Origin of the sequence: Agrococcus sediminis, assembly GCF_007923295.1 — a bacterium.
Lineage (GTDB): Bacteria > Actinomycetota > Actinomycetes > Actinomycetales > Microbacteriaceae > Agrococcus > Agrococcus sediminis.
The window spans coordinates 55,378-111,295 of sequence record NZ_VOIR01000013.1 but is presented as its reverse complement, the minus strand read 5'-3'; the positions used below and the strand labels follow the sequence as shown (position 1 = coordinate 111,295).

At 73.1% G+C, this 55,918-nt stretch carries 56 protein-coding genes, 1 tRNA gene and 1 pseudogene (2 of these 58 running past the window's edge); 34 read left to right on the top strand and 24 right to left on the bottom strand.

Annotated elements, in window-relative coordinates:
* From uvrA to FQ330_RS06355, 10 genes are all read left to right on the top strand, one after another.
* On the top strand, nt 1-1,993 hold the 3' portion of the coding sequence (uvrA, locus tag FQ330_RS06400) for an excinuclease ABC subunit UvrA (protein ID WP_146356132.1). It extends 884 nt beyond the left edge of the window; 1,993 of the gene's 2,877 nt are visible here — the last part of the coding sequence; its start codon lies beyond the left edge, outside the window; it ends in the stop codon at nt 1,991-1,993.
* A complete protein-coding gene (uvrC, locus tag FQ330_RS06395; RefSeq protein WP_146356130.1) occupies nt 1,990-3,903 on the top strand; it encodes an excinuclease ABC subunit UvrC in 1,914 nt (637 codons plus the stop codon). Before uvrA ends, uvrC begins: the two co-directional genes overlap by 4 nt.
* Entirely contained in the window at nt 3,900-4,763 is an 864-nt protein-coding gene (gene rapZ, locus FQ330_RS06390) for an RNase adapter RapZ (protein ID WP_225792723.1), read from the top strand. Before uvrC ends, rapZ begins: the two co-directional genes overlap by 4 nt.
* Nucleotides 4,764-4,777: 14 nt before the next feature.
* Nucleotides 4,778-5,758 carry a DNA-binding protein WhiA gene (gene whiA / locus FQ330_RS06385; protein ID WP_146356128.1) on the top strand — a complete coding sequence of 327 codons (981 nt, stop codon included), beginning with the start codon at nt 4,778-4,780 and terminating at the stop codon, nt 5,756-5,758.
* Nucleotides 5,759-5,852: 94 nt separating this feature from the next.
* Nucleotides 5,853-6,476, top strand: coding sequence for a superoxide dismutase (locus FQ330_RS06380; RefSeq protein WP_146356126.1), 624 nt, complete (start codon nt 5,853-5,855; stop codon nt 6,474-6,476).
* Between the two features lie 83 nt (nt 6,477-6,559).
* Complete coding sequence (gap, locus tag FQ330_RS06375; protein ID WP_146356124.1) at nt 6,560-7,567, top strand: type I glyceraldehyde-3-phosphate dehydrogenase; 1,008 nt, start codon at nt 6,560-6,562, stop codon at nt 7,565-7,567.
* A gap of 5 nt (nt 7,568-7,572) precedes the next feature.
* Nucleotides 7,573-8,784, top strand: coding sequence for a phosphoglycerate kinase (locus FQ330_RS06370; protein WP_146356122.1), 1,212 nt, complete (start codon nt 7,573-7,575; stop codon nt 8,782-8,784).
* Nucleotides 8,785-8,792: 8 nt separating this feature from the next.
* Nucleotides 8,793-9,587: a triose-phosphate isomerase gene (gene tpiA, locus FQ330_RS06365; protein ID WP_146356120.1), complete on the top strand. Its 795-nt coding sequence runs from the start codon at nt 8,793-8,795 to the stop codon at nt 9,585-9,587.
* A 112-nt stretch (nt 9,588-9,699) separates the two neighbouring features.
* Nucleotides 9,700-9,948: a preprotein translocase subunit SecG gene (gene secG / locus FQ330_RS06360; protein WP_128189698.1), complete on the top strand. Its 249-nt coding sequence runs from the start codon at nt 9,700-9,702 to the stop codon at nt 9,946-9,948.
* Nucleotides 9,948-10,304 (top strand): RNA polymerase-binding protein RbpA, encoded by a 357-nt coding sequence (locus FQ330_RS06355; protein WP_128189680.1) that lies wholly within the window; start codon nt 9,948-9,950, stop codon nt 10,302-10,304. The genes secG and FQ330_RS06355 overlap by 1 nt, the downstream gene beginning before the upstream one ends.
* Before the next feature lie 16 nt (nt 10,305-10,320).
* Here FQ330_RS06355 and pgl read toward each other — a convergent pair whose 3' ends face one another.
* The 6 genes from pgl to tkt form a co-directional block, all read right to left on the bottom strand.
* Nucleotides 10,321-11,031, bottom strand: coding sequence for a 6-phosphogluconolactonase (gene pgl / locus FQ330_RS06350; protein WP_146356118.1), 711 nt, complete (start codon nt 11,029-11,031; stop codon nt 10,321-10,323).
* Nucleotides 11,028-11,966: a glucose-6-phosphate dehydrogenase assembly protein OpcA gene (locus FQ330_RS06345; RefSeq protein WP_225792722.1), complete on the bottom strand. Its 939-nt coding sequence runs from the start codon at nt 11,964-11,966 to the stop codon at nt 11,028-11,030. Before FQ330_RS06345 ends, pgl begins: the two co-directional genes overlap by 4 nt.
* Nucleotides 11,963-13,507: a glucose-6-phosphate dehydrogenase gene (gene zwf, locus FQ330_RS13540; protein WP_225792743.1), complete on the bottom strand. Its 1,545-nt coding sequence runs from the start codon at nt 13,505-13,507 to the stop codon at nt 11,963-11,965. Before zwf ends, FQ330_RS06345 begins: the two co-directional genes overlap by 4 nt.
* A 71-nt stretch (nt 13,508-13,578) precedes the next feature.
* Nucleotides 13,579-15,174, bottom strand: coding sequence for a glucose-6-phosphate isomerase (locus FQ330_RS13535; RefSeq protein ID WP_146356114.1), 1,596 nt, complete (start codon nt 15,172-15,174; stop codon nt 13,579-13,581).
* Nucleotides 15,171-16,286, bottom strand: a complete 1,116-nt coding sequence (tal, locus tag FQ330_RS06330; protein WP_146356112.1) for a transaldolase — start codon at nt 16,284-16,286, stop codon at nt 15,171-15,173. The genes FQ330_RS13535 and tal overlap by 4 nt, the downstream gene beginning before the upstream one ends.
* A gap of 20 nt (nt 16,287-16,306) precedes the next feature.
* Nucleotides 16,307-18,421, bottom strand: coding sequence for a transketolase (gene tkt / locus FQ330_RS06325; RefSeq protein WP_146356110.1), 2,115 nt, complete (start codon nt 18,419-18,421; stop codon nt 16,307-16,309).
* 180 nt (nt 18,422-18,601) lie between these two features.
* Between tkt and FQ330_RS06320 the strand changes: the two genes are divergently transcribed.
* Nucleotides 18,602-19,555: a heme o synthase gene (locus tag FQ330_RS06320; RefSeq protein WP_146356108.1), complete on the top strand. Its 954-nt coding sequence runs from the start codon at nt 18,602-18,604 to the stop codon at nt 19,553-19,555.
* Nucleotides 19,556-19,570: 15 nt separating this feature from the next.
* Here FQ330_RS06320 and FQ330_RS06315 read toward each other — a convergent pair whose 3' ends face one another.
* The gene (locus FQ330_RS06315) at nt 19,571-20,542 is read right to left on the bottom strand and encodes a Ppx/GppA phosphatase family protein (protein ID WP_146356106.1); all 972 of its coding nucleotides are present in this window, start codon (nt 20,540-20,542) and stop codon (nt 19,571-19,573) included.
* A complete protein-coding gene (locus FQ330_RS06310; protein ID WP_192575862.1) occupies nt 20,539-21,441 on the bottom strand; it encodes a COX15/CtaA family protein in 903 nt (300 codons plus the stop codon). The genes FQ330_RS06315 and FQ330_RS06310 overlap by 4 nt, the downstream gene beginning before the upstream one ends.
* Before the next feature lie 186 nt (nt 21,442-21,627).
* On the opposite strand from FQ330_RS06310, the gene sufB reads away from it, so the two are divergent.
* The 5 genes from sufB to FQ330_RS06285 are packed head-to-tail and all read left to right on the top strand — an operon-like array spanning nt 21,628 to nt 25,723.
* Entirely contained in the window at nt 21,628-23,046 is a 1,419-nt protein-coding gene (gene sufB, locus FQ330_RS06305) for a Fe-S cluster assembly protein SufB (RefSeq protein ID WP_128189689.1), read from the top strand.
* The gene (gene sufD, locus FQ330_RS06300) at nt 23,046-24,263 is read left to right on the top strand and encodes a Fe-S cluster assembly protein SufD (protein WP_146356102.1); all 1,218 of its coding nucleotides are present in this window, start codon (nt 23,046-23,048) and stop codon (nt 24,261-24,263) included. Before sufB ends, sufD begins: the two co-directional genes overlap by 1 nt.
* Nucleotides 24,260-24,589 (top strand): non-heme iron oxygenase ferredoxin subunit, encoded by a 330-nt coding sequence (locus FQ330_RS06295; protein WP_146356100.1) that lies wholly within the window; start codon nt 24,260-24,262, stop codon nt 24,587-24,589. Before sufD ends, FQ330_RS06295 begins: the two co-directional genes overlap by 4 nt.
* 43 nt (nt 24,590-24,632) lie before the next feature.
* Complete coding sequence (sufC, locus tag FQ330_RS06290; RefSeq protein ID WP_128189692.1) at nt 24,633-25,391, top strand: Fe-S cluster assembly ATPase SufC; 759 nt, start codon at nt 24,633-24,635, stop codon at nt 25,389-25,391.
* The gene (locus tag FQ330_RS06285) at nt 25,391-25,723 is read left to right on the top strand and encodes a metal-sulfur cluster assembly factor (RefSeq protein WP_128189693.1); all 333 of its coding nucleotides are present in this window, start codon (nt 25,391-25,393) and stop codon (nt 25,721-25,723) included. The genes sufC and FQ330_RS06285 overlap by 1 nt, the downstream gene beginning before the upstream one ends.
* Nucleotides 25,724-25,842: 119 nt before the next feature.
* Here FQ330_RS06285 and FQ330_RS06280 read toward each other — a convergent pair whose 3' ends face one another.
* The 3 genes from FQ330_RS06280 to FQ330_RS06270 form a co-directional block, all read right to left on the bottom strand.
* On the bottom strand, nt 25,843-26,196 hold the full coding sequence (locus tag FQ330_RS06280; RefSeq protein ID WP_146356098.1) for a tryptophan synthase subunit alpha: 354 nt from the start codon (nt 26,194-26,196) through the stop codon (nt 25,843-25,845).
* 38 nt (nt 26,197-26,234) lie between these two features.
* Complete coding sequence (locus FQ330_RS06275) at nt 26,235-28,043, bottom strand: DEAD/DEAH box helicase (protein ID WP_146356096.1); 1,809 nt, start codon at nt 28,041-28,043, stop codon at nt 26,235-26,237.
* A gap of 111 nt (nt 28,044-28,154) precedes the next feature.
* Entirely contained in the window at nt 28,155-28,772 is a 618-nt protein-coding gene (locus tag FQ330_RS06270; RefSeq protein WP_128189696.1) for a biotin transporter BioY, read from the bottom strand.
* 152 nt (nt 28,773-28,924) lie between these two features.
* On the opposite strand from FQ330_RS06270, the pseudogene FQ330_RS06265 reads away from it, so the two are divergent.
* The 3 genes and pseudogenes from FQ330_RS06265 to FQ330_RS06255 form a co-directional block, all read left to right on the top strand.
* Nucleotides 28,925-29,593: pseudogene (locus FQ330_RS06265) on the top strand (isocitrate lyase/phosphoenolpyruvate mutase family protein); the annotation flags it as partial.
* 72 nt (nt 29,594-29,665) lie between these two features.
* Nucleotides 29,666-31,276: an ABC-F family ATP-binding cassette domain-containing protein gene (locus tag FQ330_RS06260; protein ID WP_146356094.1), complete on the top strand. Its 1,611-nt coding sequence runs from the start codon at nt 29,666-29,668 to the stop codon at nt 31,274-31,276.
* Between the two features lie 2 nt (nt 31,277-31,278).
* The gene (locus tag FQ330_RS06255) at nt 31,279-31,962 is read left to right on the top strand and encodes a trimeric intracellular cation channel family protein (protein ID WP_146356092.1); all 684 of its coding nucleotides are present in this window, start codon (nt 31,279-31,281) and stop codon (nt 31,960-31,962) included.
* Between the two features lie 10 nt (nt 31,963-31,972).
* Here FQ330_RS06255 and FQ330_RS06250 read toward each other — a convergent pair whose 3' ends face one another.
* From FQ330_RS06250 to FQ330_RS06240, 3 genes are read right to left on the bottom strand one after another with little or no spacing between them, the layout of a single operon-like run.
* Nucleotides 31,973-32,770 carry an SURF1 family cytochrome oxidase biogenesis protein gene (locus tag FQ330_RS06250; protein WP_146356090.1) on the bottom strand — a complete coding sequence of 266 codons (798 nt, stop codon included), beginning with the start codon at nt 32,768-32,770 and terminating at the stop codon, nt 31,973-31,975.
* Nucleotides 32,770-33,006, bottom strand: coding sequence for a hypothetical protein (locus FQ330_RS06245; RefSeq protein ID WP_396131181.1), 237 nt, complete (start codon nt 33,004-33,006; stop codon nt 32,770-32,772). Before FQ330_RS06245 ends, FQ330_RS06250 begins: the two co-directional genes overlap by 1 nt.
* Nucleotides 33,003-33,329, bottom strand: coding sequence for a DUF3099 domain-containing protein (locus FQ330_RS06240; RefSeq protein WP_146356088.1), 327 nt, complete (start codon nt 33,327-33,329; stop codon nt 33,003-33,005). Before FQ330_RS06240 ends, FQ330_RS06245 begins: the two co-directional genes overlap by 4 nt.
* A gap of 60 nt (nt 33,330-33,389) precedes the next feature.
* Here FQ330_RS06240 and fabG point away from each other — a divergent pair, with 60 nt between their 5' ends.
* On the top strand, nt 33,390-34,097 hold the full coding sequence (gene fabG / locus FQ330_RS06235; RefSeq protein WP_146356086.1) for a 3-oxoacyl-ACP reductase FabG: 708 nt from the start codon (nt 33,390-33,392) through the stop codon (nt 34,095-34,097).
* Nucleotides 34,098-34,122: 25 nt separating this feature from the next.
* Nucleotides 34,123-34,515: an SRPBCC family protein gene (locus tag FQ330_RS06230; protein WP_205649664.1), complete on the top strand. Its 393-nt coding sequence runs from the start codon at nt 34,123-34,125 to the stop codon at nt 34,513-34,515.
* 93 nt (nt 34,516-34,608) lie between these two features.
* Here FQ330_RS06230 and FQ330_RS06225 read toward each other — a convergent pair whose 3' ends face one another.
* From FQ330_RS06225 to glgC, 3 genes are read right to left on the bottom strand one after another with little or no spacing between them, the layout of a single operon-like run.
* Entirely contained in the window at nt 34,609-35,340 is a 732-nt protein-coding gene (locus tag FQ330_RS06225; RefSeq protein WP_146356084.1) for a metallophosphoesterase family protein, read from the bottom strand.
* Between the two features lie 8 nt (nt 35,341-35,348).
* A complete protein-coding gene (gene serB, locus FQ330_RS06220) occupies nt 35,349-35,993 on the bottom strand; it encodes a phosphoserine phosphatase SerB (protein WP_146356082.1) in 645 nt (214 codons plus the stop codon).
* The gene (glgC, locus tag FQ330_RS06215) at nt 35,990-37,228 is read right to left on the bottom strand and encodes a glucose-1-phosphate adenylyltransferase (RefSeq protein ID WP_146356080.1); all 1,239 of its coding nucleotides are present in this window, start codon (nt 37,226-37,228) and stop codon (nt 35,990-35,992) included. The genes serB and glgC overlap by 4 nt, the downstream gene beginning before the upstream one ends.
* Before the next feature lie 78 nt (nt 37,229-37,306).
* On the opposite strand from glgC, the gene glgA reads away from it, so the two are divergent.
* From glgA to FQ330_RS06200, 3 genes are all read left to right on the top strand, one after another.
* A complete protein-coding gene (glgA, locus tag FQ330_RS06210) occupies nt 37,307-38,503 on the top strand; it encodes a glycogen synthase (protein ID WP_146356078.1) in 1,197 nt (398 codons plus the stop codon).
* Between the two features lie 10 nt (nt 38,504-38,513).
* The gene (locus FQ330_RS06205; protein ID WP_146356076.1) at nt 38,514-39,299 is read left to right on the top strand and encodes an ABC transporter ATP-binding protein; all 786 of its coding nucleotides are present in this window, start codon (nt 38,514-38,516) and stop codon (nt 39,297-39,299) included.
* Between the two features lie 94 nt (nt 39,300-39,393).
* Nucleotides 39,394-39,642, top strand: coding sequence for a type B 50S ribosomal protein L31 (locus tag FQ330_RS06200; protein WP_128190198.1), 249 nt, complete (start codon nt 39,394-39,396; stop codon nt 39,640-39,642).
* Nucleotides 39,643-39,738: 96 nt separating this feature from the next.
* On the opposite strand, the gene FQ330_RS06195 is transcribed toward FQ330_RS06200, so the two are convergent.
* Nucleotides 39,739-41,325 (bottom strand): HNH endonuclease signature motif containing protein, encoded by a 1,587-nt coding sequence (locus tag FQ330_RS06195; RefSeq protein ID WP_146356074.1) that lies wholly within the window; start codon nt 41,323-41,325, stop codon nt 39,739-39,741.
* Nucleotides 41,326-41,432: 107 nt separating this feature from the next.
* Nucleotides 41,433-42,242, bottom strand: coding sequence for a 3'-5' exonuclease (locus tag FQ330_RS06190; RefSeq protein WP_146356072.1), 810 nt, complete (start codon nt 42,240-42,242; stop codon nt 41,433-41,435).
* A gap of 48 nt (nt 42,243-42,290) precedes the next feature.
* On the opposite strand from FQ330_RS06190, the gene FQ330_RS06185 reads away from it, so the two are divergent.
* Both FQ330_RS06185 and FQ330_RS06180 read left to right on the top strand, forming a co-directional pair.
* Nucleotides 42,291-43,169: an alpha/beta fold hydrolase gene (locus tag FQ330_RS06185; RefSeq protein WP_146356070.1), complete on the top strand. Its 879-nt coding sequence runs from the start codon at nt 42,291-42,293 to the stop codon at nt 43,167-43,169.
* A gap of 4 nt (nt 43,170-43,173) precedes the next feature.
* Nucleotides 43,174-44,241, top strand: coding sequence for a glycosyltransferase family 4 protein (locus FQ330_RS06180; RefSeq protein ID WP_146356068.1), 1,068 nt, complete (start codon nt 43,174-43,176; stop codon nt 44,239-44,241).
* Here FQ330_RS06180 and FQ330_RS06175 read toward each other — a convergent pair.
* Nucleotides 44,238-45,050, bottom strand: coding sequence for a Sir2 family NAD-dependent protein deacetylase (locus FQ330_RS06175; protein ID WP_225792721.1), 813 nt, complete (start codon nt 45,048-45,050; stop codon nt 44,238-44,240). The genes FQ330_RS06180 and FQ330_RS06175 overlap by 4 nt on opposite strands.
* 56 nt (nt 45,051-45,106) lie before the next feature.
* On the opposite strand from FQ330_RS06175, the gene FQ330_RS06170 reads away from it, so the two are divergent.
* A complete protein-coding gene (locus FQ330_RS06170) occupies nt 45,107-45,904 on the top strand; it encodes a TrmH family RNA methyltransferase (RefSeq protein WP_146356066.1) in 798 nt (265 codons plus the stop codon).
* On the top strand, nt 45,901-47,172 hold the full coding sequence (locus FQ330_RS06165) for a D-alanyl-D-alanine carboxypeptidase family protein (protein WP_146356064.1): 1,272 nt from the start codon (nt 45,901-45,903) through the stop codon (nt 47,170-47,172). The genes FQ330_RS06170 and FQ330_RS06165 overlap by 4 nt, the downstream gene beginning before the upstream one ends.
* Nucleotides 47,173-47,200: 28 nt before the next feature.
* On the opposite strand, the gene FQ330_RS06160 is transcribed toward FQ330_RS06165, so the two are convergent.
* The gene (locus tag FQ330_RS06160) at nt 47,201-48,004 is read right to left on the bottom strand and encodes an SGNH/GDSL hydrolase family protein (RefSeq protein ID WP_225792720.1); all 804 of its coding nucleotides are present in this window, start codon (nt 48,002-48,004) and stop codon (nt 47,201-47,203) included.
* A 68-nt stretch (nt 48,005-48,072) separates the two neighbouring features.
* Here FQ330_RS06160 and dinB point away from each other — a divergent pair, with 68 nt between their 5' ends.
* Entirely contained in the window at nt 48,073-49,317 is a 1,245-nt protein-coding gene (dinB, locus tag FQ330_RS06155) for a DNA polymerase IV (protein ID WP_146356062.1), read from the top strand.
* 19 nt (nt 49,318-49,336) lie between these two features.
* Here dinB and FQ330_RS06150 read toward each other — a convergent pair whose 3' ends face one another.
* Together FQ330_RS06150 and FQ330_RS06145 are read right to left on the bottom strand one after the other, a co-directional pair.
* Complete coding sequence (locus tag FQ330_RS06150) at nt 49,337-49,579, bottom strand: PspC domain-containing protein (RefSeq protein ID WP_128189379.1); 243 nt, start codon at nt 49,577-49,579, stop codon at nt 49,337-49,339.
* A gap of 111 nt (nt 49,580-49,690) precedes the next feature.
* A tRNA-Leu gene (locus FQ330_RS06145) sits at nt 49,691-49,776 on the bottom strand.
* Nucleotides 49,777-49,865: 89 nt separating this feature from the next.
* On the opposite strand from FQ330_RS06145, the gene FQ330_RS06140 reads away from it, so the two are divergent.
* Genes FQ330_RS06140 through FQ330_RS06130 form a run of 3 tightly spaced genes read left to right on the top strand, consistent with a single transcriptional unit; the run spans nt 49,866 to nt 53,268 of the window.
* The gene (locus FQ330_RS06140; RefSeq protein WP_146356060.1) at nt 49,866-51,158 is read left to right on the top strand and encodes a M20/M25/M40 family metallo-hydrolase; all 1,293 of its coding nucleotides are present in this window, start codon (nt 49,866-49,868) and stop codon (nt 51,156-51,158) included.
* Nucleotides 51,159-51,163: 5 nt separating this feature from the next.
* Nucleotides 51,164-51,997, top strand: coding sequence for an undecaprenyl-diphosphatase UppP (gene uppP, locus FQ330_RS06135; protein WP_146356058.1), 834 nt, complete (start codon nt 51,164-51,166; stop codon nt 51,995-51,997).
* Nucleotides 51,997-53,268 carry a cysteine--1-D-myo-inosityl 2-amino-2-deoxy-alpha-D-glucopyranoside ligase gene (locus FQ330_RS06130; RefSeq protein WP_128189375.1) on the top strand — a complete coding sequence of 424 codons (1,272 nt, stop codon included), beginning with the start codon at nt 51,997-51,999 and terminating at the stop codon, nt 53,266-53,268. The genes uppP and FQ330_RS06130 overlap by 1 nt, the downstream gene beginning before the upstream one ends.
* 3 nt (nt 53,269-53,271) lie before the next feature.
* Here FQ330_RS06130 and FQ330_RS06125 read toward each other — a convergent pair whose 3' ends face one another.
* Nucleotides 53,272-54,222, bottom strand: coding sequence for a PAC2 family protein (locus tag FQ330_RS06125; protein WP_225792719.1), 951 nt, complete (start codon nt 54,220-54,222; stop codon nt 53,272-53,274).
* A gap of 103 nt (nt 54,223-54,325) precedes the next feature.
* Between FQ330_RS06125 and FQ330_RS06120 the strand changes: the two genes are divergently transcribed.
* Nucleotides 54,326-55,009: an HAD family hydrolase gene (locus FQ330_RS06120; protein WP_128189372.1), complete on the top strand. Its 684-nt coding sequence runs from the start codon at nt 54,326-54,328 to the stop codon at nt 55,007-55,009.
* Nucleotides 55,006-55,918, top strand: the 5' portion of a protein-coding gene (locus tag FQ330_RS06115) for a tRNA (adenine-N1)-methyltransferase (protein WP_396131187.1). The gene runs 104 nt beyond the window's last position; only the first 913 of its 1,017 coding nucleotides appear in the window; the start codon lies at nt 55,006-55,008; its stop codon lies off the right edge, out of view. Before FQ330_RS06120 ends, FQ330_RS06115 begins: the two co-directional genes overlap by 4 nt.

The following is a 55,918-nucleotide window of genomic DNA, read 5'->3' as shown; positions in this document are numbered from 1 at the left end:
CACGCGCATGGCCGCCGACGCCGACCTCGTGATCGCCGACGAGGCGCTGTCGCTGCGCGAGGGCGCGATCCTGCCGTGGACGCAGTCGGGCAAGGGGCTCTACACCTACTTCGAGCGGCTGCTCGGCGGCCTCGCGCGCGAGATGGGCTTCTCGCTCGACACCCCCTGGCGCGACCTCGACAGCGACGTGCGCCACGTCATCCTGCACGGCACCGAGGGCAACGTCATGGTCCAGTGGCGCAACCGCTACGGCCGGCAGCTGAAGTACGCGTCGGGCTACGAGGGCGTCATGCCCTACATCCAGCGCAAGCACACCGAGGCCGACAGCGACTGGGCGCGGTCGAAGCACGGCGAGTTCCTGCGCGAGGTGCCGTGCCCCGAGTGCGGCGGCGCGCGCCTGCGCCCCGAGGTGCTGGGCGTGCTCGTGCACGGCAGCTCGATCGCCACCGTCGCCGACATGAGCCTCGACGACGCGCACGCGTACATGCACGGCCTCGAGCTCGACGAGCGCGAGGCGCACATCGCGGCCGCGGTGCTGCGCGAGATCCGCGCGCGGCTCGACTTCCTCATCCGCGTCGGGCTCGGCTACCTGTCGCTCTCGCGCGCGGCCGCGACGCTCTCGGGCGGCGAGGCCCAGCGCATCCGCCTCGCCACGCAGATCGGCGCCGGCCTCACCGGCGTGCTGTACGTGCTCGACGAGCCCTCGATCGGCCTGCACCAGCGCGACAACCGCAAGCTCATCGGCACGCTCGAGACGCTCCGCGACCTCGGCAACACGCTCATCGTCGTCGAGCACGACGAGGACACCATCCGCACCGCCGACTGGGTGGTCGACATCGGCCCGGGCGCGGGCGAGCGCGGCGGCGAGGTGGTGCACTCGGGCACCTACGAGTCGCTGCTCGAGCACCCGACATCGCTCACCGGTGCCTACCTCGCCGGGCGCGAGTCGATCCCGGTGCCCGAGCGCCGCCGGCCGCTCGACCCCGGCCGCAAGCTGCGCATCGAGGGCGCGCGGGCCAACAACCTGCAGGGCATCGACGTCGACATCCCGCTCGGCGTGTTCGTCGCCGTCACAGGCGTCTCCGGCTCCGGCAAGTCGACGCTCGTCAACGACATCCTCTACAAGGTGCTCGCCAACGCGCTCAACGGCGCCCGCCAGGTGCCCGCGAAGCACACGCGCGTCACCGGGCTCGGCCACCTCGACAAGGCGATCCACGTCGACCAGGGGCCGATCGGCCGCACGCCTCGCTCCAACCCCGCGACCTACACGGGCGTGTTCGACAAGATCCGCAACCTGTTCGCCGAGACCTCCGAGGCGAAGGCCCGCGGCTACCTCGCCGGCCGCTTCTCCTTCAACGTCAAGGGCGGCCGCTGCGAGGCGTGCCAGGGCGACGGCACGCTCAAGATCGAGATGAACTTCCTGCCCGACGTCTACGTCGAGTGCGAGGTGTGCCACGGCGCGCGCTACAACCGCGACACGCTCTCGGTGCACTACAAGGGCAAGTCGATCGCCGACGTGCTGGCGATGCCGATCGAGGAGGCCGCCGAGTTCTTCCAGCCGATCTCGTCGATCCACCGCTACCTGAAGACCCTGGTCGACGTCGGCCTCGGCTACGTGCGGCTCGGGCAGTCGGCGACGACGCTCTCCGGCGGCGAGGCGCAGCGCGTGAAGCTCGCGACCGAGCTGCAGCGCCGCACCTCCGGCCGCGCCATCTACGTGCTTGACGAGCCCACCACGGGCCTGCACTTCGACGACGTGCGGAAGCTGCTCGAGGTGCTCGACGGCCTGGTCGAGAAGGGCAACACGGTGCTCACGATCGAGCACTCGCTCGACGTGATCAAGAGCGCCGACTGGATCATCGACCTCGGTCCCGAGGGCGGCTCCGGGGGCGGCACCATCGTGGCGACCGGCACCCCCGAGGAGGTGGCGGAGGTCGAGGCCAGCCACACGGGCGGCTTCCTGAAGGAGATCCTGGGCGCGGGAGTGCGATGAGCCGCGCCCCCGGCTCGCGCACGGTCGCGTACAAGCCGGCGCCCGGCACGATCCCCACCGCGCCCGGCGTGTACCGCTTCCGCGACGAGCACGAGCGCGTGCTCTACGTCGGCAAGGCGAAGAACCTGCGGCAGCGGCTCGCGAACTACTTCCAGCCGCTCGAGACGCTGCACGAGCGCACCCGCCGGATGGTGCTGACGGCCGTGCGCGTCGAGTGGACGATCGTCGCGAGCGAGTTCGAGGCGCTGCAGCTCGAGTTCACCTGGATCAAGGAGTACGAGCCGCCCTTCAACGTGCAGTTCCGCGACGACAAGTCGTACCCGTACCTCGCCGTGACGATGCGCGACGACGTGCCGCGGGCGCTCATCACGCGCAACCGCGGCATCCGCGGGGCGCGCTACTTCGGGCCCTACACGAAGGTCTGGGCGATCCGCGAGACGCTCGACCTGCTGCTGAAGGCCTTCCCGATGCGCTCGTGCAGCCAGTCGGTCTACGACCGGGCCGAGCGCACCGGCCGGCCGTGCCTGCTGGGCGACATCGGCAAGTGCTCGGCGCCGTGCGTCGGGCGCGTCACGCTCGAGGAGCATCGTGCGACGGCCAACGACCTCGTCGCCTTCATGAACGGCGGCGACCAGGAGTTCGTCGACCGGGTGCGGGAGCAGATGCAGCGCGCGAGCGCGCGGCTCGAGTTCGAGCGGGCCGCGCGCCTGCGCGACCAGCTCTCGGCGCTCGAGACGGTGCTGGCGCGCACGAGCGTCGTGCTCTCCGACAAGGTCGACGCCGACGTCTTCGGCCTCGTGCACGACGAGCTGAGCGCGGCCGTGCACCTGTTCGCGGTGCGGGGCGGCCGCATCCGCGGCACGAAGTCGTGGGTGGTCGACACCGAGATCGACCTCACCGAGGGCGAGCTCGCCACCCAGGTGCTGCGCATCGCCTACGAGACGGGCGACCCGCCCGCGCGCGAGGTGCTCTTCCCGAAGCAGCCCGAGAGCGTGCACGAGCTCGAGGCGTGGCTCACCGACCGCCGCGCCGACCAGGGGCTCGGCGGGCGCGTCGCGGTGCGCGTCGCGCAGCGCGGCGAGAAGCGCCGGCTCGCCGACTCCGCGGCGGTCAACGCGGCCCACGCGCTGCAGGTGGCCCGCACGAAGCGCACGAGCGACTACGTCACCCGCTCGCAGGCGCTCGCCGACCTGCAGGAGGCGCTCGGCATGGGCGAGGCGCCGCTGCGCATCGAGTGCTTCGACGTCTCGCACCTCGGCGGCACCGGCGTCGTCGCGTCGATGGTGGTGTTCGAGGACGGGCTGCCGCGCAAGGACCAGTACCGCAAGTTCGCGATCGCGCAGACGACCGACGACACCGACTCGATCCACCAGATCATCACCCGCCGCGCGCGCTACCTCGTCGAGGGCGACCCGGAGGACACCGGGTCGCGGTTCGCCTACACGCCGCAGCTGCTGCTCGTCGACGGCGGCCGTCCGCAGGTGCAGGCGGCGAAGCGCGCGCTCGACGAGGCGGGCGTGCGGGGCGTCGCGCTCGCCGGCATCGCCAAGCGGCTCGAGGAGCTGTGGCTGCCCGACGAGGAGTTCCCGGTGATCCTGCCGCGCTCGAGCGAGGCGCTCTACCTCGTGCAGTGCCTCCGCGACGAGGCGCACCGCGTCGCGATCGGCTACCAGCGGCAGAAGCGCTCGAGCGCGATCGAGTCGCAGCTGAGCGGCATCCCTGGGCTCGGGCCGTCGCGCGTGCGCGCGCTGCTCAAGCACTTCGGCTCGGCGAAGCGCGTGCGCGCGGCGAGCCCCGAGCAGCTGCAGGAGGTCGCGGGCGTCGGGCCGGCGCTCGCGCTGGCCGTGGCGCGAGCGCTCAACGCCGATACGATGGTCGCCGAACCCCAGCGACAGGAATCGGAACCGTGAACGCAAGAGAGATCGTGATCATCACCGGCATGTCCGGCGCGGGTCGCACCACGGTCGCCAATGCGCTCGAGGACCTCGGCTGGTTCGTGGTCGACAACCTGCCGCCCACCATGCTCCGCGCGCTGGTGCGCACCGCCGCCACCAGCGCATCCACCGAGTCCCGCCTCGCGATCGTCGTCGACGTGCGCGGCGGCGCCCTCTTCGACGACGCGAAGCGCTTCGTCGAGATGCTGCGCGCCGAGCACTCCGTGCGGGTGCTCTTCCTCGAGGCGAGCGACGCCGAGCTCGTGCGCCGCTACGAGCAGGTGCGCCGGCCCCACCCGCTGCAGGGCGACGGCACGATCCTCGACGGCATCCGCATGGAGCGCACGCGCCTCGAGGCGCTGCGCGGCATGGCCGACGACCTGCTCGACACCACCGGGCTCAACCCCCACCAGCTGACGCGCCGGGTGGGGGAGCGCTTCGCGCCCGGTGGCGAGCTCGAGGTGACGCTGACGGTGATGAGCTTCGGCTTCAAGTACGGCATCCCCGTCGATGCCGACCTGATCGCCGACATGCGGTTCCTGCCGAACCCGTTCTGGAAGCCCGAGCTGCGGGGCCACGACGGCACCGAGCAGCTCGTGGCCGACTACGTGCTCGAGCAGGAGGGGGCGGCGGAGTTCGCCGATCGCTACCTCGAGGCGCTGCGGCCGGTGCTGGCCGGCTTCGCGCGCGAGAACAAGCTGCACGCCGTGCTGGGCGTCGGCTGCACCGGCGGGAAGCACCGCTCGGTGGCGATGGCCGAGCACCTGGCCTCGCGGCTGTCGGGCACGCCCGGGCTGCGCGTGGCCGTGAAGCATCGAGACCTGGGGCGCGAATGACGAAGGGAGCAGGCGTGGCATTGACCGACGACGTCAAGGAGGAGCTCGCGCGGGTGCGCGTGACGCGACCCCAGACGAAGGCGGCAGAGGTCGCGACCCTCCTGCGCTTCGCCGGCGGCCTGCACGTGATCTCGAACCGCGTCGCGGTCGAGAGCGAGCTCGACTCCGCCGCCGCCGCCGCGAGGCTCGCGCGCAGCATCCTCGAGCTCTACGGCGTGAAGGCCGAGATCGCCCGCATCTCGTCCTCCTCGTCGAGCCGCTCGAGCGGCGCCTACCTCGTGCGGGTCATCGCCGAGGGCGAGACCCTCGCGCGGCAGACGGGGCTGATGGATGCGCGGCGCAAGCCCGTCCGCGGCCTGCCCAACAAGGTCACCACGGGCTCGCTCGAGGACCTCGCGGGCGTCTGGCGCGGCGCCTTCCTCGCCCAGGGCACGCTCTCCGACCCGGGGCGCTCCGCGGCGCTCGAGGTGGCCTGCCCGGGCAACGAGGCGGCGATGGCGCTCGTCGGCGCCGCCGGCCGGCTCGGCGTGCCCGCGAAGTCGCGCGAGGTGCGCGGCACGCACCGCGTCGTCATCCGCGAGGGCGAGCCGATCTCGCGCATGCTCACCACCATGGGCGCCCACGAGACCGTGCAGGCGTGGGCCGAGCTGCGGCAGCGGCGCGAGGTGCGCGCCACCGCCAACCGGCTCGTGAACTTCGACGACGCCAACCTGCGCCGGAGCGCGCAGGCGGCCGTCGCGGCGTGCGCGCGGATCGAGCGCGCGCTCGAGATCCTCGGCCCCGACGTGCCCGAGCACCTCGCCTACGCCGGCAGGCTGCGCGTCGAGCACCGCGACGCGAGCCTCGACGAGCTCGGCCACCTCGCCACCCCGACGATGACGAAGGACGCCGTGGCGGGCCGCATCCGACGCCTGCTCGCGATGGCCGACCGCGCCGCGCAGGACCGCGGCATCCCCGACACCGAGGCCGCCGTGCCGGAGGACATCGACGTGTGACGCCCGGCATCCGCGCTCCTGACTCGTGCAGGGGCCGTGGATAGGATCGAGATCGACCAATCGGCGCGCGACGCGCGCAAGAGAGGAGAGCCCCATGGCCGTCTACACCCTTCCCGATCTGCCCTACGACTACGCGGCACTCGAGCCCCACATCTCCGCGAAGATCATGGAGCTCCACCACGACAAGCACCACAAGGCGTACGTCGACGGCGCGAACACCGCGCTCGAGAAGCTGCAGGCCGCGCGCGACGCGGACGACCTGACGAACGTCAACAAGCTCGAGAAGGACCTCGCGTTCAACCTCGGCGGGCACACGAACCACACCGTGTTCTGGAACAACCTCTCCGGCGACGGCGGCGGCGAGCCCGAGGGCGAGCTGCGGGCCGCGATCGGCGAGTTCTTCGGCGACTTCTCGAAGTTCCAGGCGCACTTCACCGCGAACGCCACGGGCATCCAGGGCTCCGGCTGGTCGGTGCTCGCGTGGGACTCGATCGCCTCGCGCCTCAACGTCTTCCAGCTCTTCGACCAGCAGGGCAACGTGCCGGTCGGCGCGCACCCGATCCTCATGCTCGACATGTGGGAGCACGCCTTCTACCTCGACTACCTCAACGTCAAGGCCGACTACGTCAAGGCGTTCTGGAACATCGTCAACTGGCAGGACGCCCAGGCCCGGTTCGACGCCGCCAAGGCGCAGACCGCGGGACTCATCGTCCGCTGACCCGAAACGTCACCATGTGACCGGGGCCCCGGGCACGTCGCCCGGGGCCTCTTCTCCACCCCGACAGTCAGGAAACCCATCCCATGACTCTGAAGGTCGCCATCAACGGCTTCGGCCGGATCGGCCGCAACTTCGTCCGTGCAGCGCTTGCCCAGGGCGCTGACATCGACGTCGTCGCGGTCAACGATCTGACCGACAACAAGACCCTCGCCCACCTGCTGAAGTACGACTCGGTCTCCGGGCCGATCGACGCGCCGGTGAGCTTCGACGAGAGCCACATCCGCGTCGGCGACGACGACTTCCGCGCCTTCGCCGAGAAGGACCCGTCGAAGCTGCCCTGGGGCGAGCTCGACGTCGACGTCGTCATCGAGTCGACCGGCCGCTTCACGAAGGTCGAGGAGGCCTCCGCGCACCTGACGGCCGGCGCGAAGAAGGTCATCCTCTCCGCTCCCGCGAAGGGCCCCGCGCCCACGTTCGTGATGGGCGTCAACCACGAGCAGTACGACCCCGAGAACGACCACGTCATCTCGAACGCGTCGTGCACGACGAACTGCCTCGCGCCGCTCGCGAAGGTCTTCCACGAGTCCTTCGGCATCGAGCGCGGCCTCATGACGACGGTGCACGCCTACACGGCCGACCAGAATCTGCAGGACGGCCCGCACAGCGACCTGCGCCGCGCCCGCGCCGCAGCGCTCTCGATCATCCCGACCTCGACCGGCGCCGCGAAGGCCATCGGCCTCGTGCTGCCGGAGCTCAACGGCCTGCTCGACGGCTACGCGCTGCGCGTGCCGACGCCGACCGGCTCGATCACCGACCTGACGGTGCAGACCCGCGACGGCCTCACCGTCGACGAGATCAACGCCGCCTACAAGGCCGCCGCCGAGTCGGGCCCGCTCAAGGGCTACCTGCAGTACACCGAGGACGAGATCGTCTCGAGCGACATCGTCGGCAACCCGTTCTCGTCGATCTTCGACTCCGGCCTCACCAAGGTGATGGGCGACCAGGTCAAGATCTCGTCGTGGTACGACAACGAGTGGGGCTACTCCTGCCGCCTCGTCGACCTCGCCGAGCACGTGGGCTCGAAGCTCTGATCCGCATGGCGATCCGCACGCTCGACACCCTCGGCGACCTCGCCGGCAGGACCGTCCTCATCCGGTGCGACTTCAACGTGCCGCTGCAGGACGGCGAGATCACCGACGAGGGGCGCATCGTCGCATCGCTGCCGACCCTCCGCACCCTGCTCGAGCAGGGCGCGAGGGTCGTGGCGATCTCGCACCTCGGCCGCCCGAAGGGCGCGCCGGAGGCGAAGTACTCGCTCGCGCCGGTGGCGCGGCGGCTGGAGGAGCTGCTCGGCTCGCCGGTCGCCTTCGCCGCCGACACGGTGGGCGAGGATGCGCAGCGCGTGCGGATCGCCCTGCAGGACGGGCAGCTCGCGCTGCTCGAGAACCTGCGCTTCGACCCGCGGGAGACCAGCGAGGACGCCGCCGAGCGCGCGGCCCTCGCCGCCGAGCTCGCGACCGGGGCCGACGCGTTCGTCTCCGACGGCTTCGGCGTCGTGCATCGCGAGCAGGCGAGCGTCTTCGAGCTCGCCCAGGCGCTCCCCAGCGCCGCCGGCCTGCTCGTCGAGCGCGAGCTCGACGTGCTCTCGCGCCTGACCGAGTCGCCCGAGCGGCCGTACGCGGTCGTGCTCGGCGGCTCGAAGGTGAGCGACAAGCTCGGCGTCATCGAGCACCTGCTGCCGCGCGTCGACCGCCTGCTCATCGGCGGCGGGATGCTCTTCACGTTCCTCGCCGCGCAGGGCCACGGCGTCGCCGCGAGCCTCCTCGAGGAGGAGCAGCTCGAGCGCGTGCGCGGCTACATCGCGCAGGCCGAGGAGCTGGGGGTCGAGCTGCTGCTGCCGACCGACGTCGTCGTCGCCGAGTCCTTCGCCGCCGACGCGGCGCACGAGACCGTCGCGTCCGACGCGATCGAGCAGTCCCGCTTCGGTGCCTCGGGCATCGGGCTCGACATCGGGCCCGACTCCGCCGCGGCGTTCGCCGACGCCATCCGCGGTGCGCGCACCGTCTTCTGGAACGGCCCGATGGGCGTGTTCGAGATGGAGGCGTTCGCTGCCGGCACGAAGGCCGTCGCCCAGGCGCTCACCGAGGTGGACGGCCTCGCGGTCGTCGGCGGCGGCGACTCCGCCGCCGCGGTGCGCCAGCTCGGCTTCGCCGACGACGACTTCGGGCACATCTCCACCGGCGGCGGCGCGAGCCTCGAGTTCCTCGAGGGCGCCCGGCTGCCGGGCCTGGAAGCACTGGGCTGGTGACGAGAGGAATGGCCATGACCACGAGCCGCACCCCGCTGATCGCGGGCAACTGGAAGATGCACCAGGACCACCTGCAGGCGATCGCGCTCGTGCAGAAGCTCGCCTGGACGCTGCAGGACGCGAAGCACGACCACGCGGCGGTCGAGGTGGCGGTCTTCCCGCCCTTCACCGGCCTGCGCAGCGTGCAGACGCTCATCTCGGCCGAGCGCTTCGAGCTGCGGCACGGCGCCCAGGACGTCTCGGAGCACGACGCGGGCGCCCACACGGGCGAGGTGTCCGCCGCGATGCTCGCGAAGCTCGACTGCGCCTACGCGATCGTCGGCCACTCCGAGCGCCGCCAGGACCACGGCGAGACCGACGCGATCGTCGGCCGCAAGGCCGCCGCGGCGCTCCGCCACGGCGTCACGCCAGTGATCTGCGTCGGCGAGACGGCCGAGGACCTCGAGCAGCACGGCGCGTCGGCGGTGCCCGTGCAGCAGCTGCGCGACGTGCTCGCCGAGCTGCCCGCGGCCGGCGAGATCGTCGTCGCGTACGAGCCCGTCTGGGCGATCGGCTCGGGCCAGGCGGCCACGGCCGACCAGGCGCAGCAGGTGTGCCAGGCGCTGCGCCAGACGCTCGCCGAGGTGCGCGGCGACGAGGCGGCGGCGGCGACCCGCATCCTCTACGGCGGCAGCGTGAAGTCGGGCAACATCGCCGGCTTCATGCGCGAGCCCGACATCGACGGCGCGCTCGTCGGCGGGGCGAGCCTCGACGCGGCGGAGTTCGCGGCCATCAGCCGCTTCCAGCACCACGTCGGCACCTGAGCCGCCGCCGCGGCACCCGGCCGCCGGGAATCCCTGCGGTAGGATGCTCGTTGGACTTCCCGTGGCCTGCGCCACGGCATCGACCTCGGTCGAGGATTCGGAAAGAGGGCTAGTGGAGATTCTCCAGATCATCATGCAGGTGATCCTCGGCATCACGTCTGTGCTGCTGACGCTGTTCATCCTGCTGCACAAGGGCCGCGGAGGCGGCCTGTCCGACATGTTCGGTGGCGGCGTCGGCTCGTCGCTCGGCTCGTCGGGCGTCGCGGAGCGCAACCTCAACACCATCACCGTCGTGGTCAGCCTCGCCTGGCTCGCGTCGATCGTGGTGCTCGGCCTCATCACCAAGATCGCGGGCATCTGATGGCCTCCGGTGGCAGCGCGATCCGCGGCTCGCGCGTCGGTGCGGGCCCCATGGGCGAGCAGGACCGCGGCTTCCACGCCGAGCGCGTGGCGGTCTCGTACTGGGACGCGATGGGCAACGAGACGGTCCGCTACTTCGCGGCCGACCTCCCCGAGGACGAGATCCCCGAGGTGATCGACTCGCCGTCGACGGGCCTGCCCGCCGGCCGCGACAAGGAGCACCCGCCGCAGCTCTCGAAGAACGAGCCGTACAAGACGCACCTCGCCTACGTGAAGGAGCGCCGCACGCCCGAGGAGGCCGTGCAGCTGCTCGACGAGGCGCTGCAGAAGCTGCGCTCCGCGGAGGGCCGCGGCTGACCCGCGACCGACCCGCCTAGCGGCCGTCCTGCTCCAGCAGGGCGGCCGCTTCGTCGTCGAGCAGCCAGAGCGTCTCGACCCGGCCGTGCGCCGCGGCCGCCGGAGCGGCGTCGGGCGAGGCGCCCGAGCGTGCGAGCGCGACCGCCTCGGCCTTGTCGGCGCCGGCGACGACGAGCCAGACGCGATCGGATGCGCCGATCGCGCCGACCGTGAAGCTCAGCCGCTCGGGCGGGGGCTTGGGGGAGTCGCGCACCGCGATCACGCCGGTGCCCGGCTGCGCCACGCCCGGCAGGCCGGGGAAGAGCGACGCCACATGCGCATCCGGGCCCATGCCCAGCAGCGTCAGGTCGACGGTGCCGAGCTCGGCCAGCATCGCCGTCGCGGCCGCGGCGGCCTCGTCGAGGGACGCGGAGCCCGCCGCGGGCAGCTCGTGCACGTTGCCCGCGGGGATCGGCACGCGGTCGAGCAGCGCCTCGCGCGCCTGCCGCGCGTTGCGGTCGGGGGAGTCGGCGGCGACGAACCGCTCGTCGCTCCACGTCACGTGCACGCGCGACCAGTCGACCTCGCAGTCGACGAGCGCCGCGAGCAGCTCGATGCCGACGCTGCCGCCGGTGAGCGCGACGGTCGCGCGCCCCCGGGCCTCGACGAGCTCGGCCAGGAGCGCGACGAGGCGGTCGGCGGTGGCCGCGACGAGCGCGGCGCGGCCCTCGTGCACGACGAGGCTCATGCCGCGTGCTCCAGCGTCGACAGCAGCACCTGGCGGTACATGTCGTCGGGCGCGAGCTTGCGCAGCTCCTCCGCGAGCTGGTCCTCGAGCCCGCGGGTCGAGAGCGCGACGTGGTGCTCGGGCTGCCCGGGCTGGCGCAGCACGCCCACCGAGTCGCGCAGGCGCGTGAGGGACGAGTCGCCGCTGTCGCGCTGCAGCTCGACCGCGTGCAGGCCGCTCGAGCCGGTGGGGGTCTCGCCCGCCTCGACCTTCTCGATCGGCACGCCGAGGCGCAGGTGCAGCCACGCGGCCATGAGGTGCACGCTCGGGTTGTCGAGGTCGCCCGAGACGCGGCCGCCGTGCACCGGCTCGAAGGGCGGCTGGTCGAGCAGCGCCGCGAGGTGCGCGCGCCAGTTCGTCAGCCGCGTCCACGCGAGGTCGGTGTCGCCGGGCGTGTAGCAGCCGGCGAGCGACAGGATCGCCGCGTGCGGGTCCGCCTGCCTGCCGGAGTCGGTGATGCGGCGCTGCGAGATCTGGCCGAGCTGCGCCGCGGAGGGCGTCTCGGGCATGAAGCTCGGCCACCAGGCGACGACGGGCGCGTCGGGCAGCAGCAGGCCCTGCACGATGCCGAGCAGGTGCGAGCCGAGCTCGCCGTAGCACTGCAGCAGCACGACCTCGCTCGCGCCGGCGTCGGCGCCCACGCGCAGCTCGGCGTCGAGGCGCGGCTCCTCGCCGGCATTGACGTGGTCGGGGTTCCGCGAGACGACGATGACGCGCATCGGGTGCTCGCGGGAGGCGGCGTTGGCGGCGCGGATCGCCTCCTCCTCGCCGCCGATCTGCGTGTGGATGACGAGCGTCAGCACCCGCCCGAGCGCGACCACGCCGCCCTCGTCGCGGATCTCGAGCATCCGTCGCTGCACCTCCGCGGTGTTCGTGCGGGAGAGTCGGATGATCACGGTCGCCTCCAGTGCCGTCCGTCGCGCGCGAGGAGCTCGTGCGCGCTGCGCGGGCCCCACGAGCCCGGCTGGTACTGCTCCACGGGGCCGCCCTGCGCCTCCCAGTGCTCCTCGATCGGGTCGAGGATCTTCCAGGAGAGCTCGACCTCCTCGTGGCGGGGGAACAGGGGCGGGTCGCCGAGCAGCACGTCGAGGATGAGCCGCTCGTACGCCTCGGGGCTCTCCTCGGTGAACGCGTGCCCGTAGCCGAAGTCCATCGTCACGTCGCGCACGTGCATGCCGGGACCGGGCACCTTCGAGCCGAAGCGCATCGAGACGCCCTCGTCCGGCTGCACGCGGATGACGAGCGCGTTCTCGCTCATCGTGCGCATGTCGGATGCGTCGAAGAGGTACTGCGAGGCGCGCTTGAAGACGATCGCGATCTCGGTGACGCGGCGGCCGAGCCGCTTGCCGGCGCGCAGGTAGAAGGGCACGCCCGCCCAGCGGCGCGTGTCGACCTCGAGCCGCACGGCCGCATAGGTCTCGGTGCCGGAGTCGGGGCGCATGCCCTCCTCCTCGAGGAAGCCCTTCACGAGCGCCCCGCCGTGCCAGCCGGCGGCGTACTGGCCGCGTGCGGTCGACTCGTCGAGGGGGAGCGGCACGCGCGCGGCGCGCAGCACCTTCTCTTTCTCGACCCGCAGGTCGGCGACGTCGAACGAGACCGGCTCCTCCATGGCGGTGAGCGCGAACAGCTGGAGCAGGTGGTTCTGGATGACGTCGCGCGCGGCGCCGATGCCGTCGTAGTAGCCGGCGCGGCCGCCGACGCCGATGTCCTCGGCCATCGTGATCTGCACGTGGTCGATGTGGTTGGCGTTCCAGATCGGCTCCCACAGCGCGTTGGCGAAGCGCAGCGCGAGGATGTTCTGCACCGTCTCCTTGCCGAGGTAGTGGTCGATGCGGAAGACGCTGTCGGGCGGGAACACCGACTCGACGACGGCGTTCAGCTCGCGCGCGGAGGCGAGGTCGTGCCCGAAGGGCTTCTCGATGACGACGCGGCGCCAGCGGTCGCCGTCGTCCTCGGCGAGGCCGGAGCGCTTCAGCTGCTGCGTGACGAGCGGGAAGGCGTTCGGCGGGATCGAGAGGTAGAAGGCGTGGTTGCCCATGGTGCCGCGCGTGCGGTCGAGCTCGTCGAGCACCTCGGCGAGGCGGTCGAAGGCCGCGTCGTCGTCGAAGTCGCCCTGCACGAAGCGGATGCCCTCGGAGAGCTGGCGCCAGACCGACTCCCGGAACGCGGTGCGCGCGTGCTGCTGCACGGCCTCGCGGACGACGTCGGCGAACTGCTCGTGCGTCCAGTCGCGGCGGCCGAACCCCACGAGCCCGAAGCCGGGCGGCAGCAGGCCGCGGTTGGCGAGGTCGTAGACGGCGGGCAGCAGCTTCTTCCGCGCGAGGTCGCCGGTCACGCCGAAGAACGTCATCGCGTTCGGCCCGGGGATGCGCGTGAGGCGCTGGTCGGACGGGTCGCGCAGCGGGTTGGCGCCGGGACCGATCGGCACCGGCTGCACCGCGCCGCCTGCGCCGCCTGCCGGGCCGACGCCGGTCGGGGCCACGGGCGCGGCCCCGACCTCGGTGTCCGTCATCGACCCGCCAGGGCGAGGAGCCGGTCGAGCCCCTCGTCGAGGTCGCTGAGCGTGAGCGAGAGCACGGGCCGGCCGTGCTCGGCGAGCACGCTCGCGTCGCCGGAGGCCTGCGCCTGCAGCAGCTGGCCGAACGTGAAGGGCCTGCCGGGGATGTCGAGGTCCTCGTGCGGCTGGCCGAGCAGCTGCAGGAAGACGCCGTTCGGCGTGCCGCCCTTGTGGTACTGGCCGGTCGAGTGCAGGAAGCGCGGCCCCCACCCGAAGGTGACCGGGCGCCCCGTGCGCGCCGCCAGGGCAGCGCGGAGCCGCTCGAAGCGCGGCTGGCCGATGCGGTCGAGGTACGCGTGCACCGCGACGTAGCCGCCCTCGCCGAGCTGCGCGAGCAGCGCGTCGACGGATGCCTCGAGGGAGTCGCGCACGACGCCCGCGGTGCCGCGCACCTCGATGCCCGCGTCGACGACGTCGGCGGGGCGCTGCGGCTCGAGCGCGTCGAGCAGGCCGCGGGCGGCGACCTTCGCCGACTCGACGTCGGGCTGGTCGAAGGGGTTGATGCCGAGCAGGCGCCCGGCGACCGCGGTCGCGAACTCCCACACGAGCAGCTGCGCGCCGAGCGTGCCGGCGACCTCGACCTCGCCGTGCTCCACGTGGCTCGCCTCGCGGGCGGAGCCGACGAGGCGCACGACCTGGAGGTCGGGCAGGTCGGCCGAGAGCTCGGGTGCCGACTTCTCGAGCACGACGGGCAGGATGCCCACGCCGTCCTTGCCGGTCGACTCGGCGATGAGCTGCTCGGCCCAGTCGCCGAGGCCCACGATGTGCGTGCCGTCGGCGACGATGCCGAGCTTGTCGCGCAGCGGCCGGGTGCCCGCGATCGCTGCCGCGAGCATCAGGCCGGGGTTGTCGTCGGCGTCCTCGCTGATCTCGGGCAGGGCCGCCACGGCCTCGTCGAGCAGCTCGCGCACGTCGACGCCCGCGAGCCCCGACGGCACGATGCCGAAGGCCGTGAGCGCCGAGTAGCGGCCGCCGACATTCGGGTCGGCGTTGAAGACCCGGTAGCCGGCGCGCCGCGCGTCCTGGTCGAGCGGGGAGCCGGGGTCGGTGACCACGATGATGCGCTCGGTCGGGTCGATCCCGGCGTCGCGGTACGCGGCCTCGAACGCCCGCCGCTGGCTGTCGGTCTCGAGCGTCGAGCCCGACTTCGACGACACGACGAGCGCGGTGCGCTGCAGGCCGTCGCGGAGCGCGCGGCGCACCTGGCCGGGCTCCGTGGAGTCGAGCACGGTGAGGTTGACGCCCGCGGTGCGCGTGATGACCTCCGGCGCGAGCGACGAGCCGCCCATGCCGGCGAGCGCGATGCGGTCGACGCCGTGCTGGCGCAGCTGCTTGCGGAGCGCCTCGATGTCGTCGACGAGCCCGCGCGTCGACGCGGCGGCCTCGACCCATCCGAGCCGGATCGACGCCTCGGGCTCGGCGGCCTCGCCCCAGAGCGTGGCGTCGCCCGAGACGAGGCGGCCGGCCACGCCGTCGACGACGAGCTGCGGCACGATGCGCTCGATGGCCTCGAGCGCGGCGCCGGAGGCGGTGATCGTGAAGGTCATCGCCCCGCTCCCGCCTGGTCGAGGTGGCCCTGCACGGTCTGGACGAGCTCGGCCCACGAGGCGTCGAACTTCTCGAGCCCCTCGGTCTCGAGCAGCTCGACGACCTCGACGTACGAGACGCCGACCCGCTCGAGCTCGTCGAGCAGCGCGCTCGACTCGTCGGCGCGGCCCGTCACGGTGTCGCCCGTGATCGTGCCGTGGTCGGCGAGCGCCTCGAGCGTCTTCTCGGGCATGGTGTTCACCGTCTGCGGGGCGACGAGCTCGGTCACGTAGAGCGTGTCGGGCAGCGACGGGTCCTTGACGCCCGTCGAGGCCCACAGCGGCCGCTGCGTGTTGGCGCCCGCCTCGAGCAGCGTGAGCGCGCGCTCGGTCGCGAACGTCTCCTGCCACGCGCGGTAGGCGAGGCGCGCGTTGGCGAGGCCCGCCTTGCCCTTGAGCGCGGCGGCCTCCTCGGTGCCGATCGCGTCGAGGCGCTTGTCGATCTCGGTGTCGACGCGCGAGACGAAGAACGACGCGACCGAGTGGATCCTCGACAGGTCGTGGCCCGCCTGCTGGGCGCGCTCGAGGCCCGTGAGGTAGGCGTTCATGACGTCGCGGTAGCGGTCGAGCGAGAAGATCAGCGTGACGTTGACGCTGATGCCCGCGCCGATCGTCGCGGCGATCGCCTCGAGGCCCTCGCGGGTCGCCGGGATCTTGATGAGCACGTTCTCGCGCCCGACCCGCTCGTGGAGCTGCTTCGCCTGGGCGATCGTGCCCTCGGTGTCGCGGGCGAGCCCGGGCTCCACCTCGATCGACACGCGGCCGTCGCGGCCGCCCGTCGCCTCGTAGACGGGGGCGAACAGGTCGCACGCGTCGGCCACGTCCTTCGTGGTGAGCACCGTGATGACCTCGTCGACGCCGGCGCCAAGGCCGGCCTGCTCGACGACCGCGGCCTCGTAGCTGTCGCCGGCGGCGATCGCGTTGGCGAAGATCGTCGGGTTGGTCGTGACGCCGACGACGTTGCGCTCCTCGATGAGCGCCGCGAGCGAGCCGCTCGTGAGCCGCTCGCTCGAGAGGTCGTCGAGCCAGATGCTGACGCCAGCGTCGCTGAGCGCCCTGGTGTTCTCGTTCATGGGTGTGCCTCCTCGCCCGCTCAGCGGGCTGCGTCGATGGATGCGCGAGCGGCCTCGACCACGGCCTCCGCCGTGAAGCCGAACTCGCGGAACAGGGTCTGCCAGTCGGCGCTCGCGCCGAAGTGGTCGATCGCGACCGTGCGGCCGGCGTCGCCGACGATGCCGTGCCACGTGAGGGCGGAGCCGGCCTCGACCGACACCCGGGCGCGCACCGCGGACGGCAGCACCGACTCGCGGTACTCGGCCGACTGCTCGGCGAACCACTCGAGCGACGGCGCGGCGACGACCCGGGCGGGCACGCCGTCGGCCTGCAGCTGCTCGCGCGCGGCGAGCGCGAGCTGCACCTCGGAGCCGGTCGCGATGAGCAGCACCTGCGGCTCGCCGCCGGTCGCCTCGGCGAGCACGTACGCGCCCTTCGCGACGTTCGACGCGTGGGCGAGCGTGTCGCCCTCTGCCGCACCGTCACCGCGCTCGAGCACGGGCAGGTTCTGGCGCGTGAGCGCGATGCCGACCGGGCGGTCGCGGCGCTCGAGGATCGTCTTCCACGCCCACGCGGTCTCGTTCGCGTCGGAGGGGCGCACGACCTCGAAGCCGGGGATCGCGCGGAGCGTCGCGAGCTGCTCGATCGGCTGGTGCGTCGGGCCGTCCTCGCCGAGCGCCACCGAGTCGTGCGTCCAGACGTGGATGGGGTGCACGCCCATGAGCGCGGCCAGGCGCAGCGCCGGGCGCTGGTAGTCGCTGAAGATGAGGAAGGTGCCGCCGTAGGGCCGGGTCGGGCCGTGCAGCACGATGCCGTTCAGGATCGACGCCATGGCGTGCTCGCGGATGCCGAAGTGCATCGTGCGGCCGCTCGCGGAGGCGTTGGGCCACGCGTCGGTCGCGTGCTGCGCCGGCGCGAACGAGCCCTTGCCCTCGAGCGTGGTGTTGTTCGACTCGGCGAGGTCGGCCGAGCCGCCCCAGAGCTCGGGGATCACGTCGGCGAGCGCGTTCAGCACCTTGCCGGACGCGGCCCGGGTCGACACCTCGGTGCCGGCCTCGAACACGGGGAGGGCCTCCTCGACGCCGTCGGGCAGCGCGCCCGAGAGCAGCCGGTCGAGCAGCGCCTTGCGCTCGGGGTTCGTGCTCGCCCACGCGTCGAAACGCTCCTGCCACGCGCCGCGCGCCGCGGCGGCGCGCTCCGCGGCGTTGCCGCGCGTGTACTCGATGACCGCGTCGTCGACCTGGAACGACTGCTCGGGGTCGAAGCCGAGCACCTCCTTGACGGCCGCGACCTCCTCGGCGCCGAGCTTGGAGCCGTGGATCTTGCCCGTGCCCTGCTTCTTCGGGGCCGGCCAGCCGATGATCGTCTTCAGGATGATGAGGCTGGGCTTGGCGGTCTCGCCCTGCGCCTCGAGGATCGCCGCATGCAGCGCCTCGACGTCCTCGACGTACTCGGCCGAGGTGGGGTCGTCGCCCTGGCGCCACGAGACCTCGAGCACCTGCCAGCCATAGGCCTCGTAGCGGCCCTTGACGTCCTCGGTGAAGGCGATGTCGACGTCGTCCTCGATCGAGATGGCGTTGGAGTCGTAGATCGCGATCAGGCGGCCGAGCTGGTGGTGGCCCGCGAGCGAGCCGGCCTCGCTCGTGACGCCCTCCTGCAGGTCGCCGTCGCCGGCGATCACAAAGGTGTAGTGGTCGAACGGGCTCTCGCCCTCGGGCGAGCCCGGGTCGAGCAGCTCGCGCTCGAAGCGCTGCGCGTAGGCGAAGCCCACGGCCGAGGCGAGGCCCTGGCCGAGCGGGCCGGTGGTGATCTCGACGCCCTTCGTGTGCCCGTACTCGGGGTGGCCGGGCGTGAGGGAGCCCCACGTGCGCAGCGACTCGATGTCGTGCTTCTCGAGGCCCGAGCCCGTCAGGTAGAGCTGGATGTACTGCGTCAGCGACGAGTGGCCGACGGAGAGGATGAAGCGGTCGCGGCCGAGCCAGCGCTCGTCCGCCGGGTCGCGGTCCATGACCTTCTGGAAGAGCAGGTGCGCGACGGGCGCGAGGCTCATCGCCGTGCCGGGGTGGCCGTTGCCGACCTTCTCGACGGCGTCAGCCGCGAGCACTCGAGCCGTGTCCACGGCCTGCTGGTCGGTGGGGGTCCATGCGAATGCCAATGAGGCTCCTTGTTCGGGCGGCGCGGAGCCGCTGCGGTGCGGACGGATGCGACCCGTCCAGCATAGTGAGCAGGCACATCCGCGCCCGGGTCCACTCCCGCACTGCGACGCCCCGCGTCGGCTAGGATGGTGGTCGGCCCTCGGGGCCGCGCCCCCACTCTCCGGAACGGAAGCAGCCGCATGTCGAACGCCACCTCGCACGGCGTGTCGACGCCCGCCGCGGAGGCGGCGACGGGGGAGCGGGGCCGCTCGCGGCTCGCCCGCAAGGCGTCGGCCTACGTCGCGCTCACGAAGCCGCGCGTGATCGAGCTGCTGCTCGTGACGGCGCTGCCGACGATGTTCCTGGCCGCCGGCGGCGTGCCGCCGATCGGCGCGCTGCTCGCGACCCTGCTCGGCGGCTTCCTCTCGGCCGGCAGCGCGAACGCGTTCAACATGATCATCGACCGCGACATCGACCGCGTCATGCACCGCACGAAGCAGCGGCCGCTCGTCACCGGCGCGCTCTCGGTCGCCGAGGCGCACGTGTTCGCGTGGACCCTCGCGGTCGTCTCGACGCTCGTGCTGGGCTTCTTCGCCAACTGGCTCGCCGCCGGGCTCTCGATCGTTGCGATCGCCTTCTACGTGCTCGTCTACACGATGCTGCTGAAGCGCCGCACCGAGCAGAACATCGTCTGGGGCGGCATCGCCGGGTGCTTCCCCGTCGTGATCGGCTGGGCCGGGGTGACGGGCTCGCTCGACTGGCCCGCCTGGATCCTCTTCGCGCTCGTGTTCCTCTGGACGCCCGCGCACTACTGGCCGCTGTCGATGAAGTACCGCGACGACTACGAGGCGGCCGACGTGCCGATGCTCGCCGTCGTCCGCGGCCGGCCGATGGTCGGCATCCAGGTCATCCTCTACGCGTGGGCGTCGCTCGCGTGCACGCTGCTGCTCATCCCGGTCGCGGGCATGGGGCTGCTCTACGCCACGGTCGCGGTGATCGCCGGCGCCTGGTTCGTCGGCGAGGCGCACGCGCTCTACGGCCGCGCGATCGCGGGCGAGCGCGAGATCCGCGCGATGCGGGTGTTCCACGCCTCGAACACCTACCTGACGCTCATCTTCCTCGCGGTCGGCGTCGACCCGCTGCTGCCGTTCTGAGCCGGCCGGGCCGGGCTACACCCGGTCGAGCATCTGCAGCAGCCGCCCCTCGCGCAGCGCCCACGGGCTCACGTCGAGCTGCTTGACGCCGAAGGCGCGCATCGCCTCGGAGAGCACGATGCCGCCAGCGACGATCTGGAACGTGCGCTCGGGGGTGATGCCGGGCAGCGCCGCGCGCGACCTCGCGTCCATCTTCGCGAGCCGCGGCACCCAGTCGTCGAGCTGGCCGCGCGTGAGCACGGCGCGATCGGCGTCGCCGACGCCCGGCATGAGGTTGCCCGCGAGCCGGGCGAGCGAGCGGATGGTCTTCGACGAGCCGATCACGTGGTCGGGCTTGCCGTAGGGCCGCACCTGCGCGACCGCGTCGTCGAGCACCGCCTTGGCGTAGAGCCGCAGCGCGCGCTGATCGGCGATCGCGGGCGGGTCGGCGTGGAAGAACCCGACGGTGCTCCGGCCCGCGCCGAGCGGCACCGACAGCGCGATCGCGGGCTCCTCGTCGTCGCCGACCGCGACCTCGAGCGAGCCGCCGCCGATGTCGAGCAGCAGGATGCGCCCCGCCGACCAGCCGAACCAGCGGCGCACCGCGAGGAACGTCAGCCTCGCCTCGTCGGCGCCCGAGAGGATGTCGAGCGAGACGTCGGCCTCGCGCTCGATCCGCGCCACGACCTCCTCGCCGTTCGCGGCCTCGCGCAGGGCGCTCGTGGCCATCACGACGAAGTCGTCGAGGTGCTCGCTCCTGGCGATCTCGGCGCACTCGCCGATCGCGGCGACGAGCGCGTCGACGCCCTCGTCGCTGATCGCCCCGTCCTCGTCGAGGTAGCGCATGAGCCGCAGGGTCAGCTTGTGCGAGCGCTGCGGCACCGGGCGCCCGCCGAGGCGCACGTCGACGATCAGCAGGTGCACGGTGTTCGATCCGATGTCGAGCACGCCGAGGCGCGCGCCGTGCCCGACGGCGCCGATCGCGCCGTCGACCGGACGCCCGCTCATGCCGCGGCCGCCGCGACCGGCTCGCGGAGCGCTCGCGCCGGCTGCGGCCGCAGCGACAGCACCACGGCGGCGCCGATGGCGGTCGCGATCACCGACAGCACCATGTGGATGCCGACGAGCAGGATCGGCAGGCCGAGGTTCGACTGCACGACCCCCACCAGGATCTGCACGAGGATGACGCCGAGGAGCGCGACCGCCCAGCGCAGGTGGGCGCGCGGCCCGCGCTTCGCCGCGACCGCGACGACCGCGAGCACGAGCGCGAGGAGCGCGTACCCGGGCCACGCGTGCACGTGCTGCATCACCGCAGGGTCGAGGCCGTTGCGGGCCGCGCCGCCGTCGCCCGCGTGCGGTCCCGAGCCGGTCGTGAGCACGCCGACGAAGACCACGACCGCGAGCGCGAACGTCATCGCGTGCACGAGCGCCGACTGCCAGCGGGGAGCCACCCTCGGTCCGGGCGCTCCGACGACGACGCGCCACACGAGCACCGCCGAGAGCGCCACGAGGATCACCGAGAGGAAGAAGTGCACGCCGACGGTGTCGGGGCGCAGCGCCATCCAGACCACCACCGCGCCGATGAGCGCCTGCGCGACCGTCAGCCCCAGCACGAGCGCGGCGAGCGCGACGATCGCGCGGCCGGCACGGCTGCGCACCGCGAGCACGAGCATCACGACGGCGATCAGCACGACGATGCCGCCCCACACCCGGTTCGTGAACTCGATGATGCCGTGGATGCCCTGCTCGGGCACCGGCGTGAAGGACTCCGGCGTGCAGTTGGGCCACTCGGAGCAGCCGAGGCCGGATCCGGTCAGGCGCACGGCACCGCCGGTGCCGACGATGACGATCTGCGAGACCAGCGTGGCCCATGCAGCGACGACCAGGGCGCGGGAGCGCTCGAGCAAGATGCACCTCTCATGCCGTTCGCGATAGGATCGAGGGGAGCCCATCGGCTCCGAACCCCTGCGCCGCTCCAGCGGCGAGGCATGTGCGAAGGCCCTTCAAGTATGGCCGAGCGCCGCGGTTCGGGTGGTCGCGCGGAATGCCGAGGAGCACCGCCGGGTTGCACACGACGGATGGAAGGGGGAGCGATGTCCGACGTCCTGATCGACCGGCCCGAGCTCGAGAGCCTGGGACAGTACGAATTCGGCTGGCACGACTCCGACGAGGCGGGTGCCATCGCCAAGCGAGGGCTGAGCGAGCAGGTGGTCCGCGAGATCTCCGAGCTCAAGAGCGAGTCCGACTGGATGCTCGAGCGCCGCCTCAAGGGGCTGCAGCTGTTCGAGCGCAAGCCGATGCCGACGTGGGGTGCCGACATCTCCGGCATCGACTTCGACAACATCAAGTACTTCGTGCGCTCCACGGAGCGCCAGGCGCAGTCCTGGGAGGACCTCCCCGAGGACATCCGCAACACCTACGACCGCCTCGGCATCCCGGAGGCGGAGCGCTCGCGCCTCGTCGCCGGCGTCGCGGCGCAGTACGAGTCGGAGGTCGTGTACCACCAGATCCAGGAGGAGCTGGAGGCGCAGGGCGTCATCTTCATGGACACCGACACGGCGCTGCGCGAGCACCCGGAGTTCTTCGAGGAGCACTTCGGCACCGTGATCCCGGCGGGCGACAACAAGTTCGCCGCGCTCAACACGGCGGTGTGGTCGGGCGGCTCGTTCGTCTACGTGCCCAAGGGCGTCCACGTCGAGATCCCGCTGCAGGCCTACTTCCGGATCAACACCGAGAACATGGGCCAGTTCGAGCGCACGCTCATCATCGCCGACGAGGGCTCGTACGTGCACTACATCGAGGGCTGCACGGCCCCGATCTACTCGTCCGACTCGCTGCACTCGGCCGTGGTCGAGATCATCGTGAAGAAGAACGCCCGCGTGCGCTACACGACGATCCAGAACTGGTCGAACAACGTCTACAACCTCGTCACGAAGCGCGCCATCGCCGAGGAGGGCGCGACGATGGAGTGGATCGACGGCAACATCGGCTCCAAGGTGACGATGAAGTACCCGTCGATCTACCTGGTCGGCGAGCGCGCCAAGGGCGAGACGCTGTCAGTGGCCTTCGCGGGCCCCGGCCAGCACCAGGACGCCGGCGCGAAGATGATCCACATGGCGCCGTACACGACGTCGTCGATCGTCTCGAAGTCGATCGCCCGCGGCGGCGGCCGCGCCGGCTACCGCGGGGAGGTGCGGGTCGACGCGAACGCCCACCACTCCGCCAACACGGTGCGCTGCGACGCGCTGCTCGTCGACACCATCTCGCGCTCCGACACCTACCCGGCCATCGACATCCGCGTCGACGACGTGGTGCTCGGGCACGAGGCGACGGTCTCGAAGGTCAGCGAGGAGCAGCTGTTCTACCTCATGTCGCGAGGCATGGCGGAGGACGAGGCGATGGCCATGATCGTCCGCGGCTTCATCGAGCCGATCGCCCGCGAGCTGCCGATGGAGTACGCGCTCGAGCTCAACAAGCTCATCGAGATGAGCATGGAAGGATCCGTCGGCTGATGACCGCGACTGACACGACCCCCGCTGCCCTGCGCACCGAGGCCGAGCCCGCCCGGCCCATCCAGACCCGGTCCGAGCGGCCGACGTCGTTCGACCCGGCCGACTTCGGCGCGCCCACGGGCCGCGAGGTCAACTGGAAGCTCTCCGACGTGCGCCGGCTCGCCCCGCTGTTCGTCGACGAGGAGACCGAGGCCGGCGACGAGCCCGGCATCGCGTACGACGTCGACGGCATCGCCGAGCGCGGCCTGCTCGTCGAGTCGACCGGCCACGACGCGGCGCCGCGGGGAGAGATCTTCCGGCCCGAGGACGTCGTGAGCGCGATCGCCTGGAAGCGCTGCCCGAACGCGCTGCACATCCGCCTGCCCGAGGGGCAGGAGGTCGCCGAGCCGATCGTCGCCCGCCTGCACGGCCTCGGCGCCGACCGGCACGCGAACGCGCACATCGTGATCGAGGCGCAGCCCGGCTCGATCGGCACCGTCGTGCTGCACCACTCGGGCAGCGCCCGGTACGCGCAGAACGTCGAGATCCTCGTGCGCGCCGGTGCCCGGCTGACCGTCATCAGCGTGCAGGACTGGGACGACGACGCGGTGCACGCGTCGGCCCACCAGGCGGTCGTCGCCGACGGCGGCTACCTCAAGCACATGGTGGTCTCGTTCGGCGGCGACGTCGTGCGGGTGAACCCCTCGGTGCGCCTCGCCGGCCACCGCGCGGAGGGCGAGCTCTACGGCCTGTCGTTCGCCGACGCGGGCCAGCACCTCGAGAGCCAGGTCTACCTCTTCCACGAGGGCGTCGAGACCCGCGGCGACGTGCTCTACAAGGGCGCGCTGCAGGGCACGGGCGCCCGCTCCGTCTGGATCGGCGACGTGCTGATCGGCTCCGGCGCGACCGGCACCGACAGCTACGAGAAGAACCAGAACCTCGTGCTCTCCGACGGCACGCGCGCCGACAGCATCCCGAACCTCGAGATCGAGACGGGCGACATCGCCGGAGCCGGCCACGCGTCGGCCACCGGCCGCTTCGACGACGAGCAGCTGTTCTACCTGCAGTCCCGCGGGATCGAGGAGGAGGAGGCGCGACGCCTCGTCGTCATCGGCTTCCTCATGGAGATCGTGCAGAAGATCGGCGTGGCCGAGATCGAGGAGCGCCTCGCCGAGGCGATCGACGAGGAGCTGCGCCGCGGCGCCGGCCTCGCTCCCGCGACGAGGGCTGGGGCATGACCGCGCAGCGCGCGTGCGGCGTCGACGACGTCTCCGTCAGCTCGGCCGTGATGGTGGAGCTCGACGGCATCGCCGTCGCGATCGTCAAGGACTCGGCCGGCGACATCCACGCGATCGGCGACACCTGCACCCACGGCGAGATCTCGCTGTCGGAGGGCTTCGTCGAGGGCGACACGATCGAGTGCTGGGCGCACGGCTCGCAGTTCGAGCTGCGCACGGGCACGCCGAAGAACCTGCCGGCCTTCGAGCCGGTGCCGGTGTTCCCGGTGACGATCGACGGCGACGACGTGCTCGTCGACGTGCAGAACCCTCTGATCAACGACTGACACAGCTGTGACGCGGCGTGACGCCGCGAAGGAAGGAAGCGCGATGAGCGTGCTGGACATCAAGGACCTGCGGGTCTCGATCGAGACCGAGCAGGGCAAGAAGGAGATCCTGCGGGGCGTCGACCTGTCGATCAGCTCCGACGAGATCCACGCGGTGATGGGGCCGAACGGCTCCGGCAAGTCGACCCTGGCGTACACGATCGCCGGTCACCCCCGCTACACCGTCGACGGCGGCTCGATCACGCTCGACGGCGAGGACGTGCTGGCGATGAGCGTCGACGAGCGCGCCCGCGCGGGCCTGTTCCTCGCCATGCAGTACCCGGTGGAGATCCCGGGCGTGACGGTGTCGAACTTCCTCCGCACGGCGAAGACGGCCGTGTCGGGCGAGGCGCCGCGCGTGCGCGAGTGGATCGGCGACGTGCGGAAGGCGATGGAGTCGCTGCGCATGGACTCCTCCTTCGGCGAGCGCAACGTGAACGAGGGCTTCTCGGGCGGCGAGAAGAAGCGCCACGAGATCCTGCAGATGGAGCTCCTGCGCCCCCGCTTCGCCGTGCTCGACGAGACCGACTCCGGCCTCGACGTCGACGCGCTGCGCATCGTGTCGGAGGGCGTCAACCGCATCAAGGCCGAGACCGGCCTCGGCGTGCTCCTCATCACGCACTACACGCGCATCCTGCGCTACATCAAGCCCGACCACGTGCACGTGTTCGTGAACGGCCGCATCGCCGAGCAGGGCGGCCACGAGCTGGCCGACCGGCTCGAGGAGGAGGGCTACGACCGCTACCTGAAGGCCGGCGTCTGATGGCGCTGGTCGAGGTCGACGCCACGAAGTTCGACCAGGTCACGGATGCTCTGAAGGACGTCGTCGACCCGGAGCTCGACGTCAACATCGTCGACCTGGGCCTCGTCTACGACCTCGCGTGGGACGACGAGCAGGACGCGCTCGTGATCTCGATGACGCTCACCTCGGCCGGCTGCCCGCTGACCGACGTGATCGAGACCGAGATCGCCGAGAAGCTCGACGGCGTCGTGGAGCGGTTCCGCATCAACTGGGTGTGGATGCCGCCGTGGGGCCCGGAGCGGATCACCGAGGACGGCCGCGAGATGATGCGGGCGTTGGGGTTCACGATCTGACCGAAGATCAGATGACCGCTGATTGGTCACGTTTCGTCACGGCACGCCGGTGCCCGCGACGAAACGTGACCAATAGGCGTTCCCGGGGGGGGGTCTGCAGGGGCGGATGCGGCGGGGACTCAGCCCGCCCGGCGCACCCGCGGCGCCCAGGCGCGCTCGGTCTCGACGACCGACAGCATCGACCAGACGGTCGGCGCGAGCGGCGGGTAGTCCTCCACGATGCGGCGCAGCACCTGGTCGCTCACGTCGTGGTCGGGGCGCACGGCTCCGGGCGGCAGGATGCGCTCGGAGCGCAGCAGCAGCACCACGATCTCGTCGACGCTCGGCAGCTCGGACATGAACTCCCACGGGTCCTCGCCCGCGCGCAGCCGCTCGTCTACGAGCACCGAGCGCTCGTCGAGCGCCTCGGCGCGCAGCACCTCGAGGCTCGCATGCCTGCGCGGCGAGGGATGGGGCGCTGGCTTCCGGGTCACCGATCCAGCCTAGGCGGAGGCCCCGTGGGCGCGCCCGGTCAGGGCCGGCCCTCGTGCCGCGGCTTGCGCGCGGGCCGGTCGTCGCGGTCGCGCCCGCCGCGGTCGTCGCGGCCGCGGCGCTCGCCGCGCTGCTCCCGCGCGCCCGTGTCGACGCGGATGTCGATGGGCACGCCCGAGATGCGGGTCTTCGCGAGCCGCTCGAGCTGCGAGCGGTCGAGCTCGGGCAGCTCGACGAGCGTGAAGTCCCAGCGGATCTGGATGCGGCCGAAGTCGTCGCGGCCGAGCCCGCCCTCGTTGGCGAGCGCGCCGACGATCTGGCGCGGCTCGACGCCCTTGCGGCTGCCGACGGCGAGGCGGTACGTGGTCGCGTCGGAGGGGCCGCGGCGGGCGCGCCGCTCGCCGGCCTGGCCGTCGCCCATGCGCTCCGGGCGGTCGCCGCGCGCGGGCCGCTCGCCTCGGTCGGCGCGCGACGCCTGGAGCGCGCGGTCGGCCTGCTCGTCGAGCAGCAGCGGCGCGTCGCCCTGCGCGACGACGGCGAGGGCCGCCGCGACGTCCTCCTGCGGCACGTCGTGGTGCTCGACGTAGTGCGCGACGATCTCGCGGAAGCGATCGATGCGATCGGTCTCGGCGAGCGCGGCGGTGATCGCGTCGTCGAAGCGCGTCAGGCGCGTCGCGTTCACCTCGCCGGCGCTCGGCATCGGCATGACCGCGACCGTGCCGCGCGTCGCCTTCTCGATCGCGCTCAGCATCCTCCGCTCACGGGCGGTCACGAAGCTGATCGCGTCGCCGGTGCGCCCCGCACGGCCGGTGCGGCCGATCCGGTGCACGTACGACTCGGTGTCGATCGGCAGGTCGTAGTTGATGACGTGGCTGATGCGCTCGACGTCGAGCCCGCGCGCGGCGACGTCCGTCGCGACGAGCACGTCGAGGTCGCCCGAGCGCAGCTGCTCGATGGTCTTCTCGCGCTGCGGCTGGGCGACGTCGCCCGAGATCGCCGCGGCGGCGTAGCCGCGGGCGCGCAGCCGCTCGGCCACGGTCTCGGTCTCGTTGCGGGTGCGCGTGAAGACGATCGCCGCCTCGAACGGCTCGACCTCGAGCACGCGCGTGAGCGCCTCGAGCTTCTGCTGGTACGAGACCATGAGCGCACGCTGCGTGATGCTCGGCGACGTCGCCGCGCTCCCGCGCACGGTGATCTCGGCGGGCTCGCGCAGGTGCTGCTGCGAGATCGCGCGGATCTGCCGCGGCATCGTCGCCGAGAACAGTGCGACCTGCTTCTCGGCGGGCGTCGCCTGCAGGATCTGGTCGACGTCCTCCGCGAAGCCCATCCGCAGCATCTCGTCGGCCTCGTCGAGCACGACGTGGGTGAGGCCCGACAGGTCGAGCGTGCCCTTCGCGAGGTGGTCCATGATGCGGCCCGGCGTGCCGACGACGACGTGGACGCCACGGCGGAGCGCCGACAGCTGCACGCCGTAGCCCTGCCCGCCGTAGATCGGCAGCACGTGCACGCCGCCGAGGTGCGCGGCGTAGCGCTCGAAGGCCTCGCAGACCTGCACGGCGAGCTCGCGCGTGGGCGTCAGCACGAGCGCCTGGGGGCTGCGCCGCTCGACGTCGATGGCCGCGAGCACCGGCAGCGCGAACGCCGCGGTCTTGCCCGTGCCGGTCGACGCGAGGCCGATGAGGTCGCGGCCCCCGAGCAGCAGCGGGATCGTCTCGGCCTGGATCGCCGAGGGCGTCTCGTAGCCGACGTCGTCGAGCGCTCGGAGGATGTCTGCCGGCAGTCCGAGGCTCGCGAACGTGGTGCGCTCGCCGTCGGTGTCGGGCTCGGGAGTGGGCTGCGCGTCGGTCATGACTGCAACGCTACGCGCTGCGCGCCCCATCCGCCGCCGCCGGCCGGCGTTCCGACGACGGAGGGTCCGCACCGTCGCGGTGCGGACCCTGTCGGTCGGGTGCGGATGCGGTCAGTCGGCCGCGCGGTCGAGGGCGCGGACGCCCGCCCACGCGGCGGGCATCGCCGCCGCGGCGATCGCCCACTTGACGATGCCGCCGACGATGAACGGCGTGAATCCGAAGGCGAGCGCCGTCGGCAGGTCGACGGGCGTGCCGAGCGCGGCGAGCACGGCGGCCATGTAGGGGATGCCGAACACGAACGGGATGAGGCTCGCGAGGCCGAAGAGCGCGATGGCGAGCAGCGGGCGGCGGTCCCAGCGCCGCTCGGCGAGCCAGCCGACGACCGCGGCGGTGGCGACGAAGCCGATGATGTATCCGAAGCTCGGCGTGCCGACGGCGGCGATGCTGCCGGTGAAGCCGGCGAAGACGGGGGCGCCGGCGAGGCCGAGGCCCAGGTAGCCGGCGAGCGCGGCGACGCCGCGGCGGAAGCCGAGCGACGCGGCGACGAGCATGACGCCGAGCGTCTGGCCGGTGATCGGCACGGGCCACATCGGGATCTCGACCTGCGCGAGCGCGGCGACGACGGCGATGCCGGCGACGACGAGCAGCAGGTCCTTGACCAGGGTGCGCTGCCCGACGAGGGCGTCGGCGAGCACGGTGCGGCGCGAGAGGGCGGGGGCTGCAGTCATGGCGACAGCCTAGGACGACGCGGATGCCCGGGCGGCATCCCAGGCGGCCCGCCTAGCATCGCCGCATGAGCGATCTCGCACGCAAGGCCTCCACGCTGCTGTCGATGCACGACGAGCTCGTCGTGCTCCCCACCGTCTAGGACGCGTGGTCGGCCCGCGCCGTCGTCGACGCCGGCTTCGCCGCGCTGTCGATCGGCAGCCATCCCGTCGCCGAGTCGCGCGGGCAGGCGGACGGCGAGGGGATGTCGCTCGCCGAGGCCCTCGAGGCCGTCTCGCGCATCGCCGCCGCCGTCGACGTGCCCGTCAGCGCCGACCTCGAGTCGGGCTACGGGGTGCCGCCCGCCGAGCTGATCGACCGCCTGCTCGAGGCGGGCGCCGTCGGCCTCAACGTGGAGGACACCGTGCACGGCGAGGACCGGATGCGCGAGCCGCAGGAGCACGCCGACTACGTCGCGGGCCTGCGCGCCGCGGCTGACGCCGCCGGTGTCGACGTGGTGATCAACGCGCGCACCGACGCGTTCGCCCGCCCGGAGCTGCACGGCGCCGACCCGCTCGAGCAGGCGATCGAGCGCTGCCTGCTCGCCGAGCAGGCGGGCGCGCGCTCGCTCTACCCCGTGAAGCCGCCGAGCCCGGAGGCCGTCACGAGCATCCTCGAGTGCGTGACCCTGCCCGTGAACGTCACCGCGCATCCGATCGACGGCTCGGTGTTCGGCGACCTCGCGTCGACCCGCGCGGCGGGCATGCGGCGCGTGACGTTCGGGCCCCGGCTGCAGGCGGCGCTCACCGACGAGATCGGCTCGCTCCTGCACCGCTGGCGCTGACGCCGGGCCGCTCGGTGGGTAGCATGGAGGGCTGGGCGTGCCGCCCGCGACCCCCACCCCGACAGGACCGACATGATCGACGTGCGCGAATTCGAGCTCTCCGTGGGCCCGCGCACCCTGATGACCGACGTCTCGTTTCGCATCTCCGCGGGCGACAAGATCGGGCTCGTGGGCCGCAACGGCGCCGGCAAGACCACCATGACGAAGGTGCTCGCCGGCATCAGCGACGACCGCGACGGCCACACCTTCTCCGGCACCGTCGAGCGCTCGGGAGAGATCGGCTACCTGCCGCAGGACCCGCGCTCGGGCGACCCGAAGCAGACGGCCCGCCGCCGCATCCTCGACGCCCGCGGGCTCGGCGAGCTCGTCGAGGGCATGCGCCTGGCGACCGAGCAGATGGGGGAGGGCGGCACCGTCGCCGACGACGCGATGCGCCGCTACAGCCGGCTCGAGGACCGCTTCCTGGCGCTCGGCGGCTACGCGGCCGAGGCCGAGGGCGCCGCGATCGCGTCGAACCTGCAGCTGCCCGACCGCATCCTCGACCAGCCGCTCGAGACGCTCTCGGGCGGCCAGCGCCGCCGCATCGAGCTCGCGCGCATCCTCTTCTCGGGCGCCGACACGATGCTGCTCGACGAGCCCACCAACCACCTCGACGCCGACTCGGTGGTGTGGCTGCGCGAGTTCCTGAAGGGCTACCAGGGCGGGCTGCTCATCATCAGCCACGACGTGCAGCTCGTCGAGGAGACCGTGAACCGCGTCTTCTACCTCGACGCCAACCGCCAGGTGATCGACATCTACAACATGTCGTGGAAGCTGTACCTGCGCCAGCGCGAGGCCGACGCCGAGCGCCGCAAGCGCGAGCGCGCGAACGTCGAGAAGCAGGCGAGCCAGCTCGAGCTGCAGGCGGCGAAGATGGGCGCGAAGGCCACGAAGGCCGTCGCGTCGAAGCAGATGGCGAAGCGGGCCGAGCGGATGCGCTCCGGGCTCGAGGACGTCCGTGCCGTCGACCGCGTGGCCAAGCTGCGCTTCCCGAAGCCGGCGCCGGTCGGGAAGACGCCGATCATGGCGCGCGACCTGTCGAAGTCGTACGGGTCGCTCGAGATCTTCACGGCCGTCGACCTCGCGGTGGACCGCGGCTCGCGCGTCGTGATCCTGGGCCTCAACGGCGCCGGCAAGACGACGCTGCTGCGCATCCTCGCCGGCGTCTCCGAGAGCGACACGGGCGAGATCGAGCGCGGCCACGGCCTGCGCGTCGGCTACTACGCGCAGGAGCACGAGACGCTCGACGTCGAGCGCTCGGTGCTCGCGAACATGCTCTCGGCATCGCCCGACATCACCTCGACCGAGGCTCGGCGCGTGCTCGGCTCCTTCCTCTTCACGGGCGACGACGCCGACAAGCCCGCACGCGTGCTCTCGGGCGGCGAGAAGACGCGCCTGTCGCTCGCGATGCTCGTCGTCTCGAGCGCCAACCTCCTGCTGCTCGACGAGCCGACGAACAACCTCGACCCCGCGAGCCGCGAGGAGATCCTCGGCGCGCTCGGCGCCTACGAGGGCGCGGTCATCCTCGTCAGCCACGACGAGGGCGCCGTCGAGGCGCTCGACCCCGAGCGGGTGCTCATCATGCCCGACGGCACCGAGGACCTCTGGAGCCCGGAGTACCTCGACCTCATCGGGCTGGCGTAGCGGTGGAGGAGCCGACCGGCTGGCTCGCCGTCCTGCGCGACGGCTTCTCGGCGGTCGGCATCCTGGCGTTCGCCATCTCGGGTGCGCTGCTCGCCGTGCAGAAGCGCATGGACGTCGTCGGCATGGCGGGCCTCGCGGTCGTCACCGCGACCGGCGGCGGCATGATCCGCGACCTGCTCATCGGCGCGACGCCGGTCGCGGCGCTCGTGGACTGGTGGATGCTCGCGGTCGCCCTCGCGGGCGCGCTCGTGGTCTTCGTCCTCCACCGGTGGATCGAGCGCCTCGACCGCCCGGTGCTGGTGTTCGACGCGATCGGGCTCGGCATCTTCGCCGTCGAGGGCGCGAGGAAGGCGATCGACTTCGGCGTCGGACCGGTGGGGGCGGCGTTCGTCGGCATGCTCACCGGCATCGGCGGCGGCATCCTGCGCGACGCCCTCGCGAACGAGATCCCGGCCGTGTTCCGCCGCGAGTCGCGGCTCTACCTCCTGCCCGCGCTCGTCGGCTCGAGCGCCGCGGCGGCCGCGGTCGAGCTCGGGGTCGGCAGCTGGCTCGTGCTGGGCCTGCTCGCGCTGCTCGTGTGCGGGCTGCGCATCGCGAGCGAGCTGCTGCACTGGCGGGTGCCGGCGCTGCGCACCGAGGCGATCCCGGTCGTGCGGCGCGACGACCCGGACGCCGGCGCCAGCTAGCGGCGGCTCGCTAGCCGCGGTCGAGGATGTCGTCCTCGACGTCGGCGTCCGTGCGCCGCACGCGCCCGGGCCGCGGCGTCGCCGCGCCGCCGCGCAGCTCCTCGCGCAGGCCCCACGCGACGGCCGCGTAGCCGCCGAGCGCGAAGACGAACCACTGCAGCGTGTACGACAGGTGCGGGCCCTCGTCGAGCACGGGCCGCGCGGCGATCGCGACGTCGCCGGGCGCGGCGCCGTCCTCGCTCACGAGCAGGCCGTACGCGCCGGTGTAGGTCGGCGCGCCGAGCCCCTCGGCGATGGACGGCAGGTTGACCGACGCGATCTGCCCCTCGGGCGCGCCGCGTCCGGCGATGTCGCCCTCGTTGGGGCGCAGCCGCGCCACCACCGTCGTCGGGCCCTCGGGCGTCGCCGGCGCGGTGACGGGCTCCTCGGCGCCCTCCGCCTGGTCGATCCAGCCGCGGTCGACGACGAAGACGGTGCCGTCGGCCGTGCGGAACGGCGCGATGACGTCGAAGCCCACCTGGCCGCCGCGCCAGCGGCCGCGCAGCAGGAGCTGCTCCTCCGTCAGGTACTCGCCCTCGAGCAGCACCGGCGTCCACTGCCGGTCGGGGTCGAACGCGCCCGGCTGGGGGAGCGCATCCGCCACCGGCACGGGCTGCCGGTCGTAGTTCGACTCGAGCCGCTCGATGGCGGCGAGCGCCTCCTCGCGGCGGTTCCACTGCCAGACGCCGAAGGCGCTGCAGGCGATGGCGAAGGCGGTCGCCAGCGCGAGGTAGCCGAGCCAGCGCGGCTGGCGGAGCAGGCGGAGCATCAGGCGACCCGCTCCACGCTCTCGCCGAAGGGCGTCACCGCGACCGGGAAGCCGCGCGACGCGAGCCACGCCTCGAGCTGCGCGCGGTGCTCGTCGCACGCCGCCCAGGTCTTCACGCGGTCGACGGGGTGGATGCGGGGGTTGCGCCAGTGCACGGCGTGCACCGCGTCGGCGGCGCAGCCGGCCGCGGAGCACGGCGTCGCCGTGCCGCCGCCCAGCATCGACAGCAGGCTCACGGGCGCTCGTCCGGGGACGGGCCGGAGGTGCCGGTGCTGCCGGTCGGGGAGCCGCCGGACGGACCCGGCGGCAGCGCGTTCGGCGCGACGCGGCCGACCTCGGGCCCGGTGCTGCCGACCTGGTTGGCGATGACGACGGCGAAGTAGGGGATGAACACGGCGAAGAACGCGGGGATCAGCTTCCACCAGTCGGGCACCACGAAGAAGATGCCGAGGCACGCGACGCGCACGAGCATGAGGATGAGGTACGTGCGGAAGCGCCTCTGACGATCCTCGTCAGGGGAGATCGGGAGGTCGGTGATCGACGCGGATCGAGCTCGCATGGCTCTGGGCAGTCTACGCGCGGCCGCTATGCGCACGCCCTGCGACGTAGGCTGGCTCGCATGACCTCTCGCACCGTGCTCGTCACCGGCGGCAACCGCGGCATCGGCCGCGCCATCGCCCAGTCCTTCCTCGACGCCGGGCACCGCGTCGCGATCACCTCGCGCGACGGCTCCGGTCCCGAGGGGGCGCTGGCGGTCGCTGCCGACGTGACCGACGCCGCCTCGATCGACGCGGCGTTCACGCAGGTCGAGGCCGAGCTCGGCCCCGTCGAGGTCGTGGTCGCGAACGCCGGCATCACCCGCGACACGCTGCTCATGCGGATGAGCGAGCAGGACTTCACCGACGTCGTCGACACCAACCTGGGCGGCGCGTTCCGCGTCGTGCAGCGCGCCTCGAAGGGCATGCTGCGCGCGAAGTGGGGCCGCATCGTGCTGATCTCGAGCGTCGTCGGGCTCTACGGCGGCCCCGGCCAGGTCAACTACGCCGCGTCGAAGGCCGGCCTCGTCGGCATCGCGCGGTCGATCACGCGCGAGCTGGGCGCCCGCGGCATCACGGCGAACGTCGTCGCGCCCGGCTTCATCGAGACCGACATGACCGCCGAGCTCGACGAGCAGACGCAGGCCGAGTACCGGAAGGCGATCCCGGCCGGCCGGTACGGCAGCGCCGCCGAGGTCGCCGGCGTGGTGCGGTGGCTCGCGGGCGACGAGGCCGCCTACATCTCGGGCGCGGTCATCCCCGTCGACGGCGGCCTCGGCATGGGGCACTGACGCCGCGATGGACAGCGGCCGGGCGATGGAGAGCCGGCACCTCTCCGTCGTGATCCGGCGCGACCGGCGCGAGGTCGCCGCGGTCGCGGGCGACCCGGAGCGGCTGCCGCAGTGGGCGGCGGGCCTCGCCTCCGGCGCCCTCCGCCGCGAGGGCGACGCGCTCGTCGTCGACTCGCCGATGGGCGAGGTGCGGGTGCGCTTCGCGCCGCCGAACGACCTCGGCGTGCTCGACCACGACGTGACCCTGCCGGGCGGCGCGGTGGTGCACAACCCGCTCCGCGTGCTCGCGCATCCGCTCGGCGCCGAGGTGGTCTTCACCCTGCGCCGGCTGCCCGGCATGTCGGCGGATGCGTTCGAGGCGGACGCGCGGGCCGTGGCCGCCGACCTCGAGCGGCTGCGGGCGCTGCTCGAGGACTGACGCCGCACGGATCGAGGATCGGTTGCGCATCGAGGACGATGGCTCCTCGATCCGAGACCGGGAGCGGGGGAGTCCTCGCCCCGTGGCGGAGCGTCAGATCCGGCGCTGGTACTGCCCGGTGCGGAGCTGCTCGATCCAGTGCTCGAGGAACGGGCTGCGCATGTCGCGCGCCACGTCGATCTCGGCGTCGACGTCGTAGGGCACGCGGACGAAGCGCACGGACAGCCGGCCGGGCCCGTCGTCGTCGAGGAGCACGTAGGCGGCGGTCGGGTCGCCGTCGAGCGCGTTGCCGGCGCTGCCGGTGTTGAGCAGCCGCCGGCCGCAGCGGACGTCGAGCCACTGGTCGTGCAGGTCGCCGTACACGACGACGTCGGCGTCGCCGACCGGGCCCGTCGCATCCGTCGCCCGGAACATCTCGTCGAAGGTCGCGTCGTCGGCGCCCCAGCGCACCCGGTGGTGCACCGACGTCGACGACGCGTGGAAGAGCCGCACGCGGTGCCCCGCGAGCTGCGCGTCGTGGTGGAACGGCAGGGCGCCGAGCCACGCGACGCCCTCGGGCCCCACCTCGTCGCGGTACCACTCGGGCGCCGACCACGGCGCGGCCGAGGGGTCGGCGACCGCGTCGTCCCAGTTGCCGCGCACGACGACGTCGCACGCCTCGCGCGCCAGCTCCACGACGGCGCGGCCGCGCGGGCCCTTGCCGACGAGGTCGCCGCCGCACCACACCGCATCCGCGCCCCGCTCGCGCGCATCGGCGAGCACCGCCTCGAAGGCGCCGAGGTTGCCGTGCATGTCCGAGACGATCGCGATGCGCTGGCCGGGCACGGTGCGCCTCAAGCGGGGAGCAGCGGGATGAGCAGGCGGAAGTCGGGCTCCTCGACGATCGCCGAGGCCTGCGCGCGCACGGCGGGCTTCGCGCAGAAGGCGACCGAGACGCCGGCGGCGCCCATCATCAGCAGGTCGTTCGCGCCGTCGCCGACGGCCATCGTGCGCTCGCGCGGCACGCCGTAGTTGAGGCGCAGCGACTCGAGCGTGTCGCGCTTGGCGGCGCCGTCGATGACGGGACCGGTCGAGCGGCCGGTCAGGAGCCCGTCGCGCACCTCGAGCCGGTTGGCGCGCGCGTGGTCGATGCCCAGGTCGGCGGCGATCGGGTCGAGCACCTCGTGGAAGCCGCCCGAGACCGCCGCGACGACGCCGCCGCGCTCGTGGACGGCGGCGATGAGCTCGGGCACGCCGTCGGTGACGGTGACCTGGGCGCGCGCCTCGTCGACGACCGACGCGGGCAGGCCGCGGAGGATGCTGAGGCGCTCGGCGAGCGAGGCGGCGAAGTCGAGCTCGCCGAGCATCGCGCGCTCGGTGACCGCGGCGACGTGACGCTCGGCGGCCGGCCCGACGGCGCGCGCGAGCAGCTCGATCACCTCATCGCGGATGAGGGTCGAATCGACATCGGTGACGACGAGCAGCTGCGCCCCGGTCACTGATGGATCTTCTGGCCCTTGGGCACCGTGACGATGCCGGAGGCGGAGACCGAGAAGCCGCGGGCGCGGTCGGCGTCGTGGTCGACGCCCACCTGCACGCCCGGACCGATCTCGACCTCCTTGTCGATGATCGCGCGGCGCACGACGGCGCCGGCGCCCACGCGCACCTGGTCGAACAGGATCGCGTCGGAGACGGTCGCGCCGGCGTCGACGACGCACCAGGGGGAGACGACGCTGCGCACGATCGACGCGCCCTGCACGACGGAGCCCGCGCCGACGATCGCCTCGTTGACGTCGGCGGCGCGACCCCACGCATCCCTGGTGAACTTCGCGGGCGGCGCGTTCACGGTCTGCGTGTAGATGGGCCACTCGCGGTTGTAGAGGTTGAAGATCGGCAGCGCCGAGATGAGGTCCATGTGCGCGTCGAAGAACGACTCGATCGTGCCGACGTCGCGCCAGTAGTACTTGTCGCGCTCGGTCGCGCCCGGGACGGTGTTGTTCTTCAGGTCGTACATGGCGGCCTCGCCGCGCTCGACGAACCAGGGCACGATGTCGCCGCCCATGTCGTGGTTCGAGCCCTCGAGCTCGTTGTCGGCCGTGACGGCCTCGACGAGCGCGTCGGCGTCGAAGACGTAGTTGCCCATGGAGGCGAGCACCTCGCCCGGGGCGACGACGAGGCCGGATGCGTCGGCGGGCTTCTCGTGGAAGGCGCGGATGATGCCGGGCCGGTCGGCGTCCTCCTCGATGACGCCGAACTGGTTGGCGAGCTCGAGGGGCTGGCGGATGCCGGCGACGGTGGCGCGCGCGCCGGAGGCGATGTGCGCGTCGATCATGTCGCGGAAGTCCATGCGGTAGACGTGATCGGCGCCGACCACGACGACGATGTCGGGCTTCTCGTCGGCGACGAGGTTGAGCGACTGGAAGATCGCGTCGGCGGAGCCGGCGAACCAGTGCTTGCCGGTGCGCTGCTGGGCGGGCACCGAGGTGACGTAGGAGTTCAGCATCGACGACATGCGCCACACCTGCGACACGTGGCGGTCGAGCGAGTGCGACTTGTACTGCGTCAGCACGACGATCTGCCGCAGGCTCGAGTTGATGAGGTTCGAGATCGCGAAGTCGATCAGGCGGTACGCGCCGCCGAACGGCACCGCGGGCTTGGCGCGGTCCGCCGTCAGCGGCATCAGCCGCTTCCCTTCGCCGCCGGCGAGCACGATCCCGAAGACCTTCTTGTCCATGTCGTCACCCTATGCGCCCGCCCTGGTCGCCACCAGGGAGCGCGCCGCCGCACGGGGCCGCTCGCGTACTGTGAAGCCATGCGCGTCGACCTGGTCACCAAGGAGTACCCGCCGGCCATCTACGGAGGCGCCGGCGTGCACGTCACCGAGCTCGTGAAGGCGCTGCGGCGCTCGATCGAGGTGCAGGTGCGCTGCTTCGGGCAGCCGCGCGACGAGGCGGACACGACCGCCTACGACGTGCCGGCCGAGCTCGCCGACGCGAACGGGGCGCTGCAGACGCTCGCGGTCGACCTGCAGATCGCGGACGCGGTCGCCGGCTCCGACCTCGTGCACTCGCACACCTGGTACGCGAACGAGGCGGGCAGGCTCGCGCAGGAGCTGCACGGGATCCCGCACGTGGTGAGCGCGCACTCGCTCGAGCCGCTGCGGCCGTGGAAGGCCGAGCAGCTCGGCGGCGGCTACCGCATCTCGAGCGACATCGAGCGCCGCGCCTACGAGGCGGCCGACCGCGTGATCGCGGTGTCGAACGGCATGCGCGCCGACATCCTGCGCTCGTACCCCGCGCTCGACCCGGAGAAGGTCGTCACGATCTACAACGGCATCGACCTCGACGGCTGGTCGCCGAACGTCGACGCCGACCGCGCCCGCGAGCTGGGCCTCGACCCGGATCGGCCCTCGGTCGTCTTCGTCGGGCGCATCACGCGGCAGAAGGGGCTGCCGCACCTGCTGCGCGCCGCCGCGGCGCTGCCGGAGGACGTGCAGCTGATCCTGTGCGCCGGCGCGCCCGACACGCCCGAGATCATGGCCGAGGTGAAGGGCCTGGTGCAGGAGCTCCAGCAGACCCGCGAGGGCATCGTGTGGATCGACGAGGTGCTGCCGCGCGACGACCTGCGGGTGCTGCTCACGCACGCGACGACGTTCGTCTGCCCGAGCGTCTACGAGCCGCTCGGCATCGTGAACCTCGAGGCGATGGCGTGCGGGGCACCCGTCGTCGGCTCGGCGACCGGCGGCATCCCCGAGGTCATCGACGACGGCGTCACCGGCTTCCTCGTGCCGATCGACCAGGTGCAGGACGGCACCGGCACGCCCACGGATCCCGATCGCTACGTCGCCGACCTGGCGGACGCGCTCACCCGCATGGTCGCCGACCCGGAGGCCGCGCGCCGCATGGGCGAGGCGGGCCGCCGGCGCGCCGCCGAGCACTTCGACTGGGGGCGCATCGCCGAGCAGACGCGCGAGGTCTACGCGGCGGTGATCGCCGAGCGCGCTCGGTAGGCTCGCTCCTATGGCCAGCGTCCTCGAGCTCCACGACGTCTCGTTCGTCCGTGGCGGCAACCGCATCCTCGATCAGCTCTCCTGGACGGTCGACGAGGCCGACCGCTGGGTGATCCTGGGGCCGAACGGCGCGGGCAAGTCGACGATCCTGCAGATCGCGGCCGCCACGGCGCATCCGACCTCCGGTACGGCGCACGTGCTGGGGGAGCGGGTCGGCGGCGTCGACGTCTTCGAGCTGCGCACCCGCATCGGGCTCGCAGCCACCGGGCTCGCGCGACAGATCCCCGCGACCGAGCGCGTCGGCGACGTCGTGCTCACGGCCGCCTACGCCGTGACGGGCCGCTGGCGCGAGCGCTACGAGTCGTTCGACCTCGAGCGCGCGGCCGAGGTGATGGACGCGTGGGACCTCACGGGCCTCTCGACCCGCACCTTCGGCACGCTCTCCGACGGAGAGCGCAAGCGCGTGCAGATCGCCCGAGCGGTCATGACCGACCCCGAGCTCATGCTGCTCGACGAGCCGGCGGGCAGCCTCGACCTCGGTGCGCGCGAGTCGCTGCTGCAGTCGCTCGAGGAGTACGCGTCGAGCCCGCTGGCGCCCGCGATCATCATGGTGACGCACCACGTCGAGGAGATCCCGCCGGGCTTCACGCACGGCATGCTGCTGCGCGAGGGCCGCATCGTCACCGCCGGGCCGCTCGAGGACGTGCTGACGGATGCGCACCTCACCGAGACCTTCGGGCTGCCGCTCGAGATCGCCCACGAGGGCGGCCGGTGGGCCGCTCGCGCGACGCGCTGAGGCCCGCCCGCACCCCGACCACCTGATACACTCGTCAGTCGGCCCGCACGTTGGCCGAAGGACTTTCCGCGCTCGAGCGACACCAAGGACGACCATGAAGACCGAGATCCACCCCGACTACCAGCCGATCGTGTTCCGCGACCTCGCCTCGGGCGAGACGTTCCTCACGCGCTCGACGATCACCAGCGACAAGACGATCGAGCTGGACGGCGAGACGTACCCCGTCATCGACGTCGAGATCTCGAGCGCCTCGCACCCGTTCTACACGGGCAAGCAGCGCATCATGGACTCGGCCGGCCGCGTCGAGAAGTTCAAGAACCGCTACAAGGGCTTCGGCGGCTGATCGCAGCAGCGACATCTCTGGCGCGCAGCGCCTGACACGCAGGGCGACGGGCTTCGGCTCGTCGCCCTTCGTCATGCCCGCGGCCGGCTCCTCCCGTCAAGACTCGCGCGGCGGAGCGAGGCCGCGCTCCCAGGCCATGCCTGTCGACTGCCCGCACACGTAGCGCAGCAGCTGCGGATCCGGCTCGACCCGCGCGCTCCACCAGTCGTCCGGCGACGGCGGGGCCGGCTCGCCGGGCGGCGCTGCGGCCCGCAGATCGGCGAACGTCGGTCCGACGGGCACGGGCTCGTCGACGAGCGTCGCGCCGAGCGGTGTCGTCCACTCGATGACGCCGTGGCCGAGCTGGCGCATGCGCCAGCCGGAGGCGTGCTTCAGCACGTGGTCTCCGCGGCACAGCGTGGCCAGGTTGTCGAGGCTCGTGGCGCCGCCCCTGGCCCAGTCGAGGGTGTGGTCGAGGTCGGCGCGCATGCCGGCGGCCGCGCAGAGCGGGAATCGGCAGCCGCCGTCGCGCGCGAGCAGCCACCTCCGCTGCGCGGCGCTCGGGCGGTAGGTGTCGACCGTGCTGGCCACGCCCGTGACCGGATCGGTGAACAGGCGCTCCCAGGCGCTCGCGCCGCCGGCGAGCCACCGGGCGGTGGCGCGGTCGACGAGGATCCGCCCGTCGAGCGCCGCCGGGAACGGCAGCCCCGGCGTGCCCTCGTCGCGCAGCAGCTCGGTGGCCGGGATCGTGATCGCGACGTGGGCGCGCAGCGGCGAGACGCCGTGCGCGTCGTCGGGGACGACGCCCACGAGCAGCACCTCGCACAGCGCGTCTGCTCGGAACTGGTCGGCGGTGCGCGGATCGTCCTTCGGCTTGCCGCGCGCCGCCTGCGTGAGGCGGTCGAGGATGCCCGCGCCGAGCGCGGCCGGGACGTGCGCGACGAGGTCGCACATGCCGTCGCCGCGGTCGTGGAGCTCGACCGCCCTTCGCTCGCGCGCGACGTCGTGCCGCTGCTGGAGGGGCGTCGTCAGCACCCGCTGCACCGCGCGCTTCGCGCGGGCGCGGAGCCTGCCGGGGGTCGTGGCCTCGGCGATGCGCACGAGCTCGGCCTCGACCGCCTCCCGCTCGTGGGGCTCGATCGCGGGGTCGAGCCGCACCGCGCGCGTCTCGGCCTCGATCACCCGCAGGTGGCCGACGGTGATGCGCCCCGCGGCGGCGGACTCGTGCGCCGCCGGCAGCTCGCGCACGAGCTGCCAGGCCTCGGTCATGCGGCGCTCGAGCCCGCGGTGCGACACGCGCAGCTCGACCGCCGCGAGCGAGGCGAGCTCGCGGATCGCGACGCCGGAGTCGCGCCCGTCGTCGAGCGCGCGCTGCAGGTGCTCGGCCATGAGCGCCCGGCGCTCGCCCTCGATGCGTGCCGACTGCTGCTCGAGCGCCCGCATGCGGCCCGCGAACTGGGCGTCGAGGCGCAACTGCTGCTCGCTCGTGCCTTCGACCGCCGTCGGCATGAGCGGCAGCGGCGAGCCGGAGCGCGCGAGCTCGTCGACCTCGGCGTCGGAGAGCGCGAGGAGCCGCTCGCGCCACTCGCGGTCGAACGCCTCGAGCGATGCCTCGAGCTCGAGCGCCGTCGCGCCGTGCGGGTCGATGGCTCCCGCGCGCACGGCGGCGATGTACTCCTCCGCGTCGATGCCGAAGCCCTCCATGCAGCAAGACAACACCCGGCCACTGACATGGTCGGGTGCTCCAGGAGCCGTGCCGGCGGGGCGGCAGGACCGCGGGCTGGGGCGTCAGCCCCGAACGCCGGAGGCGCTCAGGACCGCAGCGGCCAGCCGCGCCCGGCGCTGAAGGAGGGGTCGGTGCGGCGGCGGTACTCCTCGAAGCCCGCGGCCTGCTCGTCGGCCCAGCCGGCCGTCAGCTCGTGCAGCGAGATCGGGTCGATGCGCAGCTCGGGGAACCGCATCGCCATCGCCTGCGCGATGCGGCCGGCGGCGATCGCGTCGGCGCTCGCGTCGTGCGCGTCGAGCAGCTCGACGCCGTACACCTCGCTCGCGACGGTGAGCGTGCGCTTGCCGCGGCGGAACCGGTCGAGCTGCTTGTCGAGCACCATCGGGTCGATCACCGGCATCGCGGCGAGCGGCTCGTGGCCGTGCCGGCGGCACTCCGCGTCGAGCAGCGAGATGTCGTAGGCGGCGTTGAACGCGCACACCGCGAGCCCCTGCGCCCAGTAGCCGGCCAGCACGTCGCGGATCTCGCAGACCGCCACCGCCGCCTGGGCACCCTCGGCGCGGGCGCGCTCGGTGGTGATGCCGTGCACGGCGACCGATCCCTCGGGGATGTCGATGCCGGGGTCGACGATCCAGGAGCGCTCCTCGACGACCGCGCCCGACGCATCCAGCACGCCGACGTACGCGGTGACGATGCGCGCCTCGGTCGGGTCGACGCCGGTCGTCTCGAGGTCGAAGACCACCAGGCGGTCGATCCAGCGGTCGGGTGCGTGGGGGCTCACGGCGAGGATCGGGCGGTGGAGCTGCGGCGAAGCCGCCACCGGCCCAGCCGCGACCGGCTCGGCCGTCGCCCGCTCGACCGGGAGGGGGAGCTGCTGCACGTTCGTTCCGACCATGCGCCCACGGTAGCCGCGGCCGCCCACACCCGCCGGTAGGCTCGGCGGGTGCCGATCGAGTCCCCGTACGCCGCGCTGCTCGACGCGCTGCCGCAGCGCCGGTACGACGCGGTGGTCGACGGCACGCGCACGGCGGTCTTCGAGTACGGCGACCCCGCCGCCCCGCCGCTCGTGCTCGTGCACGGGTTCCGGGGCGACCACCACGGGCTCGAGCCGATCGTCGCCCACCTGCCGGGCATGCGCACGATCGTGCCCGACCTGCCCGGGTTCGGGGAGTCGGATGCGCTGCCGCACGCCACGATCGACGCGTACGCCGCGTGGCTGCGGGCGCTCGTCGCCGTCGTGGCGCCCGGCGCCGCGGTGCTCGGCCACTCCTTCGGCTCCATCGTGGTCGCGCACGCCGCGGCCGGCGGCCTCGAGGCGCCTCGCATCGTGCTCGTCAACCCCATCGCGACGCCGGCGCTCGAGGGCGGCGACCGGCTCGGGTCGCTCCTCGCCCTCGGCTACTACCGCGCCGCGGCGGCGCTCCCCGAGCGCGCGGGGCTCGCGCTGCTCGGCGCGCCGCCGATCGTGCGCGGCATGAGCGCCTTCATGGCGAAGACGCGCGACCGCCGGCTGAAGCGCTGGATCCACGACCAGCACGACCGCTACTTCTCGCGCTACGCCTCGCGCCGCTCGGTGCTCGAGGCCTTCGACGCCTCGATCCGCCACACGGTCGGCGAGGTCGCGCACCGCATCCCGCAGCCGGTGCAGCTGATCGCCGCCGACCGCGACGACATCACCCCCATCGCCGAGCAGCACCGGCTCCGCACCCGCTTCCGGGACGCGCGGCTGTCGGTGCTGCACGGCGTCGGCCACCTCGTGCACTACGAGCAGCCCCGCGAGGCCGCCGCGATCATCCGCCGCTTCCTCGCCGAGGCGCGGTAGCCGCGTGCGCATCCTCTTCGACTGCCGCTACGTGCGCCTCGAGCACCACGACGGCATCTCCCGCTACTCGGCCGAGCTCGTGCGCGAGCTCGCCCGCGACCACGACGTGACGATGCTCGTGAGCGACGAGCGCCAGCTGCGCATGCTGCCGGCGCTGCCGCACCTGCTGGGGCCGTCGCCGGCCGGCGTGCTCGAGCCGCTCACGGCCTGGCGGCTGCGGCGCGTGCCCGCCGACATCGCGTTCTCGCCCATGCAGACGATCGGCTCGGTCGGGCGCGCCTGGCCGCTCGTGACGACCGTGCACGACCTCATCTACTACCGCCACCGCACGCCGCCGCGCGACCAGTCGCCGCTCGTGCGCGGGCTGTGGCGGCTCTACCACCTGTCGTTCGCGCCGCAGCGGATGCTGCTGAACGCCGTCGACGGCGTCGTCACGATCTCCGAGACGACCCGCCGGCTGCTCGAGCGCCACCGCCTCACGCGGCGGCCCGTCGCGGTGGTCGGCAACGCGCCCTCGTCGCTCGGGGCGCCCGTCGCGCACGAGCAGCCGCCCACGCGGCGGCTCGTCTACATGGGCTCGTTCATGCCCTACAAGGACGTCGAGACGCTCGTGCGGGCGGCCGCGCTGCTGCCCGGGCACGAGCTGCACCTGTGCAGCCGCGTCGACCCCGCCACCCGCGCGCGCCTGACCGCGCTCGCGCCCGGCGCATCCCTCGTCTTCCACGACGGCGTCTCGGACGCCGACTACGCCGACCTGCTGCGGAGCGCCACCGCCTTCGTGCACGCGTCCCGCGACGAGGGCTTCGGCATCCCGGTGCTCGAGGCGATGAGCCTCGGCGTGCCCGCGGTGATCGCCGACACCGAGATCTTCCGCGAGATCGGCGGCGACGCCGCGCGCTTCTTCCCGGTCGGGGACGCGGATGCGCTCGCCCGCGCCGTGCGGGCGCTCGAGGGGGAGTGGGCGGCCGTCTCGCGCGCCTCGCTCGCCCAGGCCGCGAAGCACACCTGGCGCGAGTCGGCGGTGCGGCTGGGCGCGTTCCTGGAGCGGATCGCGGCCGAGGCGAGGCGTTAAAAAGGCGCGATGAGCGCGTCGGCGATCGCCGACAGCGTCTCGCTCGTGCCGCCCTCGACGCGCACGGCGGAGCGCGCGTCCCAGCGCGTCTCGCCGCGGTTCACGATCACGATCGGCACGTCGGCGCGCCGCGCGACCTCGAGCAGCCGCGTGCCGGAGTTCACGACGAGCGACGAGCCGGCGACGAGCACCGCGTCGCCCGCGGCGATGATGTCGCGCGCCTCGGCGAACACCTGCGGCGGCACGGTCTCGCCGAAGAAGACGACGTCGGGCTTCAGCATGCCGCCGCACACGGGGCACGACGGCACCTCGAACTCCTGCGACGCGTCGATCTCGACGTCGCCGTCGGGCTGCAGCCGCACCTGCTCGGGCATCGCGATCCACGGGTTCAGCCGCTCGATCTCGTCGGCGATGCGGTGCCGGTCGAAGGTGCGCCCGCAGCGCAGGCACGACACGGTGTGCAGCCGCCCGTGCACGTGCGTGACGTTCGCCGAGCCGGCCCGCTCGTGCAGGTCGTCGACGTTCTGGGTGGCGATGCCGGTGATGAGGCCCGCCTCCTCCATGTGCGCGAGCGCGCGGTGGCCGTCGTTCGGGTGCACCGAGGCGAAGCTGCGCCAGCCGAGGTGGCTGCCGGCCCAGTAGCGCCGGCGGGCGTCCTCGCTGCTCAGGAAGGTGTCGAACACCATCGGCGTGCGGCGCGGAGCGCCCTCGCCCCGGTAGTCGGGGATGCCGGAGTCGGTCGAGATGCCTGCGCCCGTGAGCACCGCGATGCGGCGGCCGCGGAGCAGGTCGATGGCGGTGTCGAGCACGGTCCCCACCGTAGTCGCCGGTAGGCTGGGCCACCGGCGGAGGAGGTCGGCGGCACATGCAGGTCATCGCGATCGACTCCCTCGACGACCCCCGCCTGCACGACTACGTGGGGCTCACCGACGTCGCGCTCCGCCGCCGCACCGAGCCTGAGCGCGGCCTCTACATCGCCGAGTCGCAGACCGTGCTCGCGCGCGCGCTCCGCGCCGGCCACGAGCCGCGCTCGGTGCTCGTCGCGCCGCGCTGGCTGCCGGAGGTCGAGGAGCTCGTCGCCGATCGCGACGTGCCCGTGTTCGTCGGCGAGGAGCCCGTGCTCGAGCGGCTCACCGGGTTCCACCTGCACCGCGGCGCGCTCGCCGCGATGCAGCGGCCCGTGCTGCCGGATGCGTCGGCGCTGCTCGCGAGCGCACGTCGCGTCGTCGTGCTCGACGGGCTCGTCGACCACACGAACGTGGGCGCCGCGTTCCGCTCGGTCGCCGGCATCGGCGCCGACGCGGTGCTCGTCACGGGCACGTGCGCCGACCCGCTCTACCGGCGCAGCGTGCGCGTCTCGATGGGCACGGTGCTCCAGGTGCCCTGGACCCGCATCGACGCGCTCGAGACCGCGATGCCGGTCTTCCGCGAGGCCGGCTTCGAGGTGGTCGCGATGGCGCTCGCCGACGACGCGGTCGACCTCGCCGAGTACGCGCTCGCACCCGCCGACCGGGTCGCGCTCGTCTTCGGCTCCGAGGGGCCCGGCCTGTCGCGGCGCGCGATCGCCGCCGCCGACCGGGTCGTGCGCATCCCGATGCACCACGGCGTCGACTCGCTCAACGTCGCGGCCTCCGCGGCGGTGGCGATGTGGGCGCTGCGATGACGCACCGCGCGGTCACCGCCGCCTCCCAGCGCGCCAGCCGGCCGCATCCGCTCGTCGTGCTCGTGCGCGCGCTCGTCGTCGCGCTGCTGGCGGCGGCCGCGGTCCTCGGCGTCGCGCTCGCCTTCGCGCCCCCGCCCGCCGTCGCCGCGACGTCCGTGCCGATCGAGGCCGCGGAGCCCGGCGCCGCGTCGGTGGCGTGGCCCGAGACCGCGCGCGCCGCCGGCTACGCCGTCGTCGGCGTCGACGGCGCCGCCGAGGCGTGGGGCAGCGACGAGGCGCACCCGATGGCGAGCATCACGAAGCTCGTCACCGTGCTCGTCGTGCTCGACGCGCACCCGATCGAGGGCGACGACCGCGGCGCCGAGATCACGCTCGGCCGGCCCGACCTCGTCGCGCTCGGCGAGGCGCTCGCCGACAACGCGCCCATCGCGCCCGTCTACGACGGCATGGTCGTCACGCAGCGCGACCTCATGGAGTGGGCGCTCGTCGACTCGGCCGGCAACGCCGCGTGGTCGCTCGCGAACTGGGGCTTCGGCTCGATCGACGCGTTCCTCGATGCGTCGGCCGCGTGGGCCGAGCGGCACGGGCTCGAGCAGACGTCCCTCGCCGATCCCATCGGGCTCTCGGCCCGCAGCGTCTCGAGCGCCGCCGACCTCACCCGCATCGGGCTGCTCGCGGTCGCCGACCCGGTCGTGCTCGCCACGCTGCAGCTCGAGGAGGTGGCGATCCCGGGCATCGGCATCGCGCCGAGCACCAACCGCATCCTCGGCGAGGGCTTCGTCGACGGCGGCAAGACCGGCACGCTCAAGGTCTGGGGGCGCAACCTCTTCGTCACGGCCGAGCGCGTCGTCGACGGCGAGCCGCGCCGCATCGTCGCGGTCGTGATGGGCACGATCGCCGCCGACGAGACCGACGAGGCGATGCTCACCCTGCTCGACAGCCTCTGGGACGACTTCCAGCGGCGCACGATCGTGCCCGCCGGCACCGTCGTCGCCGAGTTCCGGGCGCCCTGGGGCGCGACCACGACCGCGTCGACCCTCAGCGACCTCGACGCCGACGTCTTCGGCGCGCAGCAGCCGACCGCGACCGCCGAGGCGGGCGCGGTCGAGCCGGGCGCCCCGCGCTCCGAGGTGGGGCAGGCGTCGCTCACCGACCACGACGGCGAGACGTCGAGCACGCCGGTGCGGGCCGACGGCATGCTCGCCGCACCCGACCTCGCGTGGCGCCTCACGCATCCGGTCGACGTCGTGGGCTGGTACTTCGACTGAGCCGGCCGTCGCCCGGCGACGCGTCGCCTCAGGCCTCGTGCTGCTCGGCCGGCCGCACGGGCCCCGGCACCGGCCGCTTCGGCAGGATCGCGTCGCCCGACGACTGCCCGCGCAGCCGCCGCACGACCCACGGCGCGAGGTGCTCGCGCGCCCAGTGCAGGTCGTCGAGGCGCATGCGCTGCCAGTTGCGCGCCGGCAGCGGCTCGGGCTCCATCGCGGTGAGGTCGTGGTGCACGCCGAGCGCGTCGAGCACGAGCATCGCGATCGCGTGGTGGCCGTAGGGGGAGAAGTGGAGCCGGTCCGGCGCCCACATCTGCGGCTGCTGCAGGTGCCGGGCCGACCACATGTCGGCGACGACCGCGCCGTGCTTCGCGGCGACGCCGAAGAGGTTGGCGTTGTAGATGCCGACCTTGCCGCGGATGGAGCGCAGCACGGGCGTCATCGCGATGTCGGGGCCGTTGAAGAGCACGACCGCGGCGCCGGTCGCGCGCAGGCGCCCCACGACCTCGTCGAGCCGGGCTGCGAGCAGGTCGGGGTCGCCGCCGGGCCGGATGAGGTCGTTGCCGCCGGCCGAGATGGTGACGAGGTCGGGCTCGAGCGCGATGGCGGGCTCGAGCTGCTCGTCGACGATCTGCCCGAGCAGCCGCCCGCGGATCGCGAGGTTGGCGTAGGCGAAGTCGGGGCGGGTGCGCGCGAGCTCCTCGGCGACGCGATCGGCCCAGCCGCGCACGCCGTTGGGCAGGTCGGGCTCCTCGTCGCCGACGCCCTCCGTGAAGCTGTCGCCGAGGGCGACGTAGCGGGTGTACGGATGCTCCATGCCGGCGTGCTGCATGCCTCCCATCCTGCCTGCTCCGGCCGCTCGCCGCAGGCACCGTGGGCGGTGCGTGGGACGATGGGGGAGTGAGCAAGCAGGACGGCTCGAACCGCCTCGTGTCGGGGCCCGAGGTCGACGACACGACCGCGACGATCCTCCACGTCGACCTCGACGCCTTCTTCGCCTCCGCGTCGCTGCTGGCCCGCCCCGACCTCGTCGGCCTGCCGGTGGTGATCGGCCACGACTCGAGCCGCTCGGTCGTCACGGCCGCGACCTACGAGGCCCGCAGGTACGGCGTGCACTCGGCGATGCCGATGGCCCGCGCGCGCCAGCTGTGCCCGCGCGCGATCATCCTCGAGCCCGACTTCCGGCTGTACCAGCGCCTCTCGAGCCAGGTGATGGGCATCCTCGACGACGTCTCTCCCGAGGTCGAGCGGCTCGGCATCGACGAGGCGTTCGTCGGCATCGCGGGCCTGCGGCGGCTCTCCGGCGGTGCGAACCGCATCGGCGCCGCGCTGCGCGAGCGCGTGCGCGCCGAGACCGGCCTCGTCGCCTCCGTCGGCGCCGCGGGCACGAAGCACATCGCCAAGCTCGCCTCCTCGCGCGCCAAGCCCGACGGGCTGCTCGTCGTGCCCGACGACGCCGTGCTCGGCTTCCTGCACCCGCAGCCCGTGTCGGCGCTGTCGGGCGTCGGACCGAAGCAGCAGGAGCGGCTCGCCCGCTACGGCCTGCACACGGTCGGCGACGTCGCGGCGACGCCGCTCGAGCGGCTCATGGCCTGGTTCGGCGAGGCGACCGGCAGGCACCTGCACGACCTCGCCTGGGCGCGCGATCCGCGAGAGGTGCGCGAGCGCCCGCACGAGAAGACGTTCGGGCACAACCACACGTTCTCGCACGACGTGACGGCGCAGGCCGAGCTGCAGGGCGAGATCCTGCGGCTCGCGACGGGCGTCGGCCGGCGGCTGCGCGACGCCGGCGTGCAGGCGCGCACGGTGACGCTCACGGTGCGCTTCCACGACTTCCGCACCATCACGCGCTCCCGCACGCTGCCGGAGCCGACGGATGTGACGCGCGTGCTGGTCGAGACGGCGTGGTCGCTGCTCGACGCGCTCGGCGGGCTGCCGCCCGTGCGGCTCCTCGGCGTGCGCGCCAGCTCGGTGCAGGACGCCGCCGACCACGGCCTCCTGTGGGACGACACGGCCACGTGGGGGAGCGCGGAGCGCGCGATGGACGCCGTGCACGACCGCTTCGGCGCAGCGGCGGTCGCCCCGGCGAGCATGCTGCGGCGCGAGCGCAAGCGCGACGACACCGGGCCCTCCGGCGGCGACTAGCGTCGCAGGGCGGCGTGGCTCAGCGGCGGCCGAGCCATCGTTCGAGCGGGATCGACCCCGACTGGTTGGGCGTGAGCGCCCAGACCACGAGGTACAGGCCCCAGCCGACCACCGGCAGCGCGAACAGCACGAGCATGACGAGCCGGACGATCCAGACGTTGACGCGCAGCTGCGCGGCGATGCCGCCGCAGATGCCGGCGAGGAGGCGGGAGGGGCCGCGGCGGAAGCCGGTCCTGCGGATGGAGTCGAAGACGGATGCCATGGGAGCACCGTAGCCCGGCCGCCTGGGCGGCACCATGGCCCGCATCCGCACGCGCATCCGCTGGCAGGAACGGGCAGAGGCCCGGAGCGATGAGCTCCGGGCCTCTGTCTGTGCGCGAGGGGGGACTTGAACCCCCACGCCCTAATACGGGCACTAGCACCTCAAGCTAGCGCGTCTGCCATTTCCGCCACCCGCGCAAGGTGTCGGACCACTTGGTGGACCGAGAGATGACTCTAGCACGGCCCAGCGGGCAGGGATGACCGACGGCGGCGGCTAGCCTTGGCTGGTGACCGACCAGACGACCCGCACCGTGCAGCTCGCGAGGGACCTCATCCGCTTCGACACCCAGAACTGGGGCGGCGGCCGCTCGTCCGGAGAGGCGGATGCGGCGGCGTACGTCACCGACGTGCTCGCGTCGATGGGCGTGGCGAGCGAGACCTTCGAGGCAGCCCCCGGCCGCGCCACCGTGATCGCCCGCATCGAGGGCAGCGACCCCTCGCTGCCGCTGCTCGTGGTGCACGGGCACCTCGACGTCGTGCCTGCGGACGCCGCCGAGTGGAGCGTCGACCCGTTCGCGGGCGAGATCCGCGACGGACTGCTCTGGGGCCGCGGCGCCGTCGACATGAAGCAGATGGACGCGATGATCCTCGCGGCCGTGGAGCGCATCCTCGCCTCGGGCCGGCGCCCGCGCCGGGGCCTCGTGCTCGCGTTCTTCGCCGACGAGGAGGCCGGAGGCATCTTCGGCTCGCAGTGGATGGTGCGCAACCATCCCGAGGTCTTCGCCGGCGCCACGGAGGCGATCAGCGAGGTGGGCGGCTACTCGGTCGAGATCGCCGGGCAGCGCGCGTACCTGCTGCAGACGGGCGAGAAGGCCCTGCAGTGGATCCTGCTGCGCGCGCGCGGCACCGCCGCGCACGGCTCGCAGCACATGCGCGACAACGCCGTGACGAAGCTCGCCGCCGCGGTGGCCGCGGTCGGCGCCCACGAGTTCCCGGTCGAGCTCACCGACACGACGCGCGAGCTCATCGCCCGCATCGCCGGGCTGCTCGGCACTCCGGCCGACGACCCCGACGCGGTCGCCGAGCGCACCGGCACGATCTCGCGCTTCCTGCGGTCGAGCCTGCGCCACACCGCCAACCCGACGATGCTCGACGCGGGCTACAAGCACAACGTGATCCCCTCGGTCGCCGAGGCGCGCATCGACGTGCGGCCGCTGCCCGGTCGCGAGCGCGAGGCGATCGACGCGATCCAGGCGCTCGTCGGCGACGAGATCGAGATCGAGCTCGTGCACGGCGACGTCGGCATCGAGCACCCCTTCGGCGGCGCGCTCGTCGAGGCGATGACGGCGAGCCTCGGCCGCCACGACCCCGACGCGCCGGTGCTGCCGTACATGCTCTCCGGCGGCACCGACAACAAGGCGCTCTCGGAGCTCGGCATCGCCGGCTACGGCTTCGCGCCGCTGCGGCTCACCCCGGAGCTCGACTTCGCCGCCATGTTCCACGGCGTCGACGAGCGCGTGCCGCTCGACGCCCTCGACTTCGGCACCGACGTGCTCGAAGACCTGCTGCTGACCTACTGAGGACCATGGACTGGCTGATCGCGATCCTGCTCGGCGCCCTCCAGGGGGCGACCGAGTTCCTGCCCATCTCCTCGAGCGCGCACCTGCGCATCGCCGGGCTCTTCCTGCCCGGCGCCGAGGATCCGGGCGCCACCTTCACCGCCATCACGCAGATCGGCACCGAGCTCGCCGTGGTGATCTTCTTCTGGCGCGACATCTCCCGCATCATCGGGAAGTGGTTCGGCTCCTTCTCGGGCCGCGTGCCGAAGGACGACCCGGACGTGAAGATGGGCTGGCTCGTCATCATCGGCACCGTGCCGATCGTGGTCGCCGGCGTGCTGTTCCAGGACCTCATCCGCGACCAGTGGCGCTCGCTCTGGATCACCGCGACGGTGCTCATCGTCTTCGGCGTGATCCTGGGCCTGTGCGACATGCTCGGCAAGCGGGTGAAGACGCTCGAGACCACCACTTACCGCGACGGGCTCCTCATCGGGCTCGCGCAGGTGCTCGCGCTCATCCCCGGCGTCTCGCGCTCGGGCGCGACGACGAGCATGGGCCGCGCCCTCGGCTACGAGCGGCCCGCCGCGGCGAAGTACGCGTTCTTCCTCGCGGTGCCCGCCGTCTTCGGCGCCGGCATCTACGAGACGATGCAGGCGGTCTCGGAGCCGTCGTCGGTCGGGCTCGGCTGGGGACCGACGATCGCCGCGACCGTCGTCGCGTTCGTCGTCGGCATCGCGGTGATCAAGCTGCTCATGGACTGGATCTCGCGCCGCTCGTTCCTGCCGTTCGTCGTCTACCGCATCGCGCTCGGCACCGTGCTGCTCGTCGCGCTCGCCGCGGGCTGGATCGAGGCCGGCTGATGCGCTCCTGGCAGCGCCCCGGCGTCCCCGACCTCGACCGCCTCGGCCACGGCGCGGGCGAGCGGCCGAGCGTGCACGACGTGCGCCGCGATGGCCGGGCCGTCGTGCCCGCCGGCCCCGTCGCATCCATGTACACGTGCGGCATCACGCCGTACGACGCCACGCACCTCGGCCACGCCTTCACCTACCTCGCGTTCGACACGCTCACGCGCGTCTGGCTCGACGCCGGGCTCGACGTGCGCACCGCGATGAACTCGACGGACGTCGACGACCCGCTGCTCGAGCGCGCCGCGCGCGACGGGGTCGACTGGCGCGAGCTCGCCGAGCGCCAGCAGCAGCTGTTCCGCGACGACATGGAGGCGCTGCGCATCCTGCCGCCCGACTCGTGGGTCGCCGTGACCGAGCGCATCCAGCCCATCGCCGACGCGGTGCGGCGGATGCTCGACACCGGCGACGCCTACGCGCTGCCGGCGGTCGGCGAGGACGGCACGCCGCTCGGGGAGGACGTGCTGTTCGACACCACGCGGCAGCGGCAGTTCCCGATGGGCTTCGGCAGCCGCACGGGCGCCGACGAGATGCTCGAGCTCACCCGCGAGTTCGGCGGTGATCCGGATCGGCCGGGCAAGCGCTCGCCGCTCGACCCGCTGCTGTGGCGCGCCGAGCGGCCGGGGGAGCCCGCGTGGGACTCGGTGCTCGGCCGCGGCCGCCCCGGCTGGCACGTGGAGTGCACGGTGATCGCGATGCAGGAGCTCCACACGCCCTTCACCGTCGCCGCCGGCGGGCGCGACCTGCGCTTCCCGCACCAGGAGATGCAGGGGCACCACGCGCTCGCGCTCGGCGCCCGCATGTTCAGCGAGGTGCGGCTGAACGCCGGGCTCGTCGCCTACGAGGGCGAGAAGATGTCGAAGTCGCTCGGCAACCTCGTGCTCGTCTCGCGGCTGCTGCAGCAGGGCGCGCGGCCCGCCGCGGTGCGGCTCGCGCTCCTCGCGCACCACTGGCGCGAGGACTGGGAGTGGACCGACGACCAGCTCGAGGCCGCCGAGCAGCGGCTCGACCGCTGGCTCGAGTGGTCGACGACGCCCGACGACGACCCGTCGCTCGCCGAGAGCGTCGTGCCGTGGCTGCGCGTGACGCTGCACGACGACCTCAGCACCCCCGCGGCGCTCCAGGCGGTCGACGCGTTCATCCAGCGCGCCCCGGCCGACGAGGGCAGCCTCGCGGCGATCGACGCGCTGCTCGGCATCGACCTCAGGTCGGTCGCGCGCCGCTGACGCCTAGACCGGCGGCGCGTCGTCGCCGCGGTCGGGCTCGTCGCCGGAGGCGGGGCCGCGCGGGTCGGGACGCGGCCTGCCGTTCTGGTCGCGCAGGAAGCGCTCGAACTCGTGCGCGATCGCCTCCCCGGAGGCCTCCGGGCTCTCGACCGCGTCGCGCTGCTCCTCGAGCTTGCCGATGTAGGCCCGCATGTCGTCGTCGCGCTCGGTGAGCTCGTCGATGCCGCGCTCCCACTCGCCCGACTGCTCGGGGAGGTCGCCGAGCGGCACCGTGACGTCGACCATCTCGGAGAGCCGGTCGAGCAGCGCGATCACGGCCTTCGGCGCCGGCGCGTTGTGCACGTAGTGGGGCACGGACGCCCACAGCGACGCGGTCTGGATGCCGGCGTCCTGGGCGGCGAGCGAGAGCACCGTCATGATGCCCGTAGGGCCCTCGTACTCGCTCTGCAGCACGCCGAGCCGCTGCTGCAGCTCGCGGCTGTCGCTCGTGATCGACGTCGCGATCGGGCGCGTGTGCGGCACGTCGGCGAGCATCGCGCCGACGAAGACGATCGCGTCGACCTCGCAGCCGCGCGCGATCTCGAGGAACTCTGCGGCGTAGGCGGCCCAGTTGCGGCTCGGCTCCGCGCCGACGACGGCGAAGAGCTCGCCCTCGTTGCCGGTCGAGACGTCGAGCCCGGCGTCGGCGGCGAGCGGCTCGCGGGTCGAGGGGCGCGTCGGCGCGTAGGCGACCGTCGCGGGCCACTGGAGCGCCCGCGCGCCGTCCTCGAGCGTGCGGACGACGGGCCGGTGCATCGCGAAGTCGACGTACTCGTCGGGCTCGATCTCGTCGAACGCCTCGAGCTCGCAGGCCTCGATGAGCCGGCGCACGGCGCCGCTCGCCGCATCGCCGGCGTCGGTCCAGCCCTCGAAGGCGACGACCATGATGCGTCCCTCGATCGGTCCTCGCGCCACGACGGGCACCTCCTCATGTCGAACGCCCACTCTACGTCCCATCCCGGGTCGAGGCGGAGGCGGGCCGGACGGTCCGGTGCCGTCGCGTCGGTAGGCTTGCGCGGTGACCGCCCCCACCTCCCGGCTCGACGCCGTCCTGTTCGACATGGACGGCACCCTCATCGACACGGAGCCCGTCTGGATGGCCTCGGAGGCCCGGCTCGCGGCCGACCACGGCATCGCCTGGACGGCTGCGGATGCGGAGGCCCTCGTGGGCGTCGACCTCTGGGACGGCGCGCGCACGTTCATCGAGCGCGGCGTGCCGATGAGCGCCGACGCGATCGTCGATCGGCTCGTCGGTGAGGTGCTGTCGGGGCTCGGCGACGACCTGCCGATGCGCCCGGGCGCGCTCGAGCTGCTGCGCCAGCTGCGCGAGCACGAGGTGCCCGTCGCGCTCGTCACGATGTCGACCCGCCGCATCGTCGACCGCGTCGACGCCGCGCTCACGGCGCGGCTCGGCGCATCCCCGTTCGACGTGACCGTCGCCGGCGACGAGTGCGAGCGCGGCAAGCCGCACCCCGACCCCTACCTCCTCGGGGCGAGGCTGCTGGGCGTCGAGCCCGACGGCTCCGTCGCCATCGAGGACTCCATCACGGGCGCCGCGAGCGCCCTCGCCGCGGGCATGACCACGATCGGCGTGCCGCACGCGGTCGACGTCTCGCAGGTGCCCGGCATCGTCCACTGGCCGACGCTCGAGGGGCGCAGCCCCGCCGACGTGGCGGCCGCGATCAGGAAGGCCCGCGCATGATGGGCAGGACCGGCCCCTTCCAGTGGGGCGACGTGGTGCAGCTGACCGGCCCGAAGCAGCGCATGCACACCATCGTGCTCACCGAGGGCGCCTCCTTCGGCACCCAGCACGGCGCGCTCCCGCACGCCGACCTCATCGGCGTCGACGACGGCTCGCTCGTGCACGTGGGGGAGGCGCCGCACCTCGCGATCCGCCCGCTGCTCCACGACTACGTCATGTCGATGCCGCGCGGCGCCGCGATCATCTACCCGAAGGACGCCGCGCACATCGTCGGCTTCGCCGACATCCACCCCGACCTCACCGTCGTCGAGGCGGGCGTGGGCTCGGGCGCGCTGTCGCTGTGGCTGCTGCGCGCGCTGCACGGCACCGGCCGCCTCGTCTCGTTCGAGCGGCGCGAGGAGTTCCGCGCCGTCGCCGAGGCGAACGTGACGGGCTTCTTCGGCGAGCGGCCCGCCAACTGGCAGACGGTGCTCGGCGACCTCGCCGAGGAGCTGCCCGAGCACGTCGCCGACGGCGAGGCCGACCGCGTCCTGCTCGACATGCTCGCGCCGTGGGAGTGCGTCGACGCGACCGCGCGGGCGCTGCGCCCCGGCGGACTCGTGCTCTGCTACGTCGCGACCGTCACGCAGCTGAGCCGCACCGTCGAGGCGATCCGCGCCGACGGCCGCTTCACGGCGCCGCGCTCGAGCGAGACCCTCGTGCGCGGCTGGCACGTCGAGGGGCTCGCCGTGCGGCCCGACCACCGCATGGTCGCGCACACCGGCTTCCTCATGACCGCGCGGCGCGTGGCCGACGGCGTCGACCTGCCGTCGTTCCGGCGCCGCGCCGCGAAGGCCGACTTCTCGGACGCCGACATCGAGGCGTGGACCCCTGGCGCGGTCGGCGACCGCACCCCGAGCGACAAGCGGA

Coding starts and splice junctions, on each gene's coding strand:
- FQ330_RS06130 (WP_128189375.1), top strand. CDS start 51,997: ATGCGCTCCTGGCAGCGCCCCGGCGTCCCCGACCTCGACCGCCTCGGC.
- FQ330_RS06165 (WP_146356064.1), top strand. CDS start 45,901: ATGACGCACCGCGCGGTCACCGCCGCCTCCCAGCGCGCCAGCCGGCCG.
- tal (WP_146356112.1), bottom strand. CDS start 16,286: ATGAACGAGAACACCAGGGCGCTCAGCGACGCTGGCGTCAGCATCTGG.
- FQ330_RS06320 (WP_146356108.1), top strand. CDS start 18,602: ATGTCGAACGCCACCTCGCACGGCGTGTCGACGCCCGCCGCGGAGGCG.
- glgA (WP_146356078.1), top strand. CDS start 37,307: ATGCGCGTCGACCTGGTCACCAAGGAGTACCCGCCGGCCATCTACGGA.
- FQ330_RS06240 (WP_146356088.1), bottom strand. CDS start 33,329: ATGCGAGCTCGATCCGCGTCGATCACCGACCTCCCGATCTCCCCTGAC.
- FQ330_RS06150 (WP_128189379.1), bottom strand. CDS start 49,579: ATGGCATCCGTCTTCGACTCCATCCGCAGGACCGGCTTCCGCCGCGGC.
- FQ330_RS06195 (WP_146356074.1), bottom strand. CDS start 41,325: ATGGAGGGCTTCGGCATCGACGCGGAGGAGTACATCGCCGCCGTGCGC.
- FQ330_RS06270 (WP_128189696.1), bottom strand. CDS start 28,772: ATGACTGCAGCCCCCGCCCTCTCGCGCCGCACCGTGCTCGCCGACGCC.
- gap (WP_146356124.1), top strand. CDS start 6,560: ATGACTCTGAAGGTCGCCATCAACGGCTTCGGCCGGATCGGCCGCAAC.
- glgC (WP_146356080.1), bottom strand. CDS start 37,228: ATGGACAAGAAGGTCTTCGGGATCGTGCTCGCCGGCGGCGAAGGGAAG.
- FQ330_RS06260 (WP_146356094.1), top strand. CDS start 29,666: ATGATCGACGTGCGCGAATTCGAGCTCTCCGTGGGCCCGCGCACCCTG.
- FQ330_RS06230 (WP_205649664.1), top strand. CDS start 34,123: ATGGAGAGCCGGCACCTCTCCGTCGTGATCCGGCGCGACCGGCGCGAG.
- FQ330_RS06285 (WP_128189693.1), top strand. CDS start 25,391: ATGGCGCTGGTCGAGGTCGACGCCACGAAGTTCGACCAGGTCACGGAT.
- sufD (WP_146356102.1), top strand. CDS start 23,046: ATGACCGCGACTGACACGACCCCCGCTGCCCTGCGCACCGAGGCCGAG.
- FQ330_RS06275 (WP_146356096.1), bottom strand. CDS start 28,043: ATGACCGACGCGCAGCCCACTCCCGAGCCCGACACCGACGGCGAGCGC.
- FQ330_RS06355 (WP_128189680.1), top strand. CDS start 9,948: ATGGCCTCCGGTGGCAGCGCGATCCGCGGCTCGCGCGTCGGTGCGGGC.
- fabG (WP_146356086.1), top strand. CDS start 33,390: ATGACCTCTCGCACCGTGCTCGTCACCGGCGGCAACCGCGGCATCGGC.
- pgl (WP_146356118.1), bottom strand. CDS start 11,031: ATGAGCCTCGTCGTGCACGAGGGCCGCGCCGCGCTCGTCGCGGCCACC.
- FQ330_RS06250 (WP_146356090.1), bottom strand. CDS start 32,770: ATGCTCCGCCTGCTCCGCCAGCCGCGCTGGCTCGGCTACCTCGCGCTG.
- uvrC (WP_146356130.1), top strand. CDS start 1,990: ATGAGCCGCGCCCCCGGCTCGCGCACGGTCGCGTACAAGCCGGCGCCC.
- sufC (WP_128189692.1), top strand. CDS start 24,633: ATGAGCGTGCTGGACATCAAGGACCTGCGGGTCTCGATCGAGACCGAG.
- FQ330_RS06370 (WP_146356122.1), top strand. CDS start 7,573: ATGGCGATCCGCACGCTCGACACCCTCGGCGACCTCGCCGGCAGGACC.
- tpiA (WP_146356120.1), top strand. CDS start 8,793: ATGGCCATGACCACGAGCCGCACCCCGCTGATCGCGGGCAACTGGAAG.
- uppP (WP_146356058.1), top strand. CDS start 51,164: ATGGACTGGCTGATCGCGATCCTGCTCGGCGCCCTCCAGGGGGCGACC.
- FQ330_RS06160 (WP_225792720.1), bottom strand. CDS start 48,004: ATGCAGCACGCCGGCATGGAGCATCCGTACACCCGCTACGTCGCCCTC.
- FQ330_RS06170 (WP_146356066.1), top strand. CDS start 45,107: ATGCAGGTCATCGCGATCGACTCCCTCGACGACCCCCGCCTGCACGAC.
- FQ330_RS06200 (WP_128190198.1), top strand. CDS start 39,394: ATGAAGACCGAGATCCACCCCGACTACCAGCCGATCGTGTTCCGCGAC.
- FQ330_RS06295 (WP_146356100.1), top strand. CDS start 24,260: ATGACCGCGCAGCGCGCGTGCGGCGTCGACGACGTCTCCGTCAGCTCG.
- FQ330_RS06205 (WP_146356076.1), top strand. CDS start 38,514: ATGGCCAGCGTCCTCGAGCTCCACGACGTCTCGTTCGTCCGTGGCGGC.
- FQ330_RS06190 (WP_146356072.1), bottom strand. CDS start 42,242: ATGGTCGGAACGAACGTGCAGCAGCTCCCCCTCCCGGTCGAGCGGGCG.
- FQ330_RS13535 (WP_146356114.1), bottom strand. CDS start 15,174: ATGACCTTCACGATCACCGCCTCCGGCGCCGCGCTCGAGGCCATCGAG.
- sufB (WP_128189689.1), top strand. CDS start 21,628: ATGTCCGACGTCCTGATCGACCGGCCCGAGCTCGAGAGCCTGGGACAG.
- FQ330_RS06315 (WP_146356106.1), bottom strand. CDS start 20,542: ATGAGCGGGCGTCCGGTCGACGGCGCGATCGGCGCCGTCGGGCACGGC.
- FQ330_RS06380 (WP_146356126.1), top strand. CDS start 5,853: ATGGCCGTCTACACCCTTCCCGATCTGCCCTACGACTACGCGGCACTC.